Annotated in this window: 60 protein-coding genes and 1 tRNA gene (2 of these 61 only partly in view); 24 read left to right on the forward strand and 37 right to left on the reverse strand. The window is 65.9% G+C overall.

The window, feature by feature from the left end; translation table 11 throughout:
• The 3 genes in view from AOA14_RS06735 to gdhA are tightly spaced (at most 37 nt apart) and all read right to left on the reverse strand, a layout consistent with a single transcriptional unit that may run on beyond the window.
• On the reverse strand, positions 1-400 hold the beginning of the coding sequence (locus tag AOA14_RS06735; RefSeq protein WP_062901217.1) for a heme-binding protein. The gene continues 1580 nt to the left of window position 1, outside the view; the window shows 400 of its 1980 coding nt (coding positions 1-400); its start codon is at positions 398-400; its stop codon lies beyond the left edge, outside the window.
• Between the two features lie 4 nt (positions 401-404).
• A complete protein-coding gene (locus AOA14_RS06740; RefSeq protein WP_062901218.1) occupies positions 405-1844 on the reverse strand; it encodes a multiheme c-type cytochrome in 1440 nt (479 codons plus the stop codon).
• A gap of 37 nt (positions 1845-1881) precedes the next feature.
• Complete coding sequence (gene gdhA / locus AOA14_RS06745) at positions 1882-3237, reverse strand: NADP-specific glutamate dehydrogenase (protein ID WP_062901219.1); 1356 nt, start codon at positions 3235-3237, stop codon at positions 1882-1884.
• Between the two features lie 166 nt (positions 3238-3403).
• Between gdhA and AOA14_RS06750 the strand changes: the two genes are divergently transcribed.
• Together AOA14_RS06750 and AOA14_RS06755 are read left to right on the forward strand one after the other, a co-directional pair.
• Positions 3404-4330 (forward strand): tetratricopeptide repeat protein, encoded by a 927-nt coding sequence (locus AOA14_RS06750; RefSeq protein ID WP_238929740.1) that lies wholly within the window; start codon positions 3404-3406, stop codon positions 4328-4330.
• 23 nt (positions 4331-4353) lie between these two features.
• Positions 4354-5022 carry a hypothetical protein gene (locus tag AOA14_RS06755; RefSeq protein WP_202988417.1) on the forward strand — a complete coding sequence of 223 codons (669 nt, stop codon included), beginning with the start codon at positions 4354-4356 and terminating at the stop codon, positions 5020-5022.
• 13 nt (positions 5023-5035) lie between these two features.
• Here the strand turns inward: AOA14_RS06755 and putA are convergent, their stop codons facing one another.
• Entirely contained in the window at positions 5036-8128 is a 3093-nt protein-coding gene (gene putA, locus AOA14_RS06760) for a bifunctional proline dehydrogenase/L-glutamate gamma-semialdehyde dehydrogenase PutA (RefSeq protein ID WP_238929741.1), read from the reverse strand.
• Positions 8129-8225: 97 nt separating this feature from the next.
• Here putA and AOA14_RS06765 point away from each other — a divergent pair, with 97 nt between their 5' ends.
• Positions 8226-8696 carry an Lrp/AsnC family transcriptional regulator gene (locus tag AOA14_RS06765; RefSeq protein ID WP_202988418.1) on the forward strand — a complete coding sequence of 157 codons (471 nt, stop codon included), beginning with the start codon at positions 8226-8228 and terminating at the stop codon, positions 8694-8696.
• Between the two features lie 45 nt (positions 8697-8741).
• On the opposite strand, the gene AOA14_RS19695 is transcribed toward AOA14_RS06765, so the two are convergent.
• Positions 8742-9458, reverse strand: a complete 717-nt coding sequence (locus AOA14_RS19695; RefSeq protein WP_202988419.1) for a DUF4189 domain-containing protein — start codon at positions 9456-9458, stop codon at positions 8742-8744.
• Positions 9459-10232: 774 nt separating this feature from the next.
• Positions 10233-10306 (reverse strand) — tRNA-Cys (locus tag AOA14_RS06775).
• 267 nt (positions 10307-10573) lie between these two features.
• On the opposite strand from AOA14_RS06775, the gene AOA14_RS06780 reads away from it, so the two are divergent.
• The 3 genes from AOA14_RS06780 to AOA14_RS06790 all read left to right on the forward strand — a co-directional run bounded on the left by AOA14_RS06780 (position 10574) and on the right by AOA14_RS06790 (position 13271).
• A complete protein-coding gene (locus tag AOA14_RS06780; protein ID WP_062901223.1) occupies positions 10574-11236 on the forward strand; it encodes a protein-L-isoaspartate O-methyltransferase family protein in 663 nt (220 codons plus the stop codon).
• A gap of 32 nt (positions 11237-11268) precedes the next feature.
• Positions 11269-12753 (forward strand): TolC family outer membrane protein, encoded by a 1485-nt coding sequence (locus tag AOA14_RS06785; RefSeq protein ID WP_062901224.1) that lies wholly within the window; start codon positions 11269-11271, stop codon positions 12751-12753.
• 74 nt (positions 12754-12827) lie between these two features.
• Positions 12828-13271, forward strand: coding sequence for a DUF2497 domain-containing protein (locus tag AOA14_RS06790; protein WP_062901225.1), 444 nt, complete (start codon positions 12828-12830; stop codon positions 13269-13271).
• Between the two features lie 3 nt (positions 13272-13274).
• Here the strand turns inward: AOA14_RS06790 and nudC are convergent, their stop codons facing one another.
• Genes nudC through AOA14_RS06805 form a run of 3 tightly spaced genes read right to left on the reverse strand, consistent with a single transcriptional unit; the run spans position 13275 to position 16452 of the window.
• Complete coding sequence (nudC, locus tag AOA14_RS06795) at positions 13275-14144, reverse strand: NAD(+) diphosphatase (protein WP_062901226.1); 870 nt, start codon at positions 14142-14144, stop codon at positions 13275-13277.
• Complete coding sequence (locus AOA14_RS06800) at positions 14144-15427, reverse strand: serine hydrolase domain-containing protein (RefSeq protein WP_062901227.1); 1284 nt, start codon at positions 15425-15427, stop codon at positions 14144-14146. The genes nudC and AOA14_RS06800 overlap by 1 nt, the downstream gene beginning before the upstream one ends.
• On the reverse strand, positions 15424-16452 hold the full coding sequence (locus AOA14_RS06805) for an A/G-specific adenine glycosylase (RefSeq protein WP_062903047.1): 1029 nt from the start codon (positions 16450-16452) through the stop codon (positions 15424-15426). Before AOA14_RS06805 ends, AOA14_RS06800 begins: the two co-directional genes overlap by 4 nt.
• Positions 16453-16490: 38 nt before the next feature.
• Here AOA14_RS06805 and AOA14_RS06810 point away from each other — a divergent pair, with 38 nt between their 5' ends.
• The 4 genes from AOA14_RS06810 (at position 16491) to smc (ending at position 22168) form a co-directional block, all read left to right on the forward strand.
• Positions 16491-17063, forward strand: coding sequence for a DUF721 domain-containing protein (locus tag AOA14_RS06810; RefSeq protein WP_062903048.1), 573 nt, complete (start codon positions 16491-16493; stop codon positions 17061-17063).
• A 17-nt stretch (positions 17064-17080) separates the two neighbouring features.
• Entirely contained in the window at positions 17081-17800 is a 720-nt protein-coding gene (locus AOA14_RS06815) for a DsbA family protein (RefSeq protein WP_062901228.1), read from the forward strand.
• Between the two features lie 37 nt (positions 17801-17837).
• A complete protein-coding gene (locus tag AOA14_RS06820) occupies positions 17838-18584 on the forward strand; it encodes a thioredoxin domain-containing protein (protein ID WP_062901229.1) in 747 nt (248 codons plus the stop codon).
• Between the two features lie 140 nt (positions 18585-18724).
• Entirely contained in the window at positions 18725-22168 is a 3444-nt protein-coding gene (smc, locus tag AOA14_RS06825) for a chromosome segregation protein SMC (RefSeq protein WP_062901230.1), read from the forward strand.
• Between the two features lie 9 nt (positions 22169-22177).
• Here the strand turns inward: smc and ubiA are convergent, their stop codons facing one another.
• The 4 genes from ubiA to AOA14_RS06845 all read right to left on the reverse strand — a co-directional run bounded on the left by ubiA (position 22178) and on the right by AOA14_RS06845 (position 26423).
• Complete coding sequence (ubiA, locus tag AOA14_RS06830) at positions 22178-23098, reverse strand: 4-hydroxybenzoate octaprenyltransferase (protein ID WP_062901231.1); 921 nt, start codon at positions 23096-23098, stop codon at positions 22178-22180.
• Positions 23099-23170: 72 nt separating this feature from the next.
• Positions 23171-23863 (reverse strand): TadE/TadG family type IV pilus assembly protein, encoded by a 693-nt coding sequence (locus AOA14_RS06835; protein WP_062901232.1) that lies wholly within the window; start codon positions 23861-23863, stop codon positions 23171-23173.
• Positions 23854-24450 carry a TadE/TadG family type IV pilus assembly protein gene (locus AOA14_RS06840; RefSeq protein ID WP_062901233.1) on the reverse strand — a complete coding sequence of 199 codons (597 nt, stop codon included), beginning with the start codon at positions 24448-24450 and terminating at the stop codon, positions 23854-23856. The genes AOA14_RS06835 and AOA14_RS06840 overlap by 10 nt, the downstream gene beginning before the upstream one ends.
• On the reverse strand, positions 24447-26423 hold the full coding sequence (locus AOA14_RS06845; protein WP_062901234.1) for a pilus assembly protein: 1977 nt from the start codon (positions 26421-26423) through the stop codon (positions 24447-24449). Before AOA14_RS06845 ends, AOA14_RS06840 begins: the two co-directional genes overlap by 4 nt.
• A gap of 204 nt (positions 26424-26627) precedes the next feature.
• Here AOA14_RS06845 and AOA14_RS06850 point away from each other — a divergent pair, with 204 nt between their 5' ends.
• From AOA14_RS06850 to AOA14_RS06860, 3 genes are all read left to right on the forward strand, one after another.
• Entirely contained in the window at positions 26628-27374 is a 747-nt protein-coding gene (locus AOA14_RS06850; protein ID WP_062901235.1) for a 16S rRNA (uracil(1498)-N(3))-methyltransferase, read from the forward strand.
• A gap of 156 nt (positions 27375-27530) precedes the next feature.
• Entirely contained in the window at positions 27531-29450 is a 1920-nt protein-coding gene (locus AOA14_RS06855; protein WP_062901236.1) for a proprotein convertase P-domain-containing protein, read from the forward strand.
• Positions 29451-29490: 40 nt separating this feature from the next.
• A complete protein-coding gene (locus AOA14_RS06860) occupies positions 29491-30864 on the forward strand; it encodes a glutamate--cysteine ligase (RefSeq protein WP_062901237.1) in 1374 nt (457 codons plus the stop codon).
• A 21-nt stretch (positions 30865-30885) separates the two neighbouring features.
• On the opposite strand, the gene AOA14_RS06865 is transcribed toward AOA14_RS06860, so the two are convergent.
• The 19 genes from AOA14_RS06865 to AOA14_RS20105 all read right to left on the reverse strand — a co-directional run bounded on the left by AOA14_RS06865 (position 30886) and on the right by AOA14_RS20105 (position 42883).
• Entirely contained in the window at positions 30886-31557 is a 672-nt protein-coding gene (locus AOA14_RS06865; protein ID WP_062901238.1) for a glutathione S-transferase family protein, read from the reverse strand.
• 154 nt (positions 31558-31711) lie between these two features.
• The gene (gene yihA, locus AOA14_RS06870; protein ID WP_003046680.1) at positions 31712-32362 is read right to left on the reverse strand and encodes a ribosome biogenesis GTP-binding protein YihA/YsxC; all 651 of its coding nucleotides are present in this window, start codon (positions 32360-32362) and stop codon (positions 31712-31714) included.
• Positions 32359-34110, reverse strand: coding sequence for a membrane protein insertase YidC (gene yidC / locus AOA14_RS06875; protein ID WP_062901239.1), 1752 nt, complete (start codon positions 34108-34110; stop codon positions 32359-32361). Before yidC ends, yihA begins: the two co-directional genes overlap by 4 nt.
• Positions 34111-34152: 42 nt before the next feature.
• Entirely contained in the window at positions 34153-34365 is a 213-nt protein-coding gene (gene yidD, locus AOA14_RS06880) for a membrane protein insertion efficiency factor YidD (protein ID WP_003046687.1), read from the reverse strand.
• 195 nt (positions 34366-34560) lie between these two features.
• Positions 34561-34899 (reverse strand): ribonuclease P protein component, encoded by a 339-nt coding sequence (rnpA, locus tag AOA14_RS06885; protein ID WP_062901240.1) that lies wholly within the window; start codon positions 34897-34899, stop codon positions 34561-34563.
• 41 nt (positions 34900-34940) lie between these two features.
• Positions 34941-35075: a 50S ribosomal protein L34 gene (gene rpmH / locus AOA14_RS06890; protein ID WP_003046693.1), complete on the reverse strand. Its 135-nt coding sequence runs from the start codon at positions 35073-35075 to the stop codon at positions 34941-34943.
• 128 nt (positions 35076-35203) lie between these two features.
• On the reverse strand, positions 35204-35512 hold the full coding sequence (locus AOA14_RS06895; RefSeq protein WP_051066415.1) for a PGPGW domain-containing protein: 309 nt from the start codon (positions 35510-35512) through the stop codon (positions 35204-35206).
• Positions 35513-35604: 92 nt separating this feature from the next.
• Entirely contained in the window at positions 35605-36441 is an 837-nt protein-coding gene (locus AOA14_RS06900; protein WP_062901241.1) for a hypothetical protein, read from the reverse strand.
• Between the two features lie 105 nt (positions 36442-36546).
• Entirely contained in the window at positions 36547-37206 is a 660-nt protein-coding gene (locus AOA14_RS06905) for a glutathione S-transferase family protein (protein WP_062901242.1), read from the reverse strand.
• Positions 37203-37658, reverse strand: coding sequence for a hypothetical protein (locus AOA14_RS06910; RefSeq protein ID WP_062901243.1), 456 nt, complete (start codon positions 37656-37658; stop codon positions 37203-37205). The genes AOA14_RS06905 and AOA14_RS06910 overlap by 4 nt, the downstream gene beginning before the upstream one ends.
• Positions 37645-38148, reverse strand: coding sequence for a VOC family protein (locus AOA14_RS06915; RefSeq protein ID WP_062901244.1), 504 nt, complete (start codon positions 38146-38148; stop codon positions 37645-37647). Before AOA14_RS06915 ends, AOA14_RS06910 begins: the two co-directional genes overlap by 14 nt.
• Entirely contained in the window at positions 38145-38558 is a 414-nt protein-coding gene (locus AOA14_RS06920; protein WP_062901245.1) for a VOC family protein, read from the reverse strand. The genes AOA14_RS06915 and AOA14_RS06920 overlap by 4 nt, the downstream gene beginning before the upstream one ends.
• Before the next feature lie 23 nt (positions 38559-38581).
• Entirely contained in the window at positions 38582-39382 is an 801-nt protein-coding gene (locus AOA14_RS06925) for a VOC family protein (protein ID WP_062903049.1), read from the reverse strand.
• A 43-nt stretch (positions 39383-39425) separates the two neighbouring features.
• The gene (locus AOA14_RS20430; RefSeq protein WP_082819849.1) at positions 39426-40145 is read right to left on the reverse strand and encodes a DUF1428 domain-containing protein; all 720 of its coding nucleotides are present in this window, start codon (positions 40143-40145) and stop codon (positions 39426-39428) included.
• A 35-nt stretch (positions 40146-40180) separates the two neighbouring features.
• On the reverse strand, positions 40181-40849 hold the full coding sequence (locus AOA14_RS06935) for a glutathione S-transferase family protein (RefSeq protein WP_062901246.1): 669 nt from the start codon (positions 40847-40849) through the stop codon (positions 40181-40183).
• A 4-nt stretch (positions 40850-40853) separates the two neighbouring features.
• Positions 40854-41072, reverse strand: a complete 219-nt coding sequence (locus tag AOA14_RS06940; RefSeq protein WP_062901247.1) for a DUF4287 domain-containing protein — start codon at positions 41070-41072, stop codon at positions 40854-40856.
• Positions 41069-41752, reverse strand: a complete 684-nt coding sequence (locus AOA14_RS06945) for a glutathione S-transferase family protein (RefSeq protein ID WP_062901248.1) — start codon at positions 41750-41752, stop codon at positions 41069-41071. The genes AOA14_RS06940 and AOA14_RS06945 overlap by 4 nt, the downstream gene beginning before the upstream one ends.
• A 24-nt stretch (positions 41753-41776) precedes the next feature.
• Entirely contained in the window at positions 41777-42208 is a 432-nt protein-coding gene (locus AOA14_RS06950) for a VOC family protein (protein ID WP_062901249.1), read from the reverse strand.
• 33 nt (positions 42209-42241) lie between these two features.
• Positions 42242-42883 carry a TetR/AcrR family transcriptional regulator gene (locus AOA14_RS20105; protein ID WP_062901250.1) on the reverse strand — a complete coding sequence of 214 codons (642 nt, stop codon included), beginning with the start codon at positions 42881-42883 and terminating at the stop codon, positions 42242-42244.
• Here AOA14_RS20105 and AOA14_RS20110 point away from each other — a divergent pair.
• Positions 42794-43135 carry a magnesium chelatase subunit ChlI family protein gene (locus AOA14_RS20110; RefSeq protein ID WP_409372285.1) on the forward strand — a complete coding sequence of 114 codons (342 nt, stop codon included), beginning with the start codon at positions 42794-42796 and terminating at the stop codon, positions 43133-43135. The genes AOA14_RS20105 and AOA14_RS20110 overlap by 90 nt on opposite strands.
• Before the next feature lie 30 nt (positions 43136-43165).
• On the opposite strand, the gene AOA14_RS06960 is transcribed toward AOA14_RS20110, so the two are convergent.
• Entirely contained in the window at positions 43166-43528 is a 363-nt protein-coding gene (locus tag AOA14_RS06960) for a response regulator (protein ID WP_003046733.1), read from the reverse strand.
• Between the two features lie 89 nt (positions 43529-43617).
• Between AOA14_RS06960 and AOA14_RS06965 the strand changes: the two genes are divergently transcribed.
• The 4 genes from AOA14_RS06965 to AOA14_RS06980 are packed head-to-tail and all read left to right on the forward strand — an operon-like array spanning position 43618 to position 46178.
• Positions 43618-43890 (forward strand): DUF3572 family protein, encoded by a 273-nt coding sequence (locus tag AOA14_RS06965; RefSeq protein WP_082819850.1) that lies wholly within the window; start codon positions 43618-43620, stop codon positions 43888-43890.
• Entirely contained in the window at positions 43887-44528 is a 642-nt protein-coding gene (locus tag AOA14_RS06970) for an HAD family hydrolase (RefSeq protein ID WP_062901252.1), read from the forward strand. Before AOA14_RS06965 ends, AOA14_RS06970 begins: the two co-directional genes overlap by 4 nt.
• A 29-nt stretch (positions 44529-44557) precedes the next feature.
• Entirely contained in the window at positions 44558-45022 is a 465-nt protein-coding gene (locus tag AOA14_RS06975; RefSeq protein ID WP_003046743.1) for a RidA family protein, read from the forward strand.
• Between the two features lie 7 nt (positions 45023-45029).
• A complete protein-coding gene (locus AOA14_RS06980; protein ID WP_062901253.1) occupies positions 45030-46178 on the forward strand; it encodes a GNAT family N-acetyltransferase in 1149 nt (382 codons plus the stop codon).
• Between the two features lie 4 nt (positions 46179-46182).
• Here the strand turns inward: AOA14_RS06980 and AOA14_RS06985 are convergent, their stop codons facing one another.
• Both AOA14_RS06985 and panC read right to left on the reverse strand, forming a co-directional pair.
• A complete protein-coding gene (locus AOA14_RS06985; protein ID WP_062901254.1) occupies positions 46183-46497 on the reverse strand; it encodes a sel1 repeat family protein in 315 nt (104 codons plus the stop codon).
• Positions 46498-46639: 142 nt separating this feature from the next.
• Positions 46640-47479 (reverse strand): pantoate--beta-alanine ligase, encoded by an 840-nt coding sequence (gene panC, locus AOA14_RS06990; RefSeq protein WP_062901255.1) that lies wholly within the window; start codon positions 47477-47479, stop codon positions 46640-46642.
• Positions 47480-47563: 84 nt separating this feature from the next.
• On the opposite strand from panC, the gene AOA14_RS06995 reads away from it, so the two are divergent.
• From AOA14_RS06995 to AOA14_RS07020, 6 genes are all read left to right on the forward strand, one after another.
• Positions 47564-48373 (forward strand): division plane positioning ATPase MipZ, encoded by an 810-nt coding sequence (locus tag AOA14_RS06995; protein ID WP_062901256.1) that lies wholly within the window; start codon positions 47564-47566, stop codon positions 48371-48373.
• Positions 48374-48398: 25 nt separating this feature from the next.
• Positions 48399-49793, forward strand: a complete 1395-nt coding sequence (gene pgmG / locus AOA14_RS07000) for a phosphoglucomutase/phosphomannomutase PgmG (protein ID WP_062901257.1) — start codon at positions 48399-48401, stop codon at positions 49791-49793.
• Between the two features lie 107 nt (positions 49794-49900).
• Positions 49901-50713, forward strand: coding sequence for an LPS export ABC transporter ATP-binding protein (gene lptB / locus AOA14_RS07005; protein ID WP_062901258.1), 813 nt, complete (start codon positions 49901-49903; stop codon positions 50711-50713).
• 14 nt (positions 50714-50727) lie between these two features.
• Entirely contained in the window at positions 50728-52182 is a 1455-nt protein-coding gene (gene rpoN, locus AOA14_RS07010; protein ID WP_062901259.1) for an RNA polymerase factor sigma-54, read from the forward strand.
• A gap of 184 nt (positions 52183-52366) precedes the next feature.
• Positions 52367-52492 (forward strand): type B 50S ribosomal protein L36, encoded by a 126-nt coding sequence (gene ykgO / locus AOA14_RS07015; RefSeq protein ID WP_003046794.1) that lies wholly within the window; start codon positions 52367-52369, stop codon positions 52490-52492.
• Positions 52493-52586: 94 nt separating this feature from the next.
• Entirely contained in the window at positions 52587-53201 is a 615-nt protein-coding gene (locus AOA14_RS07020; RefSeq protein WP_062901260.1) for an HAD family hydrolase, read from the forward strand.
• On the opposite strand, the gene AOA14_RS07025 is transcribed toward AOA14_RS07020, so the two are convergent.
• Together AOA14_RS07025 and AOA14_RS07030 are read right to left on the reverse strand one after the other, a co-directional pair.
• On the reverse strand, positions 53183-53620 hold the full coding sequence (locus AOA14_RS07025) for a DUF4279 domain-containing protein (RefSeq protein WP_062901261.1): 438 nt from the start codon (positions 53618-53620) through the stop codon (positions 53183-53185). The two genes, AOA14_RS07020 and AOA14_RS07025, sit on opposite strands and share 19 nt — an antisense overlap.
• Before the next feature lie 8 nt (positions 53621-53628).
• A protein-coding gene (locus AOA14_RS07030; protein ID WP_238929744.1) for a S9 family peptidase crosses the window boundary here: on the reverse strand, positions 53629-55601 show its 3' portion. The gene runs 184 nt beyond the window's last position; only the last 1973 of its 2157 coding nucleotides appear in the window; the start codon falls outside the window, past its right edge; it ends in the stop codon at positions 53629-53631.

Raw genomic sequence — 55601 nt, forward strand, 5'->3', positions numbered from 1 at the left:
CCTTCGCGATCGCACCCGCTTCTGCAGGGAAGGTGACGTTCTGCGCGTCGATATTGTCGCCGTTGGGCGCCGCCGAGGTCGTCGCGGTGGCGCGCGCGCCGTTCATGCGGAAGACACCGAGGACATTGCCGACGCGGTCGGTGACCGCGATTACCGACGGAAGGCCGCGCGCCTGCGCCTCGGCGATTGCGCCGGCCAGTACGGTCTGGACGTCGGCGACGCTGAGCGACTGGCTCGCGGGCGGCGTGTAGAGGCCGCCGGTCGGAGTGGGAGTCGGCGTCGGCGTGGGCGTTGGCGAGGGGGTCGGCGTGCCGCCGCCTCCACCGCCGCACGAGGCGAGGAGCAGTGCCGGGCCGGCGACAAGGGCGGCGGTACGAAAGAGGCGCGATCGGGTCCGCATCGGCTTACCGCAGCGCCTGAATCGCGCGCACCGCGCTGCCGAAGGAGGCTTGGAAGTCGCTGGGCTTGTAGGCGTTGGGATCCTTGACCGAGGCATAGGCGCGGTCGATGTCGGCGCGGATGCCCGCCGCAGCGCCGATGGTGATCCGCCCCGACGAAACCATCGCGTTGAGCAGCGTGTCGACCCCCATCACCGCCTGCGATGACCCCGCATAGTCGGTGAAGCGGTCATTGACCGCCTTCCCCGCAATCGCATCGACCATCGCAAAGGCGTCGGTGCCCGAAAAGGCGCGCGCTGCGAAGGCGCTTTTGAGCGCCGCGACCGTCTGCGCCAGATCAGCGGCGGCGCGAACCGCGGCCGGACGATCGGTCGCGATCGCGCGGTGGAAGGCGGCGCTGCGCGCGCCGAGCTGTTCGGCAAGCGCGGGCGAGGCCATGCGCGCGGCGGCCGAGAGCATGATCAGATTTTCGTCATTATAGGGCGGCATGCCTTCGGGAATGCCCGGCCGCGCCGGATTGTCGACGCTGGTCTTCACCGGCTTCGCCTGATCGTAGATCCGGCGGTGGCAACTGTGGCAGTCGAGGAAATAAAATTCGGGGAACATCCCCTCGGTCCCGCGTTTCGACTGGAACAGCGCGAGGCTGCGTTCGAGCGCGGTCGCCTGCCCCACCGCCCACATCTGCACATGGTCGGTGCGCGCGCCCGCCGCGCCGAACTTGCGCCAGCCATAATCGGCATCTTCCTGATGATGCGCCTGGAGCGAGGAGAAGAGGTCGAGCTCGAATGAAATGCGCGGATGCCCCGCCGCCATGATGCGGTGGGTGACGAACTGCCCCTCGCCCGCGGCCCCGAAATGGCAGTCGACGCACACGCCCGCGCGCACCACCGGATCCTCGAGCCGGCGCAAGCCGGCGCGCAGATTGGCGAGATGCTTCTCGCGCATTTCGCCGCCGGGGCTGGGGTTGGCGCCGACCCCGGCATAATGGCTCGCGATCCAGCTGCCTGCAGGACCGTGGCAGGATTCGCAGGTGACGCCGTCCTCGACCGGCGCGGCACCGCGGCTCGTTGCCGCATCGCTGTGGCACCCAAGGCACATCGAGGCGCGCGCCGGATCGCCGATGCCGAGGTTGCGGGCAATGAACTGGCTTCGGCTGGTGTTGAGCACGGCCCAGGCGCGGCTATGCGCGCCGCCGGGGGTCGAGGGTTCCTGCCAGCGCATCAACTCGTCCTGACGGACAACGACGCCGTCGCCCTCCATCCGGCCGTGGCAGGTCGATCCCGCGCAGGACGCAACACCCAGAAAACGCCCGCCGCTTTCGCCCTGCGAGCGCGCCGGAGGCGCCGAAAGCGTCGCGGCGATCGCAAGCATGGCAAGCAGCAGCGCCAGTGCCGCCACCGCCGCCCACGACCGATCGCCGCGCCCGATGCCAGCGTGCGTCGTCATTCCCACGAGTCCCCTTTTGCCCTGAGGGCCTTTTACCCTAAACGACCCCGAACGCCAGCATCGCGTCGGCGACTTTCTTGAAGCCGGCGATGTTCGCGCCCTTCACATAATCGATATAGCCGCCGCCCTGATCGCCATAGGTCAGGCAGCGTTCGTGGATGCCCGCCATGATATCCTTGAGCATCTGTTGCAGCTCGGCTTCGCTCCAGCTGCGCCGGCCGCTGTTCTGGCTCATTTCGAGGCCCGAAACCGCAACCCCGCCGGCGTTGGCCGCCTTGCCGGGCGCGAACATGATCTTTGCGTCCTTGAAGACATGAACACCGGCAAGGTCGGTCGGCATGTTCGCGCCCTCGCTCACCGCGATGCAGCCGTTCGCCACCAGCATTTTCGCATCATCGCCATTCAGCTCGTTCTGCGTCGCGCACGGCAGCACGACGTCGCACGGCACCGCCCACGGCGTTTTGCCCGCGGTAAAGGTGGCGCTCTTGAACTCGGCGCAATAATCCTCGATCCGGCCGCGCCGGTGCGTCTTGTGCGCCTTAACCCAGTCGATCTTTTCCTGGGTGATGCCGTCGGGATCGTGGATGAAGCCGCCCGAATCGGACAGGGTGAGCACCTTGCCGCCCAGCTGCACGATCTTTTCCGCCGCGTGCGTCGCGACATTGCCCGATCCCGAAATCACCGCGCTCTTGCCGACGAGATCCTGCCCCTTCGCCGCAAGCATGTTTGCGAGGAAATAGACAGCGCCATAGCCCGTCGCCTCGGTCCGGATCAGCGAGCCGCCCCATTCAAGGCCCTTGCCGGTGAGCACCCCGGTAAATTCGTTCGTAATGCGCTTGTACTGGCCGAACATGAAGCCGATTTCGCGTCCGCCGACGCCGATGTCGCCCGCCGGCACGTCGACGTCGGCGCCGATGTGGCGATAGAGCTCGGTCATGAAGCTCTGGCAGAAGCGCATGATCTCGCGCACGCTCTTGCCCTTCGGGTTGAAGTTCGACCCGCCCTTGCCGCCGCCCATCGGCAGGCCGGTGAGCGCATTCTTGAACGTTTGTTCGAACGCCAGGAATTTGAGGACGCTTTCGGTCACGCTCGGGTGAAAGCGGATGCCCCCCTTATAGGGGCCGATGGCATTGTTGTTCTGAACCCGCCAGCCGCGCTGGACGCGGATATTGCCGTTGTCGTCCTCCCAGCAGACGCGGAAGGACACGACCCGGTCGGGTTCGGCAATGCGCCGCAATATCTGCTGCGCGTGATATTCTTCCTTGTCGGCGATGAAGTCGAAAATATCCTCGGCGACTTCCTGCACCGCCTGGACGAACTCGGGCTGGCCCGGGTTGCGCCGCTTCACACCTTCCATGAACGTCGGAAAATCGACGTGATCCGCTACCGCCATGCACCCCTCCCACGCAAAGACTTGGGAAAACCGGTGCGACCCCCTGTTTTACGATTTTATCGTTGACCGACCTCGCCCGACAGAGGCTACACCTTTGCCCGCCAAAGGCAATATGGCGCGGCACCGTCGCGCGCGATTTCGCCGCGGCGAATATTCGGGGGATGGAATGAGCGAAACCAAGGCCATGTCGACGACGAACCGTGCGATCCTGATCGCCGCCTTCCTCCTGCTCGCCGGCGCGATCGGCTACGCGATCTGGCGCGATTCCGCCAATTATGCCGCGGCGCCCGCGCCGACGGCCGCAGCGTCACCCGATGCACAGCTTGCCGCAATCGAGGACCGGACGCGGCGCGAACCGCAAAGCGCCGACGCGTGGATGGCGCTCGGTGCCGCGCGTTTCGACCTTGGCGATTATCCCGGCGCCGCCGCAGCTTATGAAAAATCGGTCGCGATCGCGCCCGAGTCGGCTGGGCTATGGTCGGCGCTTGGCGAGGCGCGCGTGATGGCAAGTCCGCGCGATCCGATGCCCGCCGCCGCGGCCGAAGCCTTTGACAAGGCGATCGCGCTCAATCCCAGAGATCCGCGCGCACGCTATTTCATGGCAGTGAAGAAGGATATCGCCGGCGATCACAAGGGGGCGATCGACGAATGGTTCGCGCTGCTCGCCGACACGCCGCAGGGCGCTCCGTGGGAGGCCGACCTGCGCCGCACGATCGAGCAGGTCGGCGCGATCAACAAGATCGACGTCGCCCCGCGCCTCGCCGCGACGCAGCCGCGCGCGCTCAAGGCCGACGAGATGCCCGTCGCCGCGCGCGCAATCCCCGGCCCCAGCCGCGCCGACATGGAAACCGCCTCGCAGCTTCCCAAGGGGCAGCAGGACGCGATGATCGTGGGGATGGTCGACGGGCTGGAGGCCAAGCTGAAAGCAAATCCGGCGGACGTCGACCGCTGGATCATGCTGATGCGCAGCCGGATGACGCTCGGCGAAACCGCAAAAGCGGCGCAGGCACTGAAAGACGCGCTCGCCGCCAATCCGGGTGCGGCACAAAGGCTGAAGGCGCAGGCGCAGATGCTCGGGGTGCCGGGGACCTGATTTTTTAGCAGGGGGAGATAGTCGTGAAATCCGTGATGATATTGGCCGGCATAATGGCCATGGCCGCCGCCGCACCGACCGCAGCCGCACGCGAGAGCTTTGTGCTGGAAATCGGCGGCGAACAGCTGACGGGACTCGCGCCCGAAGGATATTGCGTTCCCAAGGGCAAGGACAAGGAAGCCAGCGATCTGCTTGCCACGGGTGACACGCAGAATTTCACCTTGATCATGCTGATCCGGTGCGATCGCCAAAATCATCCGCAAGGGTTCGGCGCCGACTATTTCCTGATCAAGGCGGCGCGCGAGACGATAGACGTCGTTATGGAACGCGCCGAATTCCTCAAGCTGATGGAGGCCGAGATTGGCAAAGCCGAATGGCGATCGGGTGAAACTTCGGACGCGTTGCTGAAAAATGCGTCGAAGGACGTAAGCAGCGCGCTGGGGACGGATATCGCGATATCCGGCGCACTGCGCCCGCATGGCGTCGACACGAGCTGCGCCTATCTTGGCGGTTCGCTGAACGTGGCCACCGACGGAAAAACGCTCCCCATAGTCGCGGGGGCCTGCCTGACCTCGGTCGCAGGCAAGCTGCTGTCGGTTAACGCCTATGACGAGGCGAAGCCGCCCGTCGACGCGGCCGTCCAGATGCGCCGCGCGCGCGCTTTAGCGATGCAGTTGAAGGCCGCTCCCTGACCCGAAAGCTGCCCTAACCCGCCATCAGCGCCGCATTGCCGCCCGCGGCGGTGATGTCGGTCGAGATCGATTTTTCCTCGGCGAAACGGTGCAGATAATGCGGGCCACCGGCTTTCGGCCCCGTGCCCGACAGACCTCGGCCGCCGAAGGGCTGCGATCCAACGATCGCGCCGATCTGGTTGCGATTGACATAGACATTGCCGACCGCCGCGCGCGCCGCGACATGCGCCGCGACGCCGTCGATCCGCGTGTGGACGCCTAGCGTCAGGCCATAGCCCGAGGCGTTGATCGCGTCGATCAGCGCGTCGAGCTCGCCGCCTTTCCATGTCGCGAAATGCAGCACCGGTCCGAAAATCTCGCGCCTGAGATCGGTGACATGATCGAGGCGGATCATCGTCGGCGGTACGAAGGTACCGCCCGCCGGCCAATCGGTGCGCGCCGCCTCTGCGATCACGCGGCCCGCGGCGCGCGCATCCGCGACATAAGCCGCAATGTTCGCTTGCGCCTCGGCATCGATGATCGGACCGACGTCGGTCGAGAGGATCGCCGGGTCGCCGATGTTGAGTTCGGCCATCGCGCCCGCGACCATGTCGATCATCGTGTCGGCGACATCCTCTTGCACGCAAAGCAGGCGAAGCGCCGAACAGCGCTGGCCCGCCGATTGGAAAGCGCTCGCGACGGCGTCACGCGCGACCTGTTCGGGAAGCGCGGTCGAATCGACGATCATCGCGTTGGCACCGCCGGTTTCGGCGATCAGCGTCGCGATCGGACCGTCACGCCCCGCGAGGCTGCGGTTGATCGCGCGCGCAACCTCGGTCGATCCGGTGAATGCGACGCCGATGATATCGTCATGACCGGTCAGCGCTGCGCCCACCGTTTCGCCGCGACCGGGGAGAAATGCCAACACATCGGCGGGCACACCCGCCTCGAGCAGCAATTCTATCGCGGCATGCGCGATCAGCGGCGTCTGTTCGGCGGGCTTCGCCAGCACGGCGTTGCCCGCGGCGAGCGCCGCCGAGACCTGCCCCAGAAAGATCGCCAGCGGGAAATTCCACGGGCTGATGGCAACGAAGACGCCCTTGCCTTCGAGGATCAGTTCGTTGCGCTCGCCGGTCGGGCCGGGCAGCGCGATGGGGTAGGAGAAATCGGCGCGCGCCTGGGCGGCATAATAGCGCAGGAAGTCGACCGCCTCGCGCACTTCGGCCACCGCATCGACGAGCGTCTTGCCCGCCTCGTCGATCGCCAGTCCCAGAAAGAGAGCATCGCGTTCCTCGAGCAGATCGGCCGCGCGTTCGAGCCGTTCGGCGCGGAAGGCGCCGCCGGCCAGACTCCAGTCGCCCTGCGCGGCGCGCGCGGCGGCGATGGCGGCATTGACCATATCGGCGTGGGCCTCAATTACATGACCGACGACAGCGCCGGTTGCGGGATTGCGCACCGCTTCGGCGGTGCCCGCCGCTGCCGTGCCGCCGACGATCGGCGCCGCGATGCGCCCGCTGTCACGCGCCCCGGCAATCGCGGCCGCCAGCGCCTCGGGCACGCCGGGTTCGCCAAGGTCATAGCCGCGCGAATTGCGCCGGACGGGATCGAAAAGCTGGAGCCCGGTCGGGATCTTCGACGGCACGCTCGCGATGCTGCGCGGGTCGACCGCCAGCTCTTCGGCGGTCACGTCGGGGTCCGAAAACTGGTGCACGAAACTGCTGTTCGCGCCATTTTCGAGCAGGCGGCGGACGAGATAGGCGAGCAGGTCGCGGTGGGTGCCCACGGGCGCATAGACGCGTACCGGGCGCGGCGGCGGCGACAGCGCAACGATCGCATCATGCGCGCCTTCACCCATGCCGTGCAGCCGCTGCAGTTCGTAATCGGCGCCGTCGAACAGTTCGGCGATGAAGGCCAGCGTCATCGCATTATGCGTCGCAAAGGCCGGGAAGATGCAATCCTGATGCTCGCGCAATATCTGCGCGCACGCCATATAGTTGAGGTCGGTGTGGTTCTTTGCGGTGAAGACCGGAAAATCGCCGAGCCCCATCGTCTGCGCGCGCTTGATCTCGGTATCCCAATAGGCGCCCTTGACCAGCCGCATCGACAGCATGACGCCCCGCGCGCGCGCCTTGGCGGCAACCCAGCGGATCGCCTCGCTCGCGCGCTTCTGATAGGCCTGGATCACGATGCCGAGCCCGGTCCAGCCGTCGGCGAGCCCCGCGTCGATCAGCGCGCCATAAACGTCGAGATGCGGTTCGAGCCGGTCGCTTTCCTCGGCATCGATCATCAGCGGAATGTTGACGCCGCGCGCGGCGCGGGCGAGCGCGATAACATCGGGGATCAATTCTTCGCGAACGCGCTCGGCCTGCAGATATTCGTAACGCGGGTGGAGCGCCGACAGCTTGATCGAAATGCCGTGGTTGGCAAATGGGTCGCCCGGCTTCGCATCGCGGCCGATGCGCGCGATCGCCGCGGCATAGCTGTCATAATAGCGCCGCGCATCCTCTGCGGTGCGCGCCGCTTCGCCGAGCATGTCGAAGCTGGCGAGTTCGCCCTTGTCCTTGTCGGCACGCCGCACCGCGGCGTCGATCGTTTCGCCCATCACGAACTGCTGGCCGAGCAGCTTCATCGCCGCGAGTGCCGCCTGGCGGATCACCGGCTCGCCCGAGCGGCGGATCATCGACTTGAGCAGGGTGAGCGGGTTCGCCTTGCTGCCCATCGCGCCGAGCATCAGCGTCGCCGAGCCCAGCGACAGGCCGCGCGCCGACAGCGCGACAACCAGCGGGCTGTCCTCATCCTCGCCCTCGCGCCAATGGCGTCCGGCGATCTTGTCGCGGATCAGCGCATTGGCGGTCGCGCTGTCGGGAACGCGCAGCAGCGCTTCGGCAAGGCACATCAGCACGACGCCTTCCTCGGTCGACAGGCGGTAGCGATTCATGAGCTGCGCGACGAGCGTTTCGCGCTCGCCCTCGGCCTTCGCCTTGCGGATGAGCGCGAGCCCCCGCCGCGTCACTGCCTCGAGGGTGGCGGGCGAGCGGGCAAGCTGGGTCCGCAGATCGGCGACAAGGTCGGCTTCGGAACGGCGGGCGAGGGCGCGGATGGCGGCGCGGTCGGTCGGCTGGGTCATGGCGCATGATAGCATGCGGTGAAAAGGCAATCCGCCTTCAATCGCGCACCTACGATTATCTTTTGACCTATTATCGGCGTCATATTAGGCAATTGGTATGGCAAATTCGAAAATCATGGTCGATCTGGACGAATTCGATCGCAAGATCATCGCGATATTGGGCCGCGACGGGCGGATGACCTACACCGAACTGGCGCAGCGCGTCGGCCTGTCGAAGACGCCTTGCCAGCAACGCGTCAAGCGACTGGTCGACAGCGGGCTGATCACCGGCTTTCGCGCGATCGTTGACCCCGCCAAGCTGGGGCTCGACCATGTGGCCTTTACCGAGGTCAAGCTGTCCGACACGCGCGAGGAGGCGCTACGCCGCTTCAACGACGCAGTGCGGCGGATTCCCGAGGTCGAGGAATGCCACATGATCGCGAGCAGCTTCGACTATCTCCTGAAGGTGCGTACCCTCGACATCCGCCGCTATCGCATCGTGTTGGGCGAGAAAATCTCCAGCCTGCCGCATGTCGCGAGCACCTCGACCTTCGTCGCGATGGAAACGATCTGCGAATCGGCGCGCTGAGCCGCCGGTCTGCACCGCTGCCGCATCCCGGCCAGAATCTCTTTCTTATTTCACGTCGGTTCGCCCGGTAGACGGCAGGCGCGAATCGATTTTCGCCACGATCCGGCATTCGAGGGACTGTGCAGCGCAGTCCTTCGCGACGGCCTTTTCGAGATCGTTCGGCCAAGCCGTCCAGGTCACATGCGGGCCACCACCCGCATCGACCGATAGCGCCACCTTGCTGTTGGACGACCAGGACACCGCCTCGCATTCATCCTTGGCTTCGGCCCGGCAGGCCGCCAGTGCCGCCTTCTTCGCGCTGTCAAAATCCTTCGCGCCGGACACCGACCACACCGAATTGCGCCACGGCGCCTTGCCGCTCTTGGTCCAGCTTTGCGCGGTAAACCAGGGCTTGCCGAAAGCGTCGGGATCGTATCGCACGGCCTGTTCCGTAACCAGGTCGAAAAAGCCCGCCTCGCTGCATCGCTTGTGCCTCTTTCGGCAGAAATCGAGCGCGCGCTTCTGGGCAGCCGTGGCCGAGGATGCGCTCGCTGCGCCGCCCATCACGCCGCCGCCCATCGTCAGGGCAATATAAACGTCCGAACCAGCCAGTGTGACGCTACAAGTCTTACCGCTGTCGGCCTGGCACAGCGCAACCACATCGAACGCCGCCTTGTCCGGCAAAGGTCGCCCGCCCACGATCCAGACCTCGCGCGGCGGCGTCCCCTCGGCACCCGCATCAGGCCACGCGAGAGCACCGTAGCGGCGATGCGGATCGTTCACCGGACCATAGATTCGCGGCGATTCGGAAATATTCTGCCCGGAGGGCGCGATCAACGCTGGCGCCGTCGCCCACTGGATTTCCTCGCACTCATCGTTTTCGTCCCTGCAATATTTGGCCATGGCCTTTTCTGCCTTGCCTTTATCCACCTCGGACACCGCATAAAGATCGCCCTCGACCCCGCGGGAGATGACAAGCGCGCCATTGGCGCCACCGGCCGCTGTCGTGCACCCGGATCCCATCGCTGCATTGCAGGCCGCCAGCGCCGCGCGATCGGCGCGCGTCCGATTCGAATAGCCGGTGACGAGCCAGGCCCAGCTAGAATCGCGATGCCAGGCGGCCGCATAATAATTGTCATAAGCGGACCTCGTCGGCTGTTGCGGCTCCTCCTCGCCGCCGCCATCGTCATAGCCGGGGTTTGGCGCACACCCTTGCCATCCGCCCGTCCCGCCGCCAATCGGGAAGAACCCGTCGGGACAGCCACCTTCCGCATGTGCTGCCGGAGACATGAAGTCGAAAAGGATCGCCGCGCATAGCGTAAGAAAAATCCGGCCGAGAAAAGGCTTCCAGTCCATGACGCGCGTCATCCCCACTGAATCTTTCATTCTGAAAATCAGCATTGGATAGCGGTTCGTGCCGGTAAGGCGACGGCTGCGGCGTACCAGTACAGATGCCGGTGATAGCGACATGGCCGATCGGGCGCGGCCTGACGGTTCGCCAATACCGATACAATCGATGCCGAGATTATCGTCGGCAGCAAGGTTAGATGGGATGAATGGAGGCCCGAGCCGGAATCGAACCGGCGTATACGGATTTGCAGTCCGCTGCGTCACCACTCCGCCATCGGGCCTCGCGCCGAACGCCGCGGCCGCTGTGTCGCGGGCCGGGCCGGGTGTTGGACGGCGCCGCTAGTGCGGGGCTTTGGCGGGCTTGTCAAGGATTCGCCAAGGCCCACTCCAATTCGCACGCATTTTCGCGCAATGCGGGGTTGGCGCCACCAACGCGGCCAGCTATGCGCGACGCAGCGCCGCGCGATGCTGTATTAGTATTGCAACACAGCATCGGTTCGGCTAGAACGGCCCCAAGCTTCAGGGCCCCAGAATCGGAAAACAGGCTGATGGCGACGAAATTGAACGAAGTGACTGCTGCGGACATGCGGGCTGCGATGATCGATAGCCAGCTGAGAACCAATGACGTGATCGACCCGGCGGTCGTCGCGGCGATGGGCAGCGTGGCGCGCGAGGCGCATGTTCCCGCGGCGTTGGCGAGCGTCGCCTATATGGACCGCGCGATCGCGCTGGGTCACGGCCGCGCGCTCAACGCACCGCTCGTCACCGGCCGCCTGCTGGTCGCAGCCGATATCCGGCCCGGCCAGCGCGTGCTGCTGATCGGTGCGGCGACGGGCTACACCGCCGCGCTGCTCGCGGCGCTCGGTGCGTCGGTCGTCGCGGTCGAGGAGCAGGCCGACCTGCTCGCCGCCGCCCGCGCCGCAACCGACAATCCCGCGATTCGCTGGGTCGAAGGTCCGCTGGCCGCAGGCGCGCCCGGCGAAGCGCCCGTCGACCGCATCCTGATCGACGGCGCGATCGAACAGCTTCCCGACGCGTTGGCAGCGCAGCTCGCCGAAGGCGGCAAGCTGGTCGCGGCGCGCCGCGAAGGCAGCGTCACCCGGCTTGTCCAGGGCGTCAAGACCGCCGGCACACTTGCGCTGCGCGCCTTTGCCGACATGGATGTCGCGGCGCTGCCGGGTTTCGAGGCCCCCAAGGGTTTTCGCTTCTGAGAGCCCCCCCTCCCTTCAGGCTGAACCATATCATGCACGACATCGACACAAAAATGACCGGACGACGCGCCCGCTGGCTAGCGGGCATGGCGCTCGGCGCGCTGGCGCTGTCGTCGCAGGCGCAGGCCGAGACGCTGCAGGGCGCGCTCGCCAAAGCCTATGAGAATAATCCGACGCTGACGGCGGCGCGCGCCGGACAGCGCGCGAATGACGAGAATGTTCCGATCCAGAAGGCATCGGGCCTGCCCTCGGTCGGTGCCAGCGTCGATTATCAGGAAAATCTGGTCATCCCGGGCAACAGCTTCGTTTCGCCGGGCCGCGTCCTGTCTGCGGGCAGCCAGCTCAGCGTGCCGATCTATCAGGGCGGCGCGGTGCGCAACGCGGTGAAGGCGGCCGAATATCGCGTCGAGGCCGGGCAATCCGATCTGCGCGCAACCGAAGCGAGCATTTTCTCGCAGGTCGTGGGCGCATATATGGACGTGATCCGCGACCAGGCGATCGTCCAGCTCAACCAGAAGAATGTCGCGGTCCTCAAGACCAATTTGCAGGCATCGAGTGACCGCTTCGAGATCGGCGATCTGACGCGCACCGACGTCGCCCAATCGCAGGCCCGGCTTGCGCTGGCCGAGGGCGACCTGCGCGGCGCCGAAGCCAATCTGATTCGCAGCCGCGAAAATTATGTGAAGCTGGTCGGCGATGCGCCGGTCGACCTCCAGCCGCCGCCGGCGCTACCCAATCTCCCCCACTCGGTTGAGGATGCGGTCGCGATCGCGCTCAACAACAATCCCGACATCGAAGCGGCAAACCAGCGCATCAACGCATCGCGCGCCGACATCGGCGCTGCGCGGGCCGCCCGCATGCCCAAACTGTCGGCGACGCTGGGGGGCGGCTACAACAATAATCTCCATTCGATTCCTGCCGGCAACACCGTGGCCGAGAATACGACGAAGAGCGCCGCCGCCGGCCTGTCGCTGACGCTGCCGATCTTTCAGGGCGGCCGCCCGTCGGCCCAGGTGCGCCAGGCGCAATCGCGCAGCAGCCAGGCGATTGAAACCTATGTTGCCACCGAACGCGACGTGATCGCGCAGACGCGCGGGGCCTATGCCGCGTGGCAGGCGAACGAGCGCGTCATCGCCGCGACCGAGCAGGCGGTGGGCGCCAATGCCCTGTCGCTCGAGGGGGTGCGCGCCGAAAACAGCGTCGGCACGCGCTCGATCCTCGACATATTGAATGCCGAACAAGAATATCTGAACGCGCAGGTCCAGCTCGTCTCGGCGAAGCGCAACAGCTATGTCGCGGCTTTCTCGGTCCTCGCCGCGATGGGCAAGGCCGAAGCGCGCGACCTGGGGATCGAGGGCGGCGCGCTCTATGATCCGGCGGTAAATTATCGCCGTGTTCGCGGTCAGATCTGGGATTGGGCCGACGATCCGAAGCCGCAGCAGCAGGCCACCGATACGCGCAGCGTTCCCGCCGCCGATGCCAGCGTGCCTGCCGTGGAGCCGCTTCCCCAACAATAAGACTTGGCAAGCCCGCCCGCGCGCCGGTATGAACATGGTTAACCGGTATTTCCGGTGGAACTTAGGGGGCAAGCATGGGCGACATGTCGCGGGAGCCATCGATGGAAGACATTTTGTCGTCGATCCGGCGCGTCATCGCGCGTGACGAGGCCCCTGGGGCGCGCGCGCAGCGTGCGGCGGTGCCGAGCGAGGATATTCTCGACCTCAACGAAGAGGAAGAAGACGCCGTCGCCGAATCAGCCCTTGACGACAGCGGCGCCGCGACCGCGCAGGAAGAGCTGGTGTCGGTTGCCAGCGCCGATGCCGCGCGTCAGTCGCTCGAAGCGCTCACCGCCGCGATGGCGCCAGCCGCGGCCGCGGCCGCCGCGACGGTGCCCGCAGGGGGACGCAGCCTCGAGGATGTCGTCGTCGACGCGATGCGGCCGATGCTCAAGCAATGGCTCGACGCCAATCTGCCGGCGATGGTCGAATCGATGGTGGCGCGCGAAATCAGCCGCATCACCGGCAAGCGCCTCTAAGGCTCAGGCCGCCCAATCCTCCAGCAGATAGCGCGCGATCGCCAGCGGCGGCGGTGCCATGAAGCTCGCGCCCATGTCGCCGGCGAGCGCCGCGCGTACCTCCGCACGGTCGACCCACATCGCCGCTTCAAGTTCGGTGGTGTCGATCGTCAACGCGGCGTCGCGCGCGACCGCGCGGCACCCGATCATCAGCGACGAGGGGAAGGGCCAGGGCTGGCTCGCCACATAAGATACATCGGACACGGCGATGCCCGCTTCCTCGAACAATTCGCGCGCCACCGCTTCCTCAAGCGATTCACCCGGCTCGACGAAGCCCGCGAGAGCCGAAAAGAAGCCCGGCGGGAAGCCGGGCTGGCGGCCGAGCAGCACGCGGCCATCATATTCGGCGAGCATGATGACAACGGGGTCGACGCGCGGGAAATGTTCCGCCCCGCAAGAGGCGCAGCGGCGACCCCAGCCGCCCCGGAACAATTCGGTCGGTGAACCGCAAACGGCGCAGAACCGGTGCCGCGCGTGCCAGTCGACGAGGCTGCGCGCGCCGCCGTAGAGCGCCGCTTCTTCGGGCGACAGCATCGGGAGCAGCCGCATCACGGTGCGCGAACGCGCATCGACGCGCCCTCCGGCATGCGCCTCGCGCACGAAGCGGGGCGCGCCGCTATCGTCGATCCCGAGCAGCAACAGCGCACGCTCGTCGGCCGGATCAAGCGCTTCCCATATCAGCCCGCCGCCGCTGCCCGGCACCGGATCGATGCCGTCAAGCAGCAGGCAGGTCGCGCGCGGATCGGCGATCGCCGCCGCGAAAGCATCGGGATCGGTGCGGAGCCGGTCGGCGCGGTCGAGCCGCGCCCCGGTAAAGCCGAGCGGCAGCGGCATCAGGCCATCACATCCTTGTAAAAGGCCTTGCCGAAGTCGCGTTGGAAGGGCAGCGCCTCCGACGGCATATATTGGGTATAGCCGCCGACGCGATAGCCGCGGCGGCGATCGACAAAGGCGATGGTGCCGGCCGCACCGCCCCAGCCATAAACGCCTTCGCCGGTCGGCGATCCGGCCAGCGACACGCGGCCGCCGGCGCCAAAGCCCTCACCGTCGATGAACGTATTCTTGCGATCAACCGAATCGGCGAGCAGGTTCGACATGCCGAGCCGCGCGGTTTCGGGCTTCATGATCCGCACGCCGCCGGTTTCACCTTCGCCGAGCAGCATGGCGAGGAACCGGTCGTAATCGCGCGCCGTCGAAACGAGACCGCCGCCGCCATAGGGCATCGGCGGCGGGTCGAGGTAGATCGAGCTCGTCGCGGGGTCGATCGGCAGCAGCACGCCGCCCAGCGGCGCATAGTTGGTCGACAACCGCGCTTCTTCGTCGCCGGTGACGCGAAAACCGGTGCTCGCCATCCCGAGCGGATCGAAAATGCGCGCCTTCAGAAAGGCGTCGAAGGGCTGACCTGAGACGACCTCGATCACGCGGCCCATCAGGTCGAGCCCGACCGAATAGCTCCAGCGGGTGCCGGGTTCATAGACGAGCGGCAGCGTCGCGAGCCGGTCGGCGAAAACCGCCAGGCTCGGCGCGGGGGTGGTCGGCGGGAAGCCTGGAATCGGCAGACGGCTGACCTGCCCGCCCAATATCCCCGCTTCGTTATAGGCGTCGCGGAGCGGCCCCTTCTGGACAATATTATAGCCGAGCCCGGCGGTGTGGGTGAGAAGCTGGCGGACCGTGATCGGCCCCTTCGCGGGGTGCACGTCGGTGATCGATCCGTCGGGAGTGTTCTGCACCTTCATCGCCGCAAAGGCCGGAAGGAAATCGGCGATCGGCTGATCCAGCGTCATCTTGCCGTCCTCGATCAGCAGCATGGCCGCCATGCCGGTGACCGGCTTGGTCATCGAATAGAGGCGCCAGATCGTGTCCGGAGCCACAGCGCGCTGCGAATCCATCGCCTGCTTGCCTGCGCCCAGATAGTCGGGCGGCGCCTGATCCTTGCCTATCGCAGCGATAGCGCCGGCGAGTTCGCGGCGGTCCACGAATCCCTTGATGAAGGCGTAGGTCGCCGGATAGAGCGCCTCGGCATTGGTCCAGGCGAAGGCGGCGCGCGGCAACAGCGTCGCGCTGCCCCCCAGCGCCAGGCTGCCGAGCAGCGCGCGGCGCGAAATCATCATCGTCATCGGTCACTCTCCCGCATCTTGTCGACCAGTTTGCGATACAGCGTCGGCAGACCGGCCGCGTCAAGCGCCGAAATCGGCCACCACTCACCTTCCCCTGCGGCATCCTCAACTCCGCGCCGGACGAGCGTCAATGTGAGGTCGAAATGGGTGAAGCCGTGCCGCACGGAGACGGCTCCGTCGCCGGATGCGGGCGGTTCGTCCCACGTACCGCCGGGCAATGCCCGCATCCCGCCGAGCATCCCCTTGTCGGGGCGCCGTACCAGCCACAGCCGCGCATCCGATTCGATCCACCAGGCGCTTCCGTGGCGCTGCGGCTTCGCCTTTTTGGGCGGCTTGACCGGAAGGGATTCGGCGGTGCCGGCCGCAAATGCGGCGCAGTCGGCGGCGAGAGGACAGCGGGTGCAGGCGGGGCTGCGCGGCGTGCAGATCGTTGCGCCCAGATCCATGAGAGCCTGCGCGAAGTCGCCGGGGCGATCGCCCGGAACGAGCGGCGCCAGCGCGGCACGGATCGCGCGCTTTGCCGCCGGCAGCGGCGTGGTGATCAGCCGGTGGCGCGCGATCACCCGCTCGATATTGGCGTCGACAACGACCGCGGGGCGGCCAAAGGCGATCGCCGCGACCGCCGCCGCGGTGTAATCGCCAACGCCCGGCAAGGCACGCAAGCCCGCCTCGCTGTCCGGAAAAAGACCGTCATGATCGGCGACCACCGCCCGCGCGCAGGCGAGCAGGTTGCGGGCGCGGGCATAATATCCAAGGCCCGCCCACGCCGCCATTACGTCCGCGTCGTCGGCCGCCGCGAGATCGGCGACGTTCGGCCAACGTGCGGTAAAACGGGCGAAATAGCCTGCGACAGCAGCAACGGTCGTCTGTTGCAGCATCACTTCGGCGAGCCAGATGCGGTAGGGATCGGGCGTCACCACGCTCCCTGGCGCGATACGCCAGGGGAGGATGCGCGCCGCATGGTCGTACCAGGCGAGCAGCCGCGGCGCGAAATCCGCGTCGGCCGCGATATCGGGGTCTGGCATCTGGACGCTCACCCCCCGCCTATGGCATGGCGGCGGCGATGGCGAAAGCAGGCTCCAGCGACGGCGACAAGTCCCCTAAAGCGCGCACGAAGAAGGCTGCCAAAAAGCCGCCGGCGCGCAGCTATGAGCGGCCGCGCGGCGGCGAGGCGCGCGCGATCGCCGATATGGTTCCCGAAATCGGCCGGACCGCCTTTCGCAAATTCGGCTTCATCCAGTCGTCGGTCGTCAGCCGCTGGCGAGAAATCGTCGGCGATCGGCTCGCCGATGTCACCCAGCCTGCGATGATCCGCTTTCCCGCCGGACAAAAGGCGGGCGGAACGCTGCATCTGACGATCAGCGGCGCGCATGCACCCATGCTGCAGCATGTCGCCCCCGATATCGTCGCGGCGGTCAATCGCTTCTTCGGCTATGCCGCGATTGCGAGCGTGCGCATGACGCATGGTCAGGTCGCGCCCGCCCCCGCCCCCGTTCAGCAGCCGGCAATGCTGAAGCCGGTACCCGCCGAACTGGGGGATAGCCTGCGCGACATCGGCGATCCGGAACTCAGGACCGTGCTCGAACGCATGGCCGCCGGGCTTGCCAGCGCGCCGAAACTCCCGCGCATCAGTTGAAGGAAGACGGCACGTCCATGCCCAAGATATCCGGTCGCACCCTGTCCCGCCGCACCGCCATCGGCGCCCTGTCGATCGCCGCGCTGTCGCTGGTCGCCGCCGCGCCCGCCGCTCCGGCGCCGGCCTGGTCGTCGAAGATCAGCACCAGCGCGATCGGTGCCTATATCGTCGGAAACCCCGCCGCCAAGGTGCGTCTGGTCGAATATTTCAGCTATACGTGCACCCACTGCGGCGAATTTGCGCGCGACGGCGACGTCCCGCTCAAGGCCCAATATATCGACAAGGGGCTGGTGGTCTTCGAATATCGCAACCTCGTTCGCGACCCGGTCGACCTGACCGCAGCGCTGCTGGCGCGCTGCGGCGGCGCCAAGGCCTTCGCGGCCAACCACCACGCCATCTTCATGGCGCAGCCGGTCTGGCTGACGAAGGTGCAAAAGGCGCCCGAAGCCATGGTCAAGAGCTGGTATGTCGGCACCGAGAGCGAACGCGCGCGCAAGATCGCGGCCGACACCGGCCTCGGCGCGCTGATGGCGAAACGCGGCTACACCCAGGCGCAGATGAACGCCTGTTTCGATAGCGAGGTCACGCGCGCCGAACTCGAAGGCATGACCAATATCGGCCTGGGTGCCGACCATGTGCGCGGCACGCCGGCCTTTTTCATCAATGGACGCCACACCGACGTGACCGTCTGGTCCGCGATCAAAACGCAACTCGACGCGGCGCTGAAGGCCTCGTAAAAGCCCGTTCACGCGAATTATCCGGAGACTATCCCCAATGACCAGATTGCCCCTTCGCCCCATCCTTCTCGCTTCGATCGGCGCCCTTGCGCTCGCCGGTTGCGGCAAGGGCACTACCGACCAGTCGAAGGAACAGGCGGTCGTCGCCAAGGTCGCGGCGCCTGCGGGCAAGCAATGGTCGACAACGGTGACCAAGACCGCCGAGGGCGGCTATCTGATGGGCAACCCCGACGCGCCGATCAAGATCATCGAATATGCGTCGCTGACCTGCTCGCACTGCGCCGATTTCTCGAAGGAAAGCCACGAAGAGATCAAGCGCGACTTCATCGACAGCGGCCGTGTCAGCCTGGAAGTGCGCAACTTCATCCGCGACCCGCTCGACGCGATGGCCGCGGCAGTCGTGCATTGCGGCCCGGTCGATCGCTATTTCCCGCTGCAGGAAAATGTCTTTGCCTCGCAAGCCGAACTGTTCGCCGGCGCGCAGGCCAATCCCAAGGGCGGCGAAGCCGCGATGGCGCTGCCCCCCGCGCAGCGCTTTCCCGCGCTCGCCAAAGCCTGGAAGCTCGAAGAATTCTTCCAGTCGCGCGGCGTAACCGCCGACCAGATCAATGCCTGCCTGTCGAACGTCGACAATATCAGCAAGCTTGAGCAGATGACCAACAAGGGCATCGAACAGTTCAAGATCCAGGGCACGCCGACCTTCGTCATCAATGGCCAGGTCGCCGAGGGCATCACCACCTGGGGCCCGCTGCGCGACCGCCTGCGCACCATGGGCGCCCGCTGAAGACAATAGCCCTCCCCGTCGCGGCGGGGAGGGCGGCACCCCTTGCGACTCGACCGCCCACGCGCCATGACGGTGCCAGGGGGATATGTGACAGCAAGGTTGCACCGGCTCCGATTCGCTGACCTGCACGAGGTGGCCTCGTGCAGATAAGACGCCTGCGCCTGACCGGTTTCAAAAGCTTCGTCGAGCCAACCGAATTGCGGATCGAACCCGGGCTGACCGGCGTCGTCGGTCCGAACGGCTGCGGCAAATCGAACCTGCTCGAAGCGATCCGCTGGGTGATGGGCGAATCGAGCCCCAAATCCATGCGCGGCGGCGGGATGGAAGATGTGATCTTCGCCGGCACATCGCAGCGCCCGCCGCGCGATTTTGCCGAGGTGGCCATCCATTGCGATACCGAAGGCAATGTCGTCGCGGGCCTGTCCGACGCGAGCGAAGGGCATGAACTCGAGATCATCCGCCGTATCGAACGCGGCGCGGGCAGCGCCTATCGCGCCAACGGGCGCGACGTCCGCGCCAAGGATGTCGCGCTGATCTTTGCCGACGCCGCGACCGGCGCGCACAGCCCCGCCCTCGTCAGTCAGGGCAAGATCGCGAACGTCATAGCCGCCAAGCCGACCGATCGCCGCGCGATGCTGGAGGAAGCGGCGGGCATCGCTGGTTTGCACGTCCGCCGCAAGGATGCCGAGCAAAAGCTGCGCGCGACCGAAACCAACCTCAATCGCCTGTCCGAAATCGTCGCCGACATGGAAGTGCGCGCAAATGCGCTGCGCCGTCAGGCGCGGGCGGCGGAAAAATATCGCAAGCTCAGCGACGATATCCGTATCGCCGAAGGCCGGCTGATCTACGCGCGCTGGCGCGATGCCGCCACCGCCGCCGATCAGGCGCGCCGCGAAGCCGATGCCGCCGAAGCCGCCGTGAAGGCCGCGCAGACCGAACTCGAAACCGTTTCCGCCGCGCAGGTCGAAGTGGCGACGCGCGTCGGTAGCGCGCGCGCCGAGGCGCAGGCACAGCGCGATGCGCTCGCCGAGGCGACCGCGACGCTTGTCCGACTGCAGGGCGAGGAACGTGCCGCGCGGCAACGGCTCGACGATCTGGCGGCGCAGCAGGCGCGGCTCGCCGAGGACCGGGCGCGCGAGGGCGAATTGGCGCGCGACGCCCATGCCGCCCTGACCGCGCTCGACGCCGAGGCGAAGCGTCTCACACAGGACATTGCCGCGCACGACGCGGGAAAGGCGGCGCTGGTCGAGGCGCATCAGGCGGCCCAGGCACGCCTCCGCGATGCAGAGGTCGCACTCGCGCAGGCACGGGCGAAGGCGGCGAGCGAAGCCGCCGATCGCCGCATCGCGGTGTCGGCGCGCGACACGGCCGAAGCCGCCGTCCGGCGTATCGCCGGCGACCGTCAGCGGGTCGAGGCCGAAATCGCCGCGCTGGGCGACAGCGCCGCACTCGCCGCAACCCAGGCCGAAAGCGTCCGCGGCGCCCAACAGGCCGAAGCGGCGATAATTTCCGCGGAAAGCGCGCTGCACGAGGCCGAGGCCGACCGCGAAGCGATCGCGGCCGATCTTGGCGCAATCGATGCCGGTCTTGCCGAAGCACGCGCCGCGCTCGCCGCGCTCGACGGCGAGGCGGCAACGCTCGAACGCGCGCTCGCCGCCGCCCGCACCGACGACGACCGCATCCTCGACCGGCTGCGCGTGACGCCGGGCCACGAGGCGGCGCTCGCCGCCGCGCTCGGCGATGATCTCGACGCCGGGACCGACCGCGCCGCCGCGCGCAGTTGGGGCGCCGCCGATGCCGACAAGAACGACCCGGCGCTGCCGGCAGGCACGCAACCGCTCGCGGCGTTCGTCCAGGCGCCCCCGGCGCTCGTGCGGCGACTCGCCCAGATCGCGGTTGCCGATCGCGACACCGGCCAGCCGCTCGCGGTCGGCCAGCGGCTCGTCACCCTGGACGGCGTGATGCGCCGCTGGGATGGCTTCGTCACGCGCGGCGACGGCGCGACGGCGACCGAGCGGCTGCAACGGCAGAATCGCCTCGACGCGCTCGCCGCACAACGCCCGCAAGTCGAACTCGGGGTGCAGGAATTGCAGGATCGGCGCCATGTTGCGGCAACGCAGCTTGCCGAGCGAACCGACGCCGCCGCCGCGGCGCGCAAGGCGCTCGCGAGCGCCGACGAGGCACGCCGCACTGCGCTGCGTGCCGCCGATCAGGCGCAGGCCGCGCTCGACCGTCACCGCGACGCCGCCGCGCTGTTCGACCGTCGGCTCGCCGAAATTGCGGCGGCCGGGAGCGACGCCGCTGCGGACCTCACCGCGAAGGAGGCGGCGCTCGCCGCGCTCCCCGACGACAGTCTGGCCCGCGCGGCGCTTGAGGGTGAAGAAAGTGCAACCGACCGCGCGCGCAGCGACGCCAATGGCGCACGCGACGCGCTCGCCGATCATGAGCGCGCCCTTGCCGGCCTCAGCGAGCGGCACGCGGTCGTCGGCGCCGAGATCAAGAGCTGGAAGGCGCGCGCGGGCGAAGCGGCACGGCGCGTGACCGACATGGACAAGCGCGCCGACGCGCTGACAGCCGAAGCCGCGAAGCTTGCGGGCCTGCCCGAAAAGCTCGCCGCCGATAGCGAAGCTGCTGCGGCCCGGCAGACGGAGGTGCGGGGTAAAGTGGGCGCCGCCGAGGCGCAGGAGCGCGAAGCCGAAGCGGCGCTGCGCGAGGCCGAAGCGGCGCTGACGACGATCCGCGAGCGCGTCGCCGCGGCGCGCGAGACACGCGCCGGCGCGGTGGCACGCTCCGAAAATGCCGAGCTGCGCCGCATCGAGATGGGGCGCCTGTCGGGCGAGCGCTTCGAATGTCCGCCCCCCTTGCTACCGCAGAAGGTCGGGTTCGAGGGTGATGGCGTCGACGATGCAAATGCCGAGTCGGCCGCGCACGACCGGCTGATCGGCGAACGCGAGCGGTTGGGCCCGGTCAACCTCGTCGCCGCCGACGAGCTTGCCGAACTCGACGTCGAACGCGAACGAAGCGCCGCCGAGATCGAGGAGCTGCAACAAGCGGTCAACCGGTTGCGCGGCTCGATCGGCAACCTCAACCGCGAGGGCCGCGTTCGCCTGCTCGCCGCCTTCGAGACGGTGAACGAACATTTCCAGCGCCTGTTCACCACGCTGTTCAACGGCGGGCAGGCGCATCTCGAACTCGTCGATTCGGACGATCCGCTCGAGGCCGGGCTGGAGATCATGGCGCAGCCGCCGGGCAAGCGCCTCGGCACGCTGACTTTGCTCTCGGGCGGCGAACAGGCACTGACCGCCGTCGCGCTGATCTTCGGCCTTTTCCTGACCAATCCGGCGCCGATCTGCGTCCTCGACGAAGTCGATGCGCCGCTCGATGACGCCAATATCGAACGCTTCTGCGACCTGCTCGACCGGATGACGCGCGAGACGAAGACCCGCTATCTGATCGTCACCCACAATGCGGTGACGATGGCGCGCATGCATCGCCTGTTCGGAGTGACGATGGTAGAGAAGGGCGTCAGCCGCCTCGTCTCGGTCGACCTCGGCGGCGCCGAAGAACTGCTTGCGGCCGAATAGGCGCCCGCGTCAGGGGGCGCTGCCGACCACCAGCATCGCCGCGAAGACCAGCAGCCCCGCAAAACGATTGCTGCGGAATTTGGCGAGCGCGTCGGCGCCATTGTCGGGATCGAGCGTGACGACCTGCCCCGTCAGATGCAGCGCGGCGGGGATCAGGGCGACAAGCACAAGGGCATCGGGACGAACATTCCACAGCGCGCCCGCCCAGCCGCCGAGCGCCACAACGTAGCAGAGCGCGACGCCGGCCTTCACATGCCGCCCCATCGCGCGCGCGCTCGATTTCACGCCGACGAGTGCGTCATCCTCGATATCCTGAAGCGCATAGATGGTATCATAGCCGATCACCCAGGCGATCGTGCCCGCATAGAGGAAGGGCAGCGCCAGCCCGCCTTGATCGTTTGCGCCGCCGCCGACCGCGATCCAGCCGACGAGCGCGCCCCAACTGAAGACAAGGCCGAGCCATGCCTGCGGCCACCAGGTAATCCGCTTCATGAAAGGATAGGCGGCGACCAGCGCGAGGCTGGCCACCGCGACGATCTGCGCCGGCAGGGGTAGACGCAGCAGCACGACGAGCCCGATCATCGACAGCAGCAATGTCCACATCAGGGCGTTGCGCACCGACACTTCGCCGCTCGCGACCGGGCGCACCGCGGTGCGCGCCACCTTCGCGTCAAGATCGCGGTCGACGATGTCGTTATAGACGCAGCCCGCGCCGCGCATCACGATCGCGCCGAGCAGCATCCACAGCAGCAGCGGCCAATGCGACCAGGCCCCGCCCGCCAGCGCCAGCGCCCATGCGCAGGGCCAGTAGAGCAGCCACCAGCCGATCGGCCGGTCGAAGCGCGCAAGCAGCGCATAGGGGCGCATGCCTGCGGGCAGGATCGCCAGAAAGCCCTGATGCTGGCTGTCGGGGGTATGCGTCGCTGTCATCGCCGCCCGCGCGATAGCAGGGGGCGCGGCGACAATAAATGGGGCATCGGCGTCCGGCCGCGCCCCGGTCGATCAGGTGCAGGTCATTTTCGTGGCCGCAGGGGACGGATTATAGACGCCGTCGCCGCCCGCCGGACCCTGCAGATCGCGACCTTCGCGGATATTGAAGGCGGCGGTCGTGCGGATGACGCGCGGCCCGAGCCAAGCGGCAAAGGCAAGCGGCTGATATTGGTAAGTGACTTCGACGAACATCACGGCGGTCCCGGTCGCTGCGGTGACTTCCGCGCCCGGTTTCCCCATCCCTTTAAAGGCGGTGCCCGTCTTGCCGGTCCCTTGCAGACCATAGGCCGAATTCACCGGATAATTCCCATAGCAGCGTTGCCAGTGGATCCACTGGCCGCCGCTCGAATTGCGCTCAAGGCTCGACAGGATGATGCGGCCGTGGGCCTTGAAGTCCAGCCCGCGCGACTGCTCCTCGACGCCTGCGAAAACCTCGTTGATATCGACTTCGCGCACCCGCGGCAGCGACAGGTCGCTGCCATAGGCGATACGCGATGCGTTATCCGCGGCGCTCAGCGCCACCTGGCTGATGCGCGTGTTCGCCAGCGTCAGATTGGCGATCTCCAGCCCCCCGAAGCCCAGAAACACGAGCAGCGGCATCGTGAAGGCGGTTTCGATGAGCACGACGGCCTTGTCGTCGCGCGCGAAGCGCACCAGCCGGGCGGTGCGGCGCCGGGCGTGGGCAAGGATGCGGTTCAGTTGCATATCACCTTACTCGTCACGGTGTTGACGTTATACGGCTGGTTGCGGAGCACGGTCGTCGCGTAGAGATAGGTTTCCGGGGGCTGGCCGAGCATGCGCCACACCGGCAAAATGCGTTCGAATTTCATCTTCGCGGTGTAGAGCACGACATCCTCGGCGCCGCCGTTGCCGTTCGCGCCCTGATCGGCATCCCAACTATTGTTGCCGTTGCGATCTTCGAAACATTCGCCCGAATCATAGCGGTTGTTGTTGTTGGCATCGGTGAAGGGTTCGGGCTTGCCGACGTCGTTGAAGCTTTCATAGGATTTGCGGGTGAAGGTCACCGGGGCGCCGGGAAAGACATTCTGAACCTGATCGCGCACCGCCGCGTCGATGAGCGTCTGGTTGGATGCCGCCGATTCAAGCGTCGAGGCCCGCGCCGCGTTGCTGACGGCGCCCTGCAGCACCTGCTTGGCGTACATCTGCCACGTATAATCGAACAGGCCCATCAACAGCAGGATGAAGACCGGCGCGATCAGCGCAAATTCCAGGATCGCAGTGCCGCGCTGGTGGCGGCGAAGGCGGCGGAGGAGCGACGGTATCCGGATCATTGCGAGAGTCTCAGCTTCGAAATCTGGCGTGCGATCGCCTGGAAATTGTCGTTGAGCTGCGAAGCGTTGGAGGCTTCATAGGCCTTGCCCGGCGTCGCACAGGTCGTGAGCTGCGAGTTCAGCGAGGTGCCGAAGCCGACCACCCAGATGGTGATATTCTTCGCCTTTGCCTTTTCGCAGAGCTGGAGGAAGCGGTTGTTGTGCCGGTCGGTCAGATTGCTGTCGCTGGTCCCGCCGACACGCTGCATCGTCCATTCATAGCCCTGGAAGGTCAGATTCCCCATATTCGCCGACATGTCGCCGTCGGTCATGAAGACGATATGGCGGCTGATCGGGCGCTTGTTCGGCGCTTCGGCATTTTCGTCGGCGAACATGCCGTCGGGCGACAGGAGGCGGATGCCCCAGACCATGCCCGAATCATGATAGGTGCCGCCGACGGGCTGCAAGGCGTTGATGTAGGTGTTGAAGCTGGAACGGTCGCTCGCCGTCATCGTCGTCAGCTTCATCGACGGCGCGGGGCAGACGCCCCAGCCGCTGCTCCAATATTTGGAGTAACGCTGCCAGCTGCCGCCCGACGTGCTGTCGCTCGACACGCTGCTGCTGCTGACGTTGAGCGAACTCGTCGTGCCCGACGTCGACGGATTTTTGGCGCGCGGGAAGGCGATTTCGGGAATCAGCACTTTCCACTTGGTCCCGTCGTCGCTCGTCGGCGCGCTGTCGACATCCATGTCGCGGGCGCCGGCCGGCGCGGTCTGCGTCGGACCGAAGGCGACGGTTTCGCGCTCCATGACGCATCCGCCCCAGGTGGCCGAATAGTTGGTGCCGCTGTCGCCCGTGTCGGTGACGATCGCCGAGCCCGCCTTCGCCTGCGTGACATCGAAAACGCGATCTTCGTACCGATATTTATTATCGAAAGTCTGGATCGGCTCTTCGGTGGTCGTCGTCGTCGAGGTGCGCGTATAGGTCGCCACGCGGCGCTGCAGGCGGCACCTGTTGCTCGACCAGGTGTACTGGTAATTATAATAGGTATAGGTCTGCGAGCTGTTGTTGGTCGTGACGCGGTTGCCGTTGCTGTCAAAGGTCTGCCCGGTCTGGTTGACGGTCGGCGACCCGCTTGGCGACGGCGTCGTATCGGCCGGCGGCTCCAGATTGCCGCAGCTGCTGCTGTTCTGACCGCTCACCGTGCTGACGTTCGACCAGCTGCCATAGCTGACATTGCCGGTCGACGAGCCATTTTCGACGGTCTGGCCATTGCCGTAGGTGATCTTGAAGATCGGCGTGCGCGAAGGCAGCAGCACATTGTTCGAAAGCCAGTCGGGATTCTTTGCATAGAGAATCTGGCCGACATTGGCGCTCGAGCTGTAGGGCACGACGCCAAAACGCAGGCGGCCATCGCCGATATCGGCGGTGGTCAGCGTGTCGAAGAAGTTCATCGTCGCGGTCTTGAGCGCGCTGATGCGATTAACCGTGTCGCCCGAATTGGTCGTCGCCATCGACCCGGTAACGTCGAGCACCATCATGATGTCGGCGTTCGAGATTTCGAGCTTCGCCGTGCAGTTGACCGCAAGGTCGAATTGCTTGGTCCCGAATATCTTCATGATATCGGTGGGCAGCGTAACCTTGGCTTCGCCGACGACGTTCGACGTCCCCTGCGCCTTCGATTTGAAATCGACGCCGCTGCTCGCGTACATGCCCGACGGGAAGTTGAAGGCGAACATCTTGTTCGCTTCGCCTTCGGCGTTCGAATCATAGTCGCCGCCCTGCATCGCGCGGCGTCCCGCGAGCACGCCCGCGTCGCACGCCTGTTGCAGGCGAAGCTCGGCCATATAGGCGCGGCCGATATCGACGCCCGACCCCACGAGCGCGACGATCGGAACGAGCGCGCCCGCCGTCAGCATCATCGTGTTGCCGCGCGTATCGCGGCAGATGGTCGAGATGCCGGCCCGCAGGCGGCTGAAAACGGTCCCTCGCATGGTCTAAAACCCCTCTTGGCCCGGCCGCGCGACCCACCAGATGCGCGGCTGGTAGCCTTGCACCTAGGGGGAAACTGCTTACCAAATCGCTAATCGGCCTGACCGGGAATGGCGGTTTTTCGGGGATTCTGGCCCGAAACGGAACAATCGGCACTGTACAAAGCAAAAGATGCGCGAAGATTGTGCCTCTGCTATCGCCCAGCCATGCCCGCGACACCTGCATGGCCGCCCGCCAGCACGCCCCGACTCTATACCGACACGCCGCTTGCCGCCGGCGCGATGGTGGCGCTCGACGGAGCGGCGGCCCATTATCTGCTTAACGTCATGCGCGCGAAACCGGGCGATCCGCTGCTACTGTTCGACAATCGCAGCGGCGAGTGGCTCGGCGCGGTCGCCGAAGCGTCGAGGCGGACGCTTTCGATCCGCATCGAACACCAGATGCGCCCGATCGAACGCGTGCCCGATCTTTGGCTCTGCTTCGCGCCAGTGAAAAAAGCGCGGCTCGACTGGATCATCGAAAAGGCAACCGAGCTCGGCGTCGCGCGGCTCCAGCCCGTCATCACCGAACGCACGATCGTCGAGCGCGTGAAGCAGGAGCGGCTCGCTGCACAGATTGTCGAGGCCTGCGAACAATGCGGCCGGACCGCGCTCCCCGACCTCGCCGATCCGGCCAAACTGCCGCAGCTGTTGAAAGACTGGCCGGTGGGTCGCACGCTACTCTTCGCCGACGAAGCCGGCGGGGTTCCGCTCGCTGCGGTCGCGGCGCCCGCCCCCGCTGCCATTCTGACCGGCCCCGAAGGCGGTTTCACCGACCGCGAACGCGCGATGCTGATCGACCATGATGCCGTGAAGCGTATCGCACTTGGACCGCGTATTTTGCGGGCCGAAACCGCCGCGATTGCAGCAACGGCGCTATGGATGGCACAGCATGGCGACTGGCGCGGCGGCTAGAAGCTGTTTCATACTGAAACAAGAATGCTGCCAAACTGGCAGTTATTAACTGCAAATTAGGGATGTCGCGGGCAGAGGGTCGCCATGCAACGGCGGGACCAAAGCCGAGGACGCTGGCGTGGGGGCCAGCGGACGCTGCCAATCAGGGCATGGACCATGTTCCTGTGGCTGGCGATGGCGCTCGTCGTTGCACCCGCTGCCCATGCGCAGACCACCACGACATACAGCAACACGACGGGCGGCGTGATCAACAGCGGCACCCCCTGTTCGTCGCCGCTCGTCCGCAATTTCACGGTATCGACAAGCTATATCGTCGGTGACGTCGATCTTGGCGTCCTCGCAACCCATACGTGGCGCGGCGACCTCAGGATCACATTGCAATCGCCGGCAGGCACGCGGGTCCAGCTTGTCAACGGCGACCCCAACAATATTTCGGGCGACAATTTCAACGTGCGGCTGAACGACGGCGGCGCGCAAACGGTCAACACCGACGGCAATACCGTAACCCATTCGACCAGCGCGCCGCCTTACCAGAATGACTTCAGCCCCAATTCGCCGCTGTCGGCATTCAACGGCGAAAATGCGCAAGGTACATGGCGGCTCGAGATTTGCGATCAATATCCGCAGGCGGACAATGGCAATTTCGTCCGCGCCGACCTGTATCTGACCAGCCTGCCCGCCAACTATGCCGATCTGTCGCTGACCAAGAGCGTCAGCAGCGCGGCTCCGGCGACGGGATCGAGCATCAGCTATACGCTGGCTGTCACCAATGCGAGCGGATCGCCGGCGACCGCGACGGGCGTCACCGTGCTCGACACGCTGCCCGCAGGCTTCAGCTTCACGAGCGCGGCCGGATTCGGCAGCTATAACAGTACGACCGGCGTCTGGACGGTCGGCAGCGTCCCGCCGGGTGCGACCCGCACGCTGACGATCAGCGGCACGGTCAACGCGACATCGGGTGCGACGATCCTCAACAGCGCCGAAATCACCGCCTCCTCGGCGCCCGACATCGATTCGACGCCGGGCAATGGCGCGACCGGCGAAGATGATTATGCCGCAGCCAGTTTCACCGTCTCGGGCAGCCGCGTCGCGGGCGTGGCGCCGGTGCTGATCTGCCCGGCCGGATCGACGCTGCACGATTGGGACAGCGTGAGCTGGTCTGCCGGCACGACGAGCGGCAGCTATGCGCTGACCGCCATCGGGACGATGAACTTCAACATCGCGATCAGCGGCGGCAGCTTTCTGAGCAACGCCACCTATGGCGGCCAGTCGCCGACGCGGCAGAATGTCGTCACCGGCGGGCTGTCGCCTGCGCAAAATTCGATCTTCGAGATCGTCGACTTCACAAGCCAGGCGGGCGCCGTCACGTCGACGATCAGCCTGCCGACCGCGGTGCCGGGCGCGCAGTTCACGCTGTTCGACATCGATTATGCCTCGGGCCAGTTCGCCGACCGCGTGACCGTCACCGGCAGCTTCAACGGCACCACCGTCTATCCAACGCTGACCAACGGCGTCGCCAATTATGTCGTCGGCAACAGCGCCTATGGCGACGCGACCTCCGCCGACGGCAGCGCCAACGGCAATGTCGTCGTCACCTTTGCCGCGCCGGTCGACACCATCACCGTCGAATATGGCAGCCACAGCCTTGCCCCGGCGAACCCGGGGCAGCAGGGCATGGCGATTCACGACATCAATTTCTGCCGTCCGATCGCCAATCTGCTGATCGCGAAGACGAGCAGCATCGTCAGCGACCCGGTCAACGGCACGACCAATCCCAAGGCGATTCCCGGCGCCACCATGCGCTATTGCCTGCTGGTGACCAACGGCGGCAGCGCGACTGCGACGGCGATCTACGTCGCTGACCCGCTGCCCGCGACGACCAGCTTCGTTCCCGGTTCGCTGCGCAGCGGCACGAGCTGCGCGGGAGCGACGACCGTGGAAGACGACAATGCCACGGGGGCAGACGAAAGCGACCCGTTCGGCGCCGCGATCGCGGGGACAACGGTGTCGGCCTCGACCGCGGCACTTGGCCCCGGCAGCGCCTTTGCAACGGTCTTCGACGTAACCGTCAACTGACCCCTTCCAAGATGCCGCGAGGCCGCTTACATGCGCTGCCATGAGCACGCGGCAGGTTTCAGATCAAAACGATCCCATCATCGAAAGCCGCGACCAGCTCGCGGCCCCCATGATCAAGGGCGAAAAGCCCAAGGAGCGGTGGCGGATCGGCACCGAGCACGAGAAATTCGTCTATCGTACCAGCGATCACCGGGCGCCAAGCTACGACGAACCGGGCGGCATCCGCGACCTTCTGATGGCGCTCACGCGTTTCGGCTGGGAGCCGGTGATCGAGGGCGGCCATGTCATCGCGCTCGCGGGCAGCGACGGCACCGTCAGCCTGGAACCCGCGGGCCAGCTTGAACTGTCGGGCGCGCCGCTCGAAAATCTGCACCAGACCTGCGCCGAAACCGGCCGGCACTTGAAGCAGGTCAAGGAAGTTGGCGCCGAGCTCGGGCTCGGGTTCCTCGGCGTCGGCATGTGGCCCGACAAGACGCGCGCCGAACTGCCCATCATGCCCAAGGGCCGCTACAAGATCATGCTGAACCATATGCCGCGCGTCGGCAGCATGGGGCTCGACATGATGCTGCGCACCTGCACCATCCAGACCAACCTCGACTATGCGAGCGAGGCTGACATGGTGCAGAAGTTCCGGGTGAGCCTGGCGCTTCAGCCGCTCGCGACCGCACTCTTTGCTTCCTCGCCCTTTACCGAGGGCCGCCCCAACGGCTTCATGTCGTACCGAAGCCATATCTGGACCGACACCGATCCGGCGCGCACCGGTATGCTGCCCTTCGTGTTCGAGGATGGCTTCGGCTATGAGCGCTATGTCGATTACATGCTCGACGTGCCGATGTATTTCGTCTTCCGCGACGGCCAATATATCGACGCCGCGGGTCTCAGCTTCCGCGATTTCATGAAGGGTGAGCTGTCGGTCCTGCCGGGCGAACTGCCGCGGCTTTCCGACTGGAACGACCATCTCTCGACCGCCTTCCCCGAAGTGCGTTTGAAGAGTTTCCTCGAAATGCGCGGCGCCGACGGCGGCCCGTGGAACCGAATCTGCGCCTTGCCTGCACTCTGGGTCGGGCTGCTCTACGACAGCCAGGCGCTCGATGCCGCATGGGATCTGGTCAAGGGCTGGAGCATTGAAGAACAGCAGGCGCTGCGCGATGCGGTGCCCAGCGAGGGCCTCGACGCGCCGGCACCCGGCGGCGGGACGCTCGGCGAACTCGCGCACCGCGTCCTCGACATCGCGGCGGCAGGCCTGGCGGCGCGGGGCGAGGTCAATTCGATGGGCGATAACGAGGTCGGCTTCCTCGAACCGCTGCGGCGTATCGCCAAGAGCGGCAAATCCCCCGCCCACGACCTGCTCGACCGGTACGAGGGTGCCTGGCATCACGACCTGTCGAAAATCTACGACGAGCAGAGTTTCTGAGCGCGCTGCTGTGTCGGTGCGTCAGTCCTGCTGCGCGCCTTCGAACTGTTCGATGACCCAGTCTTCGGCCTGCGCGCCGCCGATCCATTCCTGCATATGCGGATGGCTGACGACCGCCTGGCAATAAGGCAGGGCAAAGCGCGGCAGAGGGATCGAATAGGTGATGAAGCGCGTCACGACCGGCGCGAACATCATGTCGGCGGCCGACCAGTCGCCGAACAGATAATCGCCCTCGCCCCCGAACCGCGCGCGCGCCTCGGCCCAGATCTGGAGGATGCGGACGACGTCGGCCTGCACCTCGGGCAACAGCTCCGCGGCGGGGTAGATGCGGCGGATGTTCATGCTGTGGTGGCGGCGCAGCGCCGAGAAGCTGGCATGCATTTCGGCCGCCATCGACCGCGCCATTGCGCGCGCCGCCATGTCGGCGGGCCAATAGCCGCGGGCGCCGTCCGTTTTTTCGTTGAGATAGTCGATGATCGCCAGACTGTCCCAGACGACGATATCATTGCCGTCCCACAGGATCGGCACCTTGCCGCCCGACGGCGCGAATTCATCGCCCTCGCGGCGGCGATTCCAGTCCTCGTCATAGAGCGGAACGGTGACTTCCTCGAACGGCAGACCGCTGTGCCGGGCGGCGAGCCAGCCGCGCAGGCTCCAGCTCGAATAGGCCTTGTTCCCGATGAAGAGTTTCATGCGGTCTCCATATTCCCCTCCCGCTTGCGGGAGGGGCCAGGGGTGGGCGCGAGCGGAGCGAGCTTCGGTCGCGAAATCACCCACCCCGCTGCGACTAGCGAGCAAGCTCGCAAGTCTCGCTGCCCCTCCCGCTTGCGGGAGGGGAAACATTTCGTCAACTCTCCACCGCCTCCAGCACCGCGGTGCGCAGCTCGGCGATGCCCATGCCCTTTTCGCTGCTCGTCACGATCACCTCGGGGTGCGCGGCGGGATGTTTGCGGGCCTCGGCCTCGGTGGCGGCGTGGACCGCGGCGAGTTCGCTCGCCTTGATCTTGTCGGCCTTGGTCAGCACGACACGGTAGCTGACCGCAGCGGTGTCGAGCATTTCGAGCACCTCGCGGTCGACATCCTTGAAGCCGTGCCGGCTGTCGATCAGCACCAGCGTCCGCTTGAGCACCTGGCGCCCACGCAGATAGTCGTTGACCAGAAAACGCCACTTCTTGACGACGTCCTTGGGCGCCTTCGCAAAACCGTAGCCCGGCATGTCGACAAGGCGGAACACCAGCGGATTGCCGACGTCGAAATAGTTGAGTTCCTGCGTGCGCCCGGGCGTGACCGAGGTGCGTGCAAGCCCGTTGCGATTGGTCAGCGCGTTGAGCAGCGACGATTTGCCGACGTTCGAGCGGCCGGCAAAGGCAATCTCCGGGACGCTCGGCGCAGGCAGATGCTGGAGTGCGGGCGCCGATTTCAGAAAGGCGATCGGACCCGCAAACAGCTTGCGGGCGCGTTCGCCGCGATCTTCGGCCGCCGGATCGATCTCGCTCACTTTACCGGCGCCGCCCGGAGTTGCGGGAATTTGCGATACATCCACTGCTGCTGCGCGATCGACAGGCAGTTGTTGGTGATCCAGTAAAGCAGCAGGCCCGCCGCGAAGGGCGCCATGATGAACATGAACATCCACGGCATGATCTTGAACACCTGTTGCTGCACCGGATCGGTTGCCTGCGGATTGAGGCGGAACTGCAGGAACATGGTGATGCCCAGGAGCAGCGCGAGCGGCCCGAGCGCGAGCAGCGACGGCGGCGTGAAGGGCAGCAGGCCGAAGAGGTTCAGGAAGTGCAGCGGATCGGGCGCCGACAGGTCGCGAATCCACAATGCGAAGGGCTGGTGCCGCATTTCGATCGTCAGCATCAGCACCTTGTAGAGCGCATAGAAGATCGGAATCTGGATGACGATCGGCAGACAGCCCGCGAGCGGATTGATCTTTTCGTCCTTATAGAGCTTCATCAGCTCCTGCTGCATCTTCGGCTTGTCGTCCTTGTGGCGTTCCTGCAGCGCCTTCATCTTCGGCTGGACGAGGCGCATCTGCGCCATCGAATGGAACTGACGCTGCGCGATCGGGAACATCAGACCGCGAATGATGACGGTGAGCAGCATGATCGCGACGCCGAAATTGCCGATCTGGCGGAACAGCCAGTCGAGCAGCTTGAAGATCGGCACTTCGAAAAATTCGAACCAGCCCCAGTCGATCGCGTTCGACAGGCGCGTGATGCCCTGCTGGTCCTGATAATGCGACAGGATGCTGACTTCCTTCGCGCCGGCGAAGATACGGCTGGTCGTCGACACCTGCGTTCCCGGCGCCACCTGTTTGAAGTCGCGCGCGAACAGCGTCTGATAATTGTCCGCCGCCGGAGCGGTGATCGACGCGGTGACGCGCTCGCCCTTCGCCGGGATCACCGCGGCGAGCCAATATTTGTCGGTGAAGCCAAGCCACGCCGCCGAATTATATTTGAAGGCGCCGCTTTCATCGAGATTCTTGTAATCGACATCGAACACTGACTTGCCGTCCAAATAGCCGGTCGGGCCAACGTGGATCGTCCAGCTGTCCTTTTCGTGCGGGTCGGTCGGCTTGCCGAGGCGGTCGATCAGCGCGAAGCTGCTTGCCGCGACCGGCGCGCTGCCCGCGTTCGCGATCGTCTGCTTCGCGGTGATCAGATACTTGTCGTCGATGCTATACTCGACGCGGAAAGTCTGGCCGGTCGAATTCGACCAGCTGAGCGTCACCGGGGTCGCCGGGGTCAGCTTCGTGCCGCTGGCGGCCCACAGCGTCGTCGGCCCCGGGACCTCGATCCCCTGCGCCGACCAGCCGACGCTCGCAAAATAGGCGGCCTTGCTGTTGCCCGGCGCGAACAGACGCACCGGCGGCGCATTCTTTTCGATCGTCTGGCGATATTTGGTCAACGTGATGTCGTCGATGCGTGCGCCCACAAGGTTGATCGACCCCGCGAGCGACGGGGTTTCGATCGGCACCCGATTGCCCGTGGCAAGCGCCGCCTCGACCGGCAGAATCGTCGTCTTGGCGACCGGCGCCGCGCCCGCGGGCGTGCCGGATGGGGGCGCGCTGGCGGGCTGGCCTTGTGGCGCCGCGGGGGTCGCACCGGGCGCGCCAGCGACGGTCTTGGTCACGTCGGGCTTTGCCGGGGTGGGAAAGAATTTCTCCGAAACGAAATTCCAGCCGAGCAGGATCGCCACCGACAGTAAAATTGCCGCGATCAGGTTACGCTTGTCGTCCACGCTCTTCGGTCTCTCTTCTGGTCAATGTGGGGAAATGCCGCATCAAGGTACGGGGTCGTAGCCGTGGCCGCCCCAAGGATGGCAGCGCAATAGCCGCTTTGTCGCCAGCCAGCCACCCTTGATCGCACCATGGCGTTTCAGCGCGATGATCGCATATTCGCTGCACGACGGCGCATAGCGGCACGTCGGCGGCAGGATGCGCGACGGGCCTAATTGCCAGGCACGGGCGATCAAGATGAGCAAGCGGGCAATCATTGGAAACACCCGGAAAACTGAGCAACTTCACACGCGATTGCACCAACTGCCGCGCCATGACCCGCGTCGGGAAGGGGCCCGGCGCGCATATCCGCAGAAAACTGCGCAACTTCATCCGCGATTCGCGGTTTGCGGTGTGGCGCGGGCGGGATCATGTCTGGACGCTATGCCATCGCAACAATGTAGGACAGCCGGTCATTTCGCCAGCTTCCTTGCCGCGCGCTGCAGCGCCGAATCGAGATGCTCACCCAGCTCGGCAAAAGCGATGTCGTTGCCGCCCGGCCGCCCGATCATCACATGGTCGGCGCCGGCGATTCCCCGCGCGGGGATCGCCGCGCGGGCGAGCGCGCGGAAACGGCGCTTCATCCGGTTGCGGGTGACGGCGTTGCCAACCTTCTTGCTGACGGTAAAGCCTATGCCCGGCGCATCGTCGCCGTCGCCGCGCGGACGCACGAGCAGGACAAAGCCGGGCATGGGAAAGCGAAGGCCGCGGTTGGCGGCCAGAAATTCGCTGCGTTTGGAAAGCGATCGCACCAGCCCCAGCTCCTTTTGGGCTGGCGGCGAAGCGTCGGCGATTAGGCCGACAGCTTCTTGCGGCCGCGCGCGCGGCGGGCGGCGAGAACCTTGCGGCCGCCGACGGTCGCCTTGCGGGCGCGGAAGCCGTGACGGCGCTTGCGCACGAGGCGGCTCGGTTGATAGGTGCGCTTCATCGCGGTATCCCCAAATTCTCTTCAATCGGTGCAACGAAAAAGGGCCGCCAAGCGAGGGCGGCCGCTGATCGAGGCGCGGATAAGCGAGAGTCGGGCGAAAGTCAATCGCCCTCGATGCCCGATCGCGATCAATCCGCATCGAGCGCCTCAAGCGCGGCGCGGGCGCGGCGGCGCGCGGCGCTGACCCGGCGCATGACACGGTCGGTCCAGGCGCCATAGCGCGGATGGCGCCGCTTGAAGCGGACATAGCGGCGTTTCGCCCACGCGCTGTTCTGCAAGACAAGCATCAGTCCGACCGGAAACAGGATGATGAAGCCGGGGCCGGGCAGCGGGCCGATAAGCACCGCGACGATCATCAGCAGCCCACCGAGACAGAAGAGCGCGCTGCGCACCTGCGCGTTCGATCGCAATCGCTGGTATAAGCCGCGCTTTGCCATGCCGGGCGATGTGGGGAGCGGGCGGGTGGGTTACAAGACTAAAACACGTCGTTCCCGCGAAGGCGGTGGCAACGATTTAAATTGATCGGCGTTCAGTTCAGCGGGACGAAGCGCGCCATGTCGTCGCGGGTCAGATAGCGCACCTGATCGAAGGGGGTGGCGTTGGTCAGCGCATAGAAGGCGCGCGCATGGGCGTCGTCCATGCCCATTTCGCGGTAGAGGCCGATATATTCGGCGTGAACCGGATCGCTCGCGGGATAGTCCTTTGCCTCGCGTCCATATTCGTCAGCCCAGCTGTGGACACCGAATTCGGCGTCGGGAGCGGCGCGGCGGGTGGAACCGGCGAGCCAGAGCTCGACCGCACCCGACCGCACCGAACCGCCGCTCGGGACGACGGTTTCCAGACCCGCCCGGCGAATTGCGCGGGCGAGAATCAGATTGGCCTCTTCATCGAGGCTGCCGGGGCAGTCGATCATCTCGAGCCGCCTCACCCCGGGAAAGGCCGCGAGCATCGCAGCGAACTGGCGCGGTGTCGCACCGTCGACATCGCCGCTCATTCGCGCCGTCGTACCGTCGACGACCGCAAAGGGGCCAAAGCGCGCCTGCGTCGGGCCGCGCGTCGCCAGCCCGGCGCCGGGCGCATAACGCCGCGTCGCGCCCAGATCGGCCTCGCCGGCAACCGCAGTATCGCCGAGCAGGGCGGCGGTGTCGTCGTCAGCCGCGAATTCGTCCGCATCGTCGGCGAATTGGGCGCCCGCATTCCCGGCGTCGGACGCGTTGTCATCGATCCATGTCACGGTGGTCGTCACCGTGGTCGTGACCGTCACGAGTTGCTGCGCCCGCGCCTGCGGCGCGAAGGCGAGCAGCGCCGCGAACAACGCGACGAGAAGCGTCCGGGCGAGCGCGGCGGGGGCGACAGGCGAAACCATCGACCCGCCTTCGCGCGCGCGCCGTTCCCAAATGGCAAAGCAGCACCGTCAGCGCGGCGTTAACCGCATATCGGGACGCCCCCAGTCAGTTCGGAACGCGGAGGCTCAGTCGCGGTCGGGGGCGCCGAGGGGGAAATAGCTTCGATAGGGCCGCGCGTCCTCGACGCAGCGCGCCACCGACGGCCGCGCGAGCAGGCGCGCGCGGTAAGCGCGCAATTTGGCGTGGGCGGGATCGATCGGATGCACCCAGTCGGCATAGAAGAGCGCTGGCGCCGCGGCGCAATCGGCCAGCGTGAAGCCGTAGGGCGTCGCCCAGTCGCCATCGCCGAGCCGCGCCTCGAGCCAGCCATAGACCTGTTCGAGCTGATCGCGCGCCCGGGCGACGCGGGCCAGATCGGGCGTTTCGGTGATGAAGGGCAGATATTCGGCGACCGCGGCCTGAAAGCGCGCCTGGAAATGATTGTCGAATATCCGGTCGAGGAAGCGCACCTCGAGCGCCGCCCGCTGATCGGCGGGAATCAGCCGCGGGCCGGCGTCGGAGCGCTGATCGAGATATTCGGCGATGATGCTCGCCTCGAACAGCGGGCGCCCGTCATCGACGATCAGCGGAAACTGCCCGACCGGCCAATGCGCCCGCAGTTCGTCATAATTGGTGAAGGGCGGCGCGGTTTCGATCGCCCGAAATTCGTGCGCGACCTCCTTTTCGTAAAAGGCGATCTGCGCCTTCCACGTATAGGAGGAAAAGGGGTGGCCATATAGGATCATCGGTCATTCTCCTGCTCCATCGACAGCCAAGCGAGCGGCAGGCCGATGAAGGCGATATGCGGAAACAATGCGATCGCGCCCCGGGCGAGATCGGCAGGCGGAAACGGGGCTCCGAAACGCAGTGGCAGCACGATAGCGTTCATCACCAGATAGAGGATGACACCGTAAAGTGTGCCGCTGAGCCACCACAGCCTGCGCAGCGCGGGGATTCGCGCCGCCGCGGCGAACCAGACGCCGACCATCGCCGCCATGATCGCGTAATGGGTGACGAGCCCGGCGAGCGCCCCCGCCGCGCCCCAGTCGGCAGCACCGTCGCCAAAGGGGCCCTTGGCGACGCCGCGCAGCATCCGCCCGGGATCGCTGCCCGCCAGCACGCTCCACGCCGCAGCATAGAGGATGTCGAGCGTGCCGCAGAGCGCCCAGGCGAAGAGGAAGGGGTTACGCCGCGCCAACGGCGTCGCCCCGCACCGCCGCCTCGATCGCCGCGATGTCGATCTTTTTCATCGTCATCATCGCATCAAAGGCGCGTTTGGCCACGCCCTTGTCGCTGCTCGTCGTCGCTTCGATCAGAACGCGCGGGGTGATCTGCCAGTTGAGGCCCCATTTGTCCTTGCACCATCCGCACGCGCTTTCAGCGCCACCATTGCCAACGATCGCGTTCCAATAGCGGTCGGTTTCTTCCTGCGTTTCGGTCGACACCTGAAAGGAAAAGGCCTCGCTGTGCGGAAAGATCGGGCCGCCGTTCAGCCCGACGCACGGGATGCCCAGAACGGTGAACTCGACCGTCAGCGCATCGCCCTGCTTGCCGCCGGGAAAATCGCCGGGGGCGCGGTGAACCGGTCCGACCGAGCTGTCGGGAAAGGTCGCGGCGTAAAATTGCGCCGCTTCCTCGGCGGCCTTGTCGTACCAGAGGCACAGCGTCACGGGGGGCTTGCCCATCATTCGTCTCCCTTCAGCGGATGGCCGATCGACCAGAGGTGGCCGAAGGGATCCTTCACCTGCGCGTAACGGTCGCCCCAGAACATGTTGTCGGGCGCCATCACCGACGTCGCGCCCGCCGCGATCGCGCGGTCGTACCAGCGGTCGGCATCGTCGACCTGCAGGTGCAGCGTCACGCCCGACGGCGCGGCCATCGCCTCGCCCGAATATTCGGGGAAATCGTCGTGCATCATCAGCGACGATCCGTTAAGCAGCAGATGCGCGTGCATCAGCCGCACGCCGTCCTCGGCCGGCATGCGCACCTGTTCGACGGCGCCGAACGCCTGTTTGTAAAATTCGATCGCCTCGCTCGCGCGCTTGTCGGCGATCGCGATATGCGGGGTCAGTCCGCCGGTCGGTCCTTGATTCTCCATCGTCTCTCTCCCTTCTTTAGGGTTCAGCGGCGCGGGCCGACGAGGCCGAAGGCGGCGCCCTGCGGGTCGAGCCCGGTTGCGGAAAATTCGCCGCCGGGGATTTCATGCGGCCCACTGAGCAGCTGCCCGCCCTCGGCGGCAACGGCGGTCAGCGCGCGGTCGATGTCGTCGACGCCGATATAATAGGTCCAGGCGGATACCGGCATCTGCGGCATGCGCGGCATGACCGCGCCGATGCCGATGTCGCCGAGTTGCAGGAAGCGGTAGCTGCCCATCGCGCCCATATCCATCGCGCCCTCCTGCCCCCAGCCGAAGTGGCGGCGGTAGAAGGCGATCGCGGCGTCGGGGTCGTCGGTCGACAGCTCGTTCCAGCGGACATGCTGCGCTTCCGTCACCGAAAAGACGTCGCTCGTCATGCCCTCCATGCCCGGCGGCGGAGCGGGGTTCATGACATAGAAAGGCGCGCCCTGCGGATCGCTGACCATCGCGATGCGGCCGACCGGAAGATCGGTCGCGGGCATATGGACCGCGCCGCCGTCGGCGACGATCGCGGCGACCGCCGCATCGACGTCGGGCGTGTAGAGATAGCCGAGCCAGCCGGGGCGGGCACCGCCCGCGAGCATATCGGCATTGAGCGCCAGCATGCCGCCGGCATTGCCGCCGTCGCTGCGCCCGATCATGCGATAATCGACCCCGCCGGGCGCCGCGGGATCGGCGGCGCCCGCAATCGTCCAGCCGACGACGGCGCCATAGAAGCGCGCCGCGCCGTCGGGATCGCCGGTCATCAGTTCGTACCAGATGAAGCTGCCCTTGGGGTTCGTCATCATCATTCTCCGTTTCACATCTGGGGAAGGAAAGGCGCTGAGGTCAGGCGTCGAGAATCGGCGCGAAGCCGCCGTAGATCATGCGCTTGCCGTCGAAACACTGGTCGGCCGGGTCGTGCCGCATGCGATCGTCGGCCATGATCTTGTCCCAACCCGCGACGCGCGTTTCCCTGTCGGGCCATTCGATCCAGTTGAACACGATATTTTCGTCCGCTCCGGCGTGGACCGCGCGGCGATAGTCGGTGACCTTGCCGTCGGGCACATCGTCGCCCCAGCATTCGAGGACGCGCGTCGCGCCATGGTCGAGAAAGACGACCGCGGCCTTTTCGGCGAGCGCGCGATAGGCGTCGCGATTGGCGGTCGGAACCGCGACCAGAAAGCCGTCGGTATACCCCATCGGGCCGCCCAGCCCCTCCTCGACGATCGAGGCGAAGCCCGCGACGATCATGCGCTGGCCGTCGAAGGGCATCGCCGCGCCCATCGCCTGCATGCGCGGATCGCTCATCATCTTTTCGGTCGCGGCGTCGCGCGCCGCGCGGTCGGGATATTCGAACCAGGAAAAGACGATCTCCTCGCCTTCCTTTGCCTGCACCGCGGTGCGGAAGTCGTTGACCTTGCCGACGGGGACGTCATCGCCCCAGCATTCGACATGGCGGCGGACGCCGAATTCCTTGAACAGCGCCACCGCATCGGCGGCATGGTCGCGATAGGCGTCCTTCGCATTGGCAGGCACCGCCAGCACAAAGCCTTCGACATAGGTCATCGTCTCTCTCCATTTTTCTTTCCAGGGGGATCAGGTCATGCGGCGCTCGGCTCCTCGGTGAAGGCTGCGAGCTGCGACGCGAGCGCACGGCCGAAGGCGGGGCGATCGAGGCAGCGCGCGAGATAGGTTTCGAGCCGAGGATGTTCGGCAACGACGCCCGCTTCTATGCCTTCGCGCAGCACCGTCGCCATCGCGATATCGGCGACGCTGAAGTCGCCCGCGAGATACGGCCGGTCGCCCAGCGCCTCGGCAAGCTTGCCGAGCCGGGTGCGAATGAATTCGAGCAGGCCGGGACGGCGCAGCCGTGCCCATTCCTCGCCCGCCGCGAAAATCTCTATGTTCGACAGTTCGAACATCAGCGGTTCGACGCTGTTGTAGGCGGCGAAGAGCCAACTCGTCACCGTCGCGCGCCCTTGCGCGTCGCGCGGCAGCAGCGCGGCGTCCTTTTCGGCGAGATGTAGCAGGATTGCGCCGCTTTCGAACAGGCGGACATCGCCGTCGCGCAGCACCGGCACCTGCCCCCACGGCTGGTCGAGAAAATGATCCGCGGGCCGGTTGACCGCGCTGATCAGCCGCTCGGCATAATCGACGCCCATTTCCTCGCACGCCCAGCGCGGACGCAGGTCGCGGACGAAGCCGCGCGCGAAATCGGGTACCCAGTCGAAAGCGGTGATTTCGATCGCCGCATCGGATTTGACGCCCATTGCCCTACTCCCTCTTGCCCTTGATGAACGCGACGATCGACATGGCGTGCCCATGGCCGAGCCCGAAATCCTGCTTCAACCAGTCGACCACCGCGCCGGCCTTGACGCCCGCTGCAAGCCCGCCTGCGTCGGCAAGGCCGCGTTCGATGGCGAGCGCGCGCAGCGCCTCGGCCGACTTGCCGGTCCTGGCCTCGACATTGTCGAGATAGGCCTGAAAGCTCATGACGAGACTCCTTCTGTTTCGGACCGATCGGCGAATAGAGCCCACTGCGCATCGAAGGCGCGCCGAAAGGCTGGTCGCGCCTCGCCGCGCGCGACATAGGCGGCGAGCCGGGGGTGCCCATCGAGCAACCCGGACGCCTTGAGCCGGCGGAGCACGGCGATCATCATGAGATCGCCAGCGGTGAAATTTCCCTCGAGCCATTCGGCATCGCCTATCCGCATCGCGAGCGCGGCGAGCCGCGCGTCGACCGCATCGACGAGCATCGGCAGCCGCCGTTCGTACCAGTCGCTGTCGCGTTCCACCAAGGACGCCATTGCATAGTTGACGATCGGCGGCTCGACCGTGCTCAACGCCGCGAACATCCAGCTGATGGCCCGCGCACGGACATGGGTGTCGTCGGGCAGCAGGCCGGCATGCCGCGTAGCGATATGCAGCACGATCGCACCCGATTCGAACAGGACGAGGCCGTCCTCCTCATAGGCGGGAATCTGACCGAATGGCTGACGCGCGACATGATCCGGCTGCTTCATGGCGGCGAAAGGCAGCGGACGGACGCGATAGGCGAGCCCCGCCTCTTCGAGTGCCCATCTCACGGGCATGTCGCGCGCCAGACCGCGCCCGCGGTCTGGCGAAGCTTCAAAGACCGAGAGGATAATCGGCGCTTCGGGATCGACGGGCATCGCTTCTCTCCTCGCGCGCGCGGCCTAGGCGCCGGCGGCTTGGACAGCCGCCTCGCCGTTCGCGACGGCGGGGTCCATCCAGAACGGCCCCCAGACATGGCCGTCGGGGTCGAGGAGGTCTCGGCCGTACATGAAGCCATGATCCTGCACCGGGTTGATGTCGGCGGTGCCGCCGTGCGCCGCGGCGGCGGCTATCATCGCGTCGACCGCCTCGCGGTCCTCCATCGCGAGCGCGAGGGACACCTCGCTGGCGCTCGTCGGCGGGATCGGACGATCGGTGAAGCTTTTCCACTTTTCGTGCGTCAGCAGCATCACGAAAATGCTGTCGGACCAGACCATCGCCGCCGCAGTCTCGTCGGTGAAGCGCGGTTCGTTGGTGAAGCCGAGCGCTTCATAGAAGGCCATGGATTTCGCGAGGTCGCGAACCGGCAGGTTGACGAAAATCATCTTGGACATGGGCGGCACTCCTCTTCCTGGGGGGATTTTTCGTCAGGTCCGCCCGAACAGCATGCGGACATAACGCGTCAGATGCGCGACACTTTCCCGGGCAATCGCCGGGTCGTTGGTGGTTTTGGCCAGAACGAAGCCGCCCTGCAGCACCGACTGGATATGCCGCGCGAGATCGAGCGCGCTCATCCCCGCGGGTGCGCCATAGGCCTGCATCGCGGCTTCGATGTCGGGGGCAAGCGCCTCGCAATAGGCGGCGATGCTCGCCTCGCACGCCAGCCGGATCGGCTCGCTGGTGGCATAGGCATCCTGCACCATCGTCCCGACGAAGCAGGTGAAGCCGTCGACCGGGCCGTGCAGCAGCGAAAAGCGAAAATCGATATGGCCGAGCAGCCGGTCGAGCGGATCGTCCAGTTTCGTATGCGGCAGCATGTCGAACATCGGCCGTGCCCGTTCGGTCCAGGCTTCGGCCGCGGCGACCGCCAATGCCTCCTTCGATTCGAAATGATGGAAGAAGGCGCCCTTGGTCACGCCGGCGGCGGCGCAGATCTGGTCGACCGTGGTCGCGGCATAGCCCTGACGCCGCACCTCCTGATGCGCGGCGGCGATCAGCCTGTCGCGCGCGCTGCCACGCGGTGCGCGAGGGGCCGCAGCCGGGTCGGACGAAGAGTGAGTCGCGGTCATGAACGTCTACATACCAACTGGTTGGTATGTTGTAAAGAGGCACGGGAACGAGGCACCAATGCCGCGATCGAGGGTGAGCTGCTGGAAGCAGTCGCGACACCCGGCGAACCGGGGCGGCCGGTGCTGGCGCATGCGACAGAGGCGATGCGGCTGTCAGCGCGCGGCTACACCCGCATGCTATGCCTCGAGCGAACGATCGCCGATCTTGCGGGCCCGACTCGATCGGCCGGGTTCATATCGCCGAATCGCTGAGCTACCTTGGCAGGTGCCACCACACCAGGATCAGGCGAAAGCGCCGACACTTTCGATGAATTTGATGACCGAAATCGGTTTCGAGACATAGGCTTCGGCACCCGCGGCGCGAATCTGTTCCTCGTCGCCCTTCCCGGCATAGGCTGTGACGGCCATGATCGGTACCGCGCGCAGCGTCAGGTCGGCCTTCATCTGGCCGATCAATTCGAGCCCGCTGACGTGGGGCAACTGGATGTCCATGATGATGAGGTCGGGCGCTATTTCGCGCGCCTTGGCGAGCGCATCGCGGCCGTCGCGCACCGGGTGCGCGCTATAGCCATGGGCGTTGAGTAGGTCGCAGAACAGGCGCAGGTTCAGCTCATTATCCTCGACGACCAGAACGGTCTTTCCCATGATGTTGAAGCTTTCCCCGCTTGCGTCCGCGGCCGGTTTAGGCGAATCGGCGGCGCGACACAATTGCTTCGCAGGGAAGGATTTTCGGCGTGAATGACGGCGACGCGGCGCTGGCGCTGCACGCGCTCGGCTGGATCCTGACCGACGAGCCGCGGGCCGAACGGCTGCTTGGAATGACCGGCCTGTCGCCCGAGGGACTGCGCGCCGCGCTGGGCGATCGCGCAACGCTGGCGGCGATCCTCGGCTTTCTTGCCGCGCACGAACCCGACCTTGTCGCCTGCGCCGAAGCACTCGATATAGACGCCGGAGCCTTGGCCGCTGCCGCGCGCCGCCTCGAAGGACTGGAAGGACCAATGCCATGACCCGCCCGCTCGTCATCACCGATTGCGACGAGGTGCTGATGCACATGGTCGTCCCGTTCGCGCAGTGGGTCGACGAGGAACATGGCGTGATCTTTCGCATGGAAGATACGAGTTTCGCCGGCGCGCTGAAGCGCAAGGAATGCGGCACGCCGCTGGAAGCGGCCGAGGTCTGGCCGCTGCTCGACGGCTTTTTCCGCACCGAAATGCCGCGCCAATATCCGATTCCCGGCGCGCTTTCCGCGATGGCCGAAATCGCGCGCCATGCCGACATCGTCGTGCTGACCAATGTCGGCCCTGACCATCAGGCGGCGCGCATGGCGCAGCTTGCGGCCCTTGGCCTCGACGCACCGGTGATCGGCAGCCGCGGCGGCAAGGGCGAGCCGGTGCGCGCGCTGATCGAGGAGCGCCGGCCGCCGGTCGCGGTATTTATCGACGATCTCGCGAACCATCATCATTCGGTCGCGATCGAGGCGCCCGACGTGTGGCGCCTGCACATGGTCGGTGAGCCCGCGATCGCGGACAAGATACCCGCCGCGCGCCATGCCCATGCCCGTATCGACGACTGGGCGGCGGCGCAGGACTGGATATTGGCGCGGCTTGCCGAAAAGGCTCCGGCCCCGGCGCCGGAAGCCGTATAATCCCCCCAATCGAGACAGAAGGAATCACCATGGATATTGCCGCCAAGCTCGCCGACCTCGGCCTCGAGCTTCCCAAACCCGCCGCGCCGGTTGCCGCCTATGTCCCCGTCGTCGAGGCGGGCGGGCTGCTGCATATCAGCGGCCAGCTTCCCTTCCGCGACGGGCAGGTCGTGACCGGGCGGCTGGGCGCCGACACCGACGAGGCAAGCGGCTATGACGCCGCGCGGCGCTGCGCGCTGATGCTCGTCGCCCAGATCGGCAAGGCGCTGGACGGCGACTGGTCGCGGGTCGAAAAGATCGTCAAGCTGGGCGTGTTCGTGAACAGCGACCCCGCCTTCACGCAGCAGCCCAAGGTCGCGAACGGCGCGTCCGAGCTGATGGAATCGCTGTTCGGCGAAGCCGGCCGCCACGCGCGCAGCGCCGTCGGCGTGTCGGTGCTGCCGCTCGGCGCGGCGGTCGAAGTCGATGCGATCGTCGCGGTGAAGCCCGCGTAAGCCCATCGTGGCCGAGGCTGACCCGCCCACCCGCACCCTGTCGCTCGGCACCGGCGTCGCCGCGATCGATGCGGCGGCGTGGGACGCGCTGGCGGGCGGCGGCAATCCCTTCGTCGGTCATGCCTTTCTGGCGCTGCTCGAAGAATCGGGAAGCGTTGGGCCGGGGACCGGATGGCAGCCCGCGCCCTTGCTGGTCGAGGACGGTGCGGGCCGACTCGTCGCCGCGGCGCCCGCCTATCTGAAGACGCACAGCCAGGGCGAATATGTCTTCGACCATATATGGGCCGACGCGTGGGAGCGCGCCGGGGGCGCTTATTATCCCAAGCTTCAGATCGCGGTGCCCTTCACCCCCGTGCCCGGACCGCGACTGCTCGCGGCCGAGGCCGACGATGCGACGCTGCTGCTGCGCGCGGCCGAGGCGGTGGTCCGGCAGAACGACCTGTCGTCGGCGCATGCGACCTTCGTTGCGCCCGACCAGATGCCGCTGTTCGAGGCGGCGGGCTGGCTGCTGCGCCGCGACATCCAGTTCCATTTCGCCAATCGCGGCTATCGCGATTTCGACGATTTCCTCGCCACGCTGACCTCGGCAAAGCGCAAGCAGCTTCGCAAGGAACGCGCGCGCGCGGTACAGGGTCTGCGAATCGAGGATGTCAGCGGCGACGCGATCCGCCCCGAACATTGGGACGCGATGTGGGCCTTTTATCAGGACACCGGCGCGCGCAAATGGGGGCATCCCTATCTGACCCGCGCGGCGTTCGACATGATCGGTGCGCGCATGGCCGACAAGGTGTTGCTGAGCATCGCGTGGCAGGACGGGCGGCCGGTCGCGGGCGCGATGCACCTGATCGGCGCCGACACGCTTTATGGCCGCTATTGGGGATGCCTGATCGACATTCCCTATCTGCATTTCGAGCTATGCTATTACCGCGCCATCGACCTTGCGATCGCGCGCGGTCTCGCGCGGGTCGAGGCCGGCGCACAGGGCGGACACAAGCTGGCCCGCGGCTATGCCCCCGTTGCGACCTGGTCGGCGCATTTCATCGCCGATCCGGGCTTCCGCCGCGCGGTCGCGGACTTTCTGGAACGCGAACGGGCGGCCGAGGAAAGCGAAATGCAATGGCTGGAAGGACAGATGCCGTTCCGGCGGAGCGGCTGAGGAATCAGGCGGCGTAACGACGCGCCGCCGGGCGGCGGGCGGTTTCGTCGAGCCATGCGCGCGCCTGGCGCTGTGCCTCGGCGATCTCGTCGCGGCTCATTTCGGCCGAAACGTCGGCGCGGCACTGCTGGCCTTCGATATTGCCGCCGAGCGCCGCAAGATTAAACCATTTATGCGCCTGGATCAGATCGACATCGACACCGCCGGTGCCGGTCGAGAAGGCCACGCCAAGGTCGAAATAGGCATTGGCATCGCCGCGCGCCGCATCGAGCAGCCGGCTTTCGATCAGATACTGGGCAGACTTCAGACTGTTAGCCATGATAACCCCCTGTCGCCTCCACCCCACATGGAGACTTCGGGGTCAAACCTTGCGGCTTATGGTCAACAAAGCGTTAATGGCGCGGTGATTTTTTTGGCCATAGGCGGAGCAAATGACAGAAATCCGCCAATTTTTCGTTTGATCAATCGACCGCATAATTGTCGATCAGGCGCGTTTTTCCCATCCGCGCCGCCGCCAGAAGCCGTGCCGGCGCGCGGAATATCGTCAATCTTTCGAGGCTTTCGGCATCGGCGAGCGCGACATAATCGACGCTGTCGAACCCGCCCGCGACGATTGCCGCCTCGGCATCGGCCAGCGCCTTCGCAACATCAGCGCCGCCCGCGATTGCCGCCACCGCGGCCTTGAGTGCATCCGGAAAAGCCGCCGCGGCGGCGCGCTGTTCGGGCGACAGATAAGCGTTGCGCGACGACAGCGCGAGCCCGTCGCCATCGCGTGCGATCGGCGCGCCGAATATGTCGAGCGCGAAATCGAGGTCGCGCGCCATGCGGCGGATTATCGCCAGCTGCTGCCAATCCTTTTCGCCGAAGATGGCGACGTCGGGGCGCACCTGGTTGAACAATTTGGCGACGACGGTCGCGACGCCGTCGAAATGCCCCGGCCGCGCCGCGCCGCAATAGTCGGCGCCGAGTTCGGCCACCTCGATATGCGTGGCATGGCCGCCCGGATACATGGTCGCGACATCGGGCGCCCATAGCAGCGCCACGCCTTCCTCGACCAGCAGCGCGGCGTCGCGCGCCTCGTCGCGCGGATAGGCGGCATAATCCTCGTTCGGGCCGAACTGGGTCGGGTTGACGAAGATCGACACCACGACATGGTCGGCCACGCGGCGACCCATGCGGACGAGCGACAGATGCCCGGCGTGCAGCGCGCCCATCGTCGGCACCAGCGCGACGCTCTTGCCGCCCTGCTTCAGCGCCGCAACCGCGCGGTGGAGCGTGGCGATGTCACGGATGATTTGCACGCTTGCCCTGCCTCCGATATTGGCGGCGCCAATACGCCCTTCATGCGGCCGCCATGCCGCGCCAACAGGAAAATCGCAACGGTCATGACGAAAGCCCCCCCGCACCGGATCATCTTCGCCAATGAAAAGGGCGGCACGGGCAAATCGACCTGCGCGGTGCATTTCGCGGTCGCGCTGGCGAGCCAGGGCTGGCGCGTCGCGGGGATCGACCTCGACCCGCGCCAGCGCACCTTCCACCGCTATCTCGAAAACCGCACCAACACCGCCAAGCGCCGCGGGATCGACCTGCCGATGCCACAGTTCGAGGTGTTCGAAGGCTCGACAGTCGAGCAACTCGACGAACAGGTCGCGCGGCTGGCCGACGGGGTCGATTATTTCGTCGCCGACACGCCCGGCCGCGACGATGTGTTCGCCCGCCACCTTGCGACCACCGCCGATACGCTCGTCACCCCGATCAACGACAGCTTCATCGATTTCGACCTGATCGGTCAGGTCGACCCCGAGAGTTTTCAGGTCACCCGACCCAGCTTCTACTCCGAACTGATCTGGGACACGCGCAAGGCGCGGGCGAAAAGCGACGGGCGGACGATCGACTGGATCATCCTGCGCAACCGTCTGCAGCACGTCGACGCGCACAATATGCGCCGAGTCGGCGAAGCGCTGAACCAATTGTCGCGGCGCGTCGGCTTTCGCGTCATTCCTGGCCTGGGCGAGCGCGTGATCTATCGCGAGCTGTTCCCGGCCGGCCTCACCCTGCTCGACAAGGCGCATCTCGGCGGCATGGGGATCGGCCATGTCGTCGCGCGGCAGGAATTGCGCGAGGCGATGGCGGGATTGAACCTGCCGCAGCGCGAACGGCTCCACCCCGACGGCGACCTGTTCGCCGTCGCCTGACCCTCCATCCTCCCGAGAGGCATCCATGACCCATCGATTCCACCCGACGATGCTGCGCGAATATGACATTCGCGGGGTGGTCGGCGACACGCTGTCCGATGCGGACGCCCATGCCATCGGGCGCAGCTTCGCGACGCTGATCGCACGTGCCGGCGGCAAGCGGGTGGCGGTCGGCTATGACGGACGGCTGTCGTCGCCGATGCTCGCCGACGCGCTGATCGCCGGGATCAACGCTGCGGGCATCGGCGCGCTCAATGTCGGGCTGGGGCCGACGCCGATGCTCTATTATGCCGCATCAACCCAAGATGTGGACGGCGGTATACAGATAACCGGCAGCCACAACCCCCCCGACTATAATGGCTTCAAGATGGTGTTTCAGGGCCGCCCCTTCTTCGGCGCCGATATCCAGCGGATCGGCGAAATGGCCGCGGAAGGCGACTGGGAAGCTGTCAACCCGGGGGGAGAAGGCACGGCGCAGAGCATCGACATCGTCGATGCCTATGTCGACCGGCTGGTCGAAGGTTTTGCCGGCGGCGCCTTCCGCATCGGCTGGGATGCGGGCAACGGCGCCGCAGGCACGGTGATCGAAAAGCTCACCGCGCGCCTGCCCGGCGAACATCATCTCCTCTACACCGATATCGATGGCCATTTTCCGAATCACCATCCCGATCCCACCGAGGAAAAGAACCTTGCCGACCTGAAGGCGCTCGTCGCGGCGAAGAAGCTCGACTTCGGCGTCGCATTCGACGGAGATGGCGACCGCATTGGCGCGATCGACGGCGAAGGCCGGGTGATCTGGGGCGACCAGCTGCTGCAGATCTATGCCGCCGCAGTGCTGAAGGAACGGCCGGGGGCGACGGTGATCGCTGATGTGAAGGCCAGTCAGGCGCTGTTCGACCGGGTCGCCGAACTCGGCGGCAAGCCGCTGATGTGGAAGACCGGACACAGCCTGATCAAGGCGAAGATGAAGGAAACCGGCAGCCCGCTGGCGGGCGAGATGAGCGGGCATATCTTCTTCGCCGACCATTATTACGGCTATGACGACGCGCCCTACGCGGCGGTCCGGCTGATCGAGGCGGCGACGAAGCTCGGCAAGAGCGTGACGCAATTGCGCGGCGAAATGCCCGCGATGGTCAACACCCCCGAACTGCGCTTCCAGGTCGACGAGGTGCGCAAATTCGCCATTGTGGACGAGGTTCTGGCGCGGCTGACCGCGGCGGGCGCAACGGTCGACCGCACCGACGGCGCGCGCGTGCTGACCGACGACGGCTGGTGGCTGCTGCGCGCATCGAACACGCAGGACGTTCTCGTCGCCCGCGCCGAGGCGAAGGACGAAGCGGCGCTCGCGAGGCTGATGGCCGCGATCGACGGTCAGCTTGCGGCGTCGGGAGTCGTACGCGGGCCGCAGGCGGCGCATTGACCGCTCATCTGCCTGCAAAAATCTTGCCAGATTGACCTTCGCTGCGTCGCTGGGGTAACGCGCGCAAGGGGGCAGAGACAGGAACCCAGAACGGAACCGAAGATCCTATGACCGACCAGTCCACCGCCGGCACGCTTTCCGACACCAATCACGGCGTCGCCGAGCATACCGCGCACGTCCAGCAGGACGCCGCGGCGGGCAACGGGCTGGCGGTTATTTCGATCGCCAAAAGCTATGACAAGCGCACCGTCCTGTCGGACGTGTCGCTGTCGGTCGCCAAAGGCGAAGTCGTCGGCCTGCTCGGTCCCAATGGCGCGGGCAAGACGACCTGCTTCTATTCGATCATGGGGCTGGTCAAACCCGACGCTGGACGCATCATGCTTGACGGCGCCGACATCACCGCGCTTCCCATGTATCGCCGCGCGATCCTGGGCCTTGGCTATCTGCCGCAGGAAACCTCGATCTTTCGCGGCATGACGGTCGAACAGAATATCGCCGCGGTGCTCGAACTCGCCGAGCCCGACAAGATCGCGCGCCAGCAGCGGCTCGACGAGCTGCTCGACGAATTCGGCCTGACCCGGCTGCGCAGCGCGGCGGCGATGGCGCTGTCGGGCGGCGAGCGACGACGCGCCGAAATCGCGCGCGCGCTCGCGGCCAACCCGTCGATCATGCTGCTCGACGAACCCTTCGCCGGCATCGACCCCATTTCGATCAGCGATATCCGCGACCTTGTCGCCGACCTAAAGACGCGCGGCATCGGCGTGCTGATCACCGACCATAATGTGCGCGAGACGCTGGACCTCGTCGACCGCGCCTGCATCATCTACGACGGCAAGGTGCTGCTTGCCGGATCGCCCGCCGAGCTGGTGGCCGACCCAGAGGTCCGCCGCCTGTATCTTGGCGAGGGCTTTTCGCTTTGATGCGGTAGTTGCCGATGGCGTTGGGTCCACGCCTCGATTTACGCCAGTCGCAATCGCTGGTGATGACGCCGCAGCTGCAGCAGGCGATCAAGCTGCTCGCGCTGTCGAACCTCGAACTCGAAGCCTATCTGGCTGAGGCGCTCGAAGGCAATCCGCTGCTCGATGCGACGCCGGGTGACCGCGAACCGGGCGATGACGAAGGCGGCGACGAAGCGCCGCCGTCCGACGGCCCCCCCGCCGACACCGACCTGGCGCTGTCGTCCGAAGCGGGTACCGCCGACGATCTCGACGTCGATTTTGCCGAGGAACGATTCCACCACGACAGCGCGAGCGATTCGGTGGGGCTGTCGGGCGATAGTGAGGGCATCGATTTCGACAGCTTCGCGGGCGACGACGGCACGCTTTACGACCATCTGCTCGCCCAGGTCGGTGAACGTTTTTCAGGCATCGAGGCGATGGTCGCCGAACAGATCGTCGCGCTGATCGACGAGGCGGGCTATCTGCGCGCCGATCTCGGCGAGCTGGCGCAGCGGCTCGGCGTGCCGCTCGCGCTGGTCGAGGCGGTGCTTGCGGGCGTCCAGAGCTTCGACCCTTCGGGTGTCGGCGGGCGCGACCTTGCCGAATGCATCGCGATCCAGGCGCGCGAGGCCGACCGCTACGATCCCGCCATGGCGACGATGATCGCGCATCTCGACCTGGTGGCGAAGGGCGCCTTCCCCCAGCTCAAGCGCATCTGCGGCGTCGATGACGAGGATCTGGCCGACATGATCCGCGAATTGCGCGCCTATGACCCGAAGCCCGGTCTGCGCTTCGGCGGCACCGCGACGCAGGCGGTCGTGCCCGACCTTTATGTCCGCCAGACCGCAAAGGGATGGGCGGTCGAGGTAAACAGCGGCACGCTTCCGCGGCTGCTCGTCAATCGCCGCTATTATACCGAACTGGCAAAGGACGCCGCGGCCAAGAGCAAGGCGTGGCTATCCGAGCAGCTCGCGGGGGCCAACTGGCTGGTGCGCGCCCTCGACCAGCGTCAACGCACGATCGTCAAGGTCGCGAGCGAGATTGTGAAGCAGCAAGAGGGCTTTTTCCTCCACGGCGTCGCGCATATGCGCCCGCTGACGCTGCGCCAGGTCGCCGAGGCAATCGGGATGCACGAATCGACCGTCAGCCGCGTTACCAGCAACAAATATCTCTCCTGCGCGCGCGGCCTGTTCGAACTCAAATATTTCTTCTCGTCGGGGATTTCGGCGACCGAGGGCGACGGCGCGGTGTCGGCCGAAGCGGTCAAGAGCCGGATCAGGGCGATGATCGAGGCCGAAGACCCCAAGGCGATCCTGTCCGACGAGACGATCGCACAGAAGCTGTCGGCAGAAGGCCACGACATCGCGCGGCGCACCGTGGTCAAATATCGCGAGGCGATGGGCTATGGCTCGTCGGTGCAACGGCGGCGGCAGAAGGCGCTGGCGGGGTGAAATTTTACGCCCCCTCTTCGTCGCCCGGGACTTGATCCGGGGTCCATTCCCACAGCGCCGGAATAGCGGATTCCGGATCAAGTCCGGGATGACGAAATTAAGGGCGGAGGCGGTTGACTTTTCACCCGCTTCCCCATAGTTGCGCCGCTTCGCGTAACAACGCCAAGATTTACGGAACAGACCAATGAAGATTCGCAACAGCCTGAAGTCGCTGAAGGACCGCCACCGGGATAACCGCGTTATCCGCCGCCGTGGCCGCACCTATGTGATCAACAAGACCAACCGCCGCTTCAAGGCGCGCCAGGGCTAAACGCCTTGCCGGGACCGCGTGTCCCCGCGCATTTGCGAGTAAGCGTAACGCCGTCGGATGCTTCCGGCGGCGCTTTCGCGTGTCCGGAGCAGCCATGATTCACCAGAGCGTCATTTTCGATGTCGGCCGCGTCCTGTTCGACTGGGACTTGCGCTACCTGTTCGCGAAGCTGATCGACGATGCGGGCGAGCTCGAATGGTTTGTGACCCACGTCGTCACGCCGCAGTGGCATTTCCAGCACGATGCGGGCCGGCCGCTCGCCGACATGCTGCCCGAGCTGAAGGCTGAATATCCGGCGCATGCGCCCCTGATCGACGCCTATGCGACGCGCTTCAACGAGACGATTCCGGGGCCGATGCCCGGCAGCCTCGAACTGGTCGAGCGGCTTGACGAGGCGGGGGTGCCGCTGTTTGCGATCACCAATTTCGGACATGAATTCTGGGAAGGCTTCCGCCCGACCCAGCCGGTGTTCGACCGCTTCCGCGATATCATCGTCTCGGGTACCGAGAAGCTGATGAAACCCGACCCCGAGATCTACGCCCTTGCGATCGAGCGATTCGGCATCAATCCCGCTGGCGCCCTCTTCATTGACGACGTCGCGCACAATATCGCGGGCGCCAAGGCGGTCGGCATCGCGGGGCACCGGTTCGTCGATGCGGCGACGCTGGAGCGCGAGTTGGTGGCGCGGGGCTATTTGTCAGCCACCTGATGGGTTTTGCTGCCCTCGGGCGCGTAGATATCAAGATCCAGATACAAGCCGCGATCTGCTATTTCGGCCAACGTCTGGGAACATATCCGCAAACTTTCGTTTCTCTCTTCAAGGAAGAGGCCGCAGAAGAGGCGCCCAGCAAAGCGTGCAGCAAGTTCCTGCCAAATGGCCGTATCGCGGGTCAGCGGTGCGAAAATGGCCTCTACCTGGCCCGGCAAGTCACCGGGAATCGATCTCGGTACCTGCAGCCTCCAAGATCCGGTGCGAGCGATGCGCTCACTGCCCCGGGGCGTCTTCCACTTGGCACCTTTCGCAACGCTGAAGGTTGGCGTTGCTCCAAGCCGGTTGGAAATGTCGGCCGGATCGAGATCGTCGCCAAAGAAACCTAGCGAGACTGCGGTTTCATTAAGCTCGACCATCTTCCCCCCTATTTCTCCACCCCCAGCTGCGTCAGCACGAAGGCATATTCCTCGGCATCTTCGTGGAGCGCGCCCCAACGGCCCGATTTGCCGCCATGGCCCGCGCCCATGTTGGTGCGCAGCAGCAGCGTCGCGTCGCCCAAGCGCGTCGCGCGGAGCTTGGCGACCCATTTGGCGGGCTCCCAATAGGTCACGCGCGGGTCGTTGAGGCCGGCCGACACCAGCATCGGCGGATAGGCCTTCGCAGTTACATTGTCGTAGGGGCTGTACGACAGCATATAATCAAACGCGGCCTTGTCGGTGACCGGATTGCCCCATTCGGGCCATTCGCCCGGGGTCAGCGGCAGCGTTTCGTCGACCATCGTGTTGATCACGTCGACGAAGGGCACGCCCGCAAGGACCGCGCCCCACAGCTCGGGCGCCTCGTTATAGATCACGCCCATCACCTGCCCGCCCGCCGAGCGGCCCTCGACCGAAATCCTGCCGGCGCTGGTGTAGTTTTTCGCGATCAGCCCCCTCGCGACATCGATGAAATCGTTGAAGGTGTTTTTGCGCTCGGTCGTCTTGCCCGCGAGATACCAGCCGCGGCCCAGATCGTCGCCGCCGCGGACATGCGCGATCGCATAGATCATGCCGCGATCGACGAGGCTGAGCCGCGTGGTCGAAAAGCCCGGCGGGACGCGATAGCCGTACGAGCCATAAGCATAGAGATGCATCGGCGCGCTGCCGTCGAGCTTGGTGCCCTTCTTGTAGACGAGCGAGGCGGGGATCATCGTCTTGCCGTCGCGGCTCGGAAGATTAACCCATTCGGTTACATATTGCGTTGCATCGTAACCCGACGGGATTTCCTGCACCTTCAGCGTTTCGAGCGTTCCTGTCGCCAGATCATAATCGTAGACCGTGTCGGGCGTGACCATCGATTCATAATCGAGCCGGAGCTTGTCCTGATGATATTCGGGATTGTCGCCGAGGCCCGCCACATAGGTCGCCTCGGGAAATTTGATCCGGCCGGGGATCAGCGGCGCGTTATAGCGGCGGATATCGACCTGATCGAGCCCGTCCTCGCGCGCTTCGATGACGAAATAGTCGCGGAATATCGACAGGCCGGTGATGTAACTATGGTCCGATCCGGGGATCAGCGTGGTCCACCTGCCCGGATCCTTCACGCTCGCGGTGGCGATGCGGAAGTTGGGATGCTCGTCATTGGTGTGGATGTAGAGCGTGCCGTCGCGCTCATCGACGCTGTACTCGCGGCCCTTCTGGCGCGCCGACACCAGTTGCATCGGCGCTTCCGGGTTATCGGCGGGAAGAAGATAGACCTCGCTCGTCTCGTTATCGCCCGTCGCGATCACGATATAATTGTCGGCGGCGGTCTTGCCGATCCCCACCCCGAAGCCGATGTCGGGTTCCTTGTAGAGAAGCTTGTCGTCGGCAACACTCGTCCCGAGCTTGTGCAGCCGGACATTGTCGGTGCGCCAATTCTCGTTCGCGAGGCCATAGAGGATCGCGTCGTTCCCCGACGTCCAGACGAGCGAGGACAGCGTGCCCGGGATAACGTCGGGCAGCTGTTCGCCCGTTTCGAGATTGCGGATGCGCGCCTCGAAGCGTTCGGAGCCATTTTCATCGAAGGAATAGGCCATCAGCCGGCCGTCGGGGCTGATCGACAGTTCGGCGAGGCGGAAATATTCCTTGCCCTCCGCCATCGCGACCTCGTCGAGGATCAGCTGGGTCTGGCCCGCGCCGGACGCGGGCTTGCGATACCATTTCTTATATTCGGCGCCCTCGTCAAATTCGACCCAATAGAGCCAGTCGCCGTCCTTCTGCGGCACCGACGAATCGGCTTCCTTGATGCGCCCCTTCATCTCCTGAAACAACGTCTCGACCAGCTTCGCGTGCGGCTTCATCGCCGCATCGAAATAGGCGTTTTCGGCCTTCACATAATCGAGGATGTCCGCGTCATCGATCACCGGATAGCTCTGGT

It is taken from the genome of Sphingopyxis terrae subsp. terrae NBRC 15098 (genome assembly GCF_001610975.1).
In the GTDB taxonomy this organism is placed as follows: domain Bacteria; phylum Pseudomonadota; class Alphaproteobacteria; order Sphingomonadales; family Sphingomonadaceae; genus Sphingopyxis; species Sphingopyxis terrae_A.

Excerpts from the sequence above, each read along its gene's own strand:
- AOA14_RS06995 (WP_062901256.1), top strand. The coding sequence starts at position 47,564 with ATGACGAAAGCCCCCCCGCACCGGATCATCTTCGCCAATGAAAAGGGC.
- yidD (WP_003046687.1), bottom strand. The coding sequence starts at position 34,365 with ATGATTGCCCGCTTGCTCATCTTGATCGCCCGTGCCTGGCAATTAGGC.
- AOA14_RS06805 (WP_062903047.1), bottom strand. The coding sequence starts at position 16,452 with ATGCCAGACCCCGATATCGCGGCCGACGCGGATTTCGCGCCGCGGCTG.
- AOA14_RS06925 (WP_062903049.1), bottom strand. The coding sequence starts at position 39,382 with ATGACGAACCCCAAGGGCAGCTTCATCTGGTACGAACTGATGACCGGC.
- AOA14_RS06975 (WP_003046743.1), top strand. The coding sequence starts at position 44,558 with ATGGATATTGCCGCCAAGCTCGCCGACCTCGGCCTCGAGCTTCCCAAA.
- AOA14_RS06895 (WP_051066415.1), bottom strand. The coding sequence starts at position 35,512 with ATGGCAAAGCGCGGCTTATACCAGCGATTGCGATCGAACGCGCAGGTG.
- AOA14_RS06855 (WP_062901236.1), top strand. The coding sequence starts at position 27,531 with ATGTTCCTGTGGCTGGCGATGGCGCTCGTCGTTGCACCCGCTGCCCAT.
- AOA14_RS06900 (WP_062901241.1), bottom strand. The coding sequence starts at position 36,441 with ATGGTTTCGCCTGTCGCCCCCGCCGCGCTCGCCCGGACGCTTCTCGTC.
- AOA14_RS06785 (WP_062901224.1), top strand. The coding sequence starts at position 11,269 with ATGCACGACATCGACACAAAAATGACCGGACGACGCGCCCGCTGGCTA.
- AOA14_RS06780 (WP_062901223.1), top strand. The coding sequence starts at position 10,574 with ATGGCGACGAAATTGAACGAAGTGACTGCTGCGGACATGCGGGCTGCG.
- nudC (WP_062901226.1), bottom strand. The coding sequence starts at position 14,144 with ATGCCGCTGCCGCTCGGCTTTACCGGGGCGCGGCTCGACCGCGCCGAC.
- AOA14_RS06850 (WP_062901235.1), top strand. The coding sequence starts at position 26,628 with ATGCCCGCGACACCTGCATGGCCGCCCGCCAGCACGCCCCGACTCTAT.
- AOA14_RS06810 (WP_062903048.1), top strand. The coding sequence starts at position 16,491 with ATGGCGAAAGCAGGCTCCAGCGACGGCGACAAGTCCCCTAAAGCGCGC.
- rpmH (WP_003046693.1), bottom strand. The coding sequence starts at position 35,075 with ATGAAGCGCACCTATCAACCGAGCCGCCTCGTGCGCAAGCGCCGTCAC.
- AOA14_RS06905 (WP_062901242.1), bottom strand. The coding sequence starts at position 37,206 with ATGATCCTATATGGCCACCCCTTTTCCTCCTATACGTGGAAGGCGCAG.
- putA (WP_238929741.1), bottom strand. The coding sequence starts at position 8,128 with ATGACCCAGCCGACCGACCGCGCCGCCATCCGCGCCCTCGCCCGCCGT.
- AOA14_RS20110 (WP_409372285.1), top strand. The coding sequence starts at position 42,794 with ATGCGCGGCGGCGATCAGCCTGTCGCGCGCGCTGCCACGCGGTGCGCG.
- AOA14_RS06750 (WP_238929740.1), top strand. The coding sequence starts at position 3,404 with ATGAGCGAAACCAAGGCCATGTCGACGACGAACCGTGCGATCCTGATC.
- AOA14_RS06945 (WP_062901248.1), bottom strand. The coding sequence starts at position 41,752 with ATGCCCGTCGATCCCGAAGCGCCGATTATCCTCTCGGTCTTTGAAGCT.
- AOA14_RS06765 (WP_202988418.1), top strand. The coding sequence starts at position 8,226 with ATGGCAAATTCGAAAATCATGGTCGATCTGGACGAATTCGATCGCAAG.
- AOA14_RS06790 (WP_062901225.1), top strand. The coding sequence starts at position 12,828 with ATGGGCGACATGTCGCGGGAGCCATCGATGGAAGACATTTTGTCGTCG.
- ykgO (WP_003046794.1), top strand. The coding sequence starts at position 52,367 with ATGAAGATTCGCAACAGCCTGAAGTCGCTGAAGGACCGCCACCGGGAT.
- AOA14_RS06935 (WP_062901246.1), bottom strand. The coding sequence starts at position 40,849 with ATGGGCGTCAAATCCGATGCGGCGATCGAAATCACCGCTTTCGACTGG.
- AOA14_RS06920 (WP_062901245.1), bottom strand. The coding sequence starts at position 38,558 with ATGGAGAATCAAGGACCGACCGGCGGACTGACCCCGCATATCGCGATC.
- ubiA (WP_062901231.1), bottom strand. The coding sequence starts at position 23,098 with ATGACAGCGACGCATACCCCCGACAGCCAGCATCAGGGCTTTCTGGCG.
- pgmG (WP_062901257.1), top strand. The coding sequence starts at position 48,399 with ATGACCCATCGATTCCACCCGACGATGCTGCGCGAATATGACATTCGC.
- AOA14_RS06865 (WP_062901238.1), bottom strand. The coding sequence starts at position 31,557 with ATGAAACTCTTCATCGGGAACAAGGCCTATTCGAGCTGGAGCCTGCGC.
- AOA14_RS06950 (WP_062901249.1), bottom strand. The coding sequence starts at position 42,208 with ATGTCCAAGATGATTTTCGTCAACCTGCCGGTTCGCGACCTCGCGAAA.
- AOA14_RS07020 (WP_062901260.1), top strand. The coding sequence starts at position 52,587 with ATGATTCACCAGAGCGTCATTTTCGATGTCGGCCGCGTCCTGTTCGAC.
- rpoN (WP_062901259.1), top strand. The coding sequence starts at position 50,728 with ATGGCGTTGGGTCCACGCCTCGATTTACGCCAGTCGCAATCGCTGGTG.
- AOA14_RS20105 (WP_062901250.1), bottom strand. The coding sequence starts at position 42,883 with ATGACCGCGACTCACTCTTCGTCCGACCCGGCTGCGGCCCCTCGCGCA.
- lptB (WP_062901258.1), top strand. The coding sequence starts at position 49,901 with ATGACCGACCAGTCCACCGCCGGCACGCTTTCCGACACCAATCACGGC.
- AOA14_RS06940 (WP_062901247.1), bottom strand. The coding sequence starts at position 41,072 with ATGAGCTTTCAGGCCTATCTCGACAATGTCGAGGCCAGGACCGGCAAG.
- AOA14_RS06845 (WP_062901234.1), bottom strand. The coding sequence starts at position 26,423 with ATGCGAGGGACCGTTTTCAGCCGCCTGCGGGCCGGCATCTCGACCATC.
- AOA14_RS06840 (WP_062901233.1), bottom strand. The coding sequence starts at position 24,450 with ATGATCCGGATACCGTCGCTCCTCCGCCGCCTTCGCCGCCACCAGCGC.
- AOA14_RS06915 (WP_062901244.1), bottom strand. The coding sequence starts at position 38,148 with ATGATGGGCAAGCCCCCCGTGACGCTGTGCCTCTGGTACGACAAGGCC.
- AOA14_RS06740 (WP_062901218.1), bottom strand. The coding sequence starts at position 1,844 with ATGACGACGCACGCTGGCATCGGGCGCGGCGATCGGTCGTGGGCGGCG.
- AOA14_RS07025 (WP_062901261.1), bottom strand. The coding sequence starts at position 53,620 with ATGGTCGAGCTTAATGAAACCGCAGTCTCGCTAGGTTTCTTTGGCGAC.
- AOA14_RS06985 (WP_062901254.1), bottom strand. The coding sequence starts at position 46,497 with ATGGCTAACAGTCTGAAGTCTGCCCAGTATCTGATCGAAAGCCGGCTG.
- AOA14_RS06800 (WP_062901227.1), bottom strand. The coding sequence starts at position 15,427 with ATGACGATGATGATTTCGCGCCGCGCGCTGCTCGGCAGCCTGGCGCTG.
- AOA14_RS06820 (WP_062901229.1), top strand. The coding sequence starts at position 17,838 with ATGACCAGATTGCCCCTTCGCCCCATCCTTCTCGCTTCGATCGGCGCC.
- AOA14_RS06960 (WP_003046733.1), bottom strand. The coding sequence starts at position 43,528 with ATGGGAAAGACCGTTCTGGTCGTCGAGGATAATGAGCTGAACCTGCGC.
- AOA14_RS06835 (WP_062901232.1), bottom strand. The coding sequence starts at position 23,863 with ATGCAACTGAACCGCATCCTTGCCCACGCCCGGCGCCGCACCGCCCGG.
- AOA14_RS20430 (WP_082819849.1), bottom strand. The coding sequence starts at position 40,145 with ATGACCTATGTCGAAGGCTTTGTGCTGGCGGTGCCTGCCAATGCGAAG.
- AOA14_RS06860 (WP_062901237.1), top strand. The coding sequence starts at position 29,491 with ATGAGCACGCGGCAGGTTTCAGATCAAAACGATCCCATCATCGAAAGC.
- AOA14_RS06815 (WP_062901228.1), top strand. The coding sequence starts at position 17,081 with ATGCCCAAGATATCCGGTCGCACCCTGTCCCGCCGCACCGCCATCGGC.
- AOA14_RS06970 (WP_062901252.1), top strand. The coding sequence starts at position 43,887 with ATGACCCGCCCGCTCGTCATCACCGATTGCGACGAGGTGCTGATGCAC.
- gdhA (WP_062901219.1), bottom strand. The coding sequence starts at position 3,237 with ATGGCGGTAGCGGATCACGTCGATTTTCCGACGTTCATGGAAGGTGTG.